Below are 55,098 nucleotides of genomic sequence, written 5' to 3'. Positions count from 1 at the left end.
AGCGCGTACGACGCGCGGCGACTGAAGGGCCACCCGCCGACGTCGCCGACGAACTCCAGCGGTTCACGGAGAAGCGTCCCGTCCTTCACCGTGAAACTGGACGCGGAGAGCCGCGCACCGAACGTCGGCGGTCGGTCGATCTCGACGGTGAGGAGGCGCTTCCCGTCGACGGTGACCGTTATCCGCCGTCGGCTGCCGTCGTCGTCGAAGGTGACGTCGCCGACCGCCTTCGGATACCCCCAGACGTCGACGCCGAGCGCCCGCCCCGGTTCGGTCGTCACGGGGAGGTACCACACGTAGCCGCCCGCGCCGCCCCGGAGAGCCGACGCGAGCGGCACGGTCCCGGTCGAGCCCCGGACGGCCGGGAGGAGGACCCCGAACTCGTCGTACGGCGCTATCTTCCCCGCTCCGATTCGACGGTACTCGACGCAGAGGAACGTCACCGCGGCTCGCCCCGGTGCCGTCCGGATCGGAACGAGCCCCTCAGGCAGCAGCTCTCGCACACCCCCGTAGTCGGCCCCGAACGCGGCCCCCGTCATCGCCGCGTCGGTCGACAGCGGGAGGTCGACCGTCTCTCCCGTCGAGAGGGTGAACGTCTCCGTAGTCGTGCCGCCGACCGGACCGGTCATGAGTCCGGCCGGGCGTACGCGCGTATTCGTTTCTAAAGCTAGAGCTGCCTCGCTCCCGAAGCGAAGCTATCGGTATACAAATATTTATGGCGAGTACATGATACTTGGTTGACGGGGCAATGACAAAGGTACTCAAAGCCTCGGATTGGCGACGATGATGACGGTCGGACTCTACCAGATTACCACGCTTCGGGACAGTCTCTCTCGGAATTGCGATCAGGGCTCGGAGTCTAAGAAGACGGAGAACAGAAATAAAACTAATAATACCTCTAATGATTCACTTGACACAAGTATGCGAGAACAAGCAGTACTTCAGTTGACTGCTGCCCTAAAACTCGTACGTCTCGCCCGCACTGCAGAGGTGTAAATCTGTGCGGGCCAGCGGTCTGACTGGTACGGCGCTTGAGGTCCATAGTCGAGTAGCGCCCCTTGGACGACCGCTGGCCCTCGTATGTTTGTTCGGAGGCTACGGTGCGATTGCGACGAGCATTGTCGCACCAAATGTGCTCTATTCAATAATTAGTATAGTCTCGGGTACAATTTTTCTCCCGGTCGCCTACTTCGTTACATTCGTCTATCCAGCAGCCTACGCGATGCTGGCGCTCACAGCCGCATTCGGCGTCGTCAAAGACCAGTCAAATGGGTCAAATTGGAACTACCGAAATCGTATCCACGTCTACTTGGCCGTTGCATTCGCCGACTGGGCGATTCACCAATTCCTCTACCTCCTATTCCCGCTTACACTAATTTGGGGATACCTCTCGCTCACGATGGGAATTATGTACGCCATTCCGGTTTGGGGGATGGTCTGTATCGCCGCTGTCGGCGTTCTCGTCGGAAATCGATACATGTGGTACCACAACCCCGATAATTTACCCGAGGGTGCTGAACAGCTAGGATAGCCCAAACGATGCCGCCTCGAAACTCTTTGTCGCTGTCGACGTTCCTAACGAGTAGCATCAAGACGTGAAGAATCCAGTTTTGACGTGACCCCACGGGGTTGCAGAACGCGAGAAATGAATCTCCAAAATTGCACACGCCCCTCGACCAGGACGTGTGCAGAACGGACTGATTTCGAGCGTGTCTCTTAGGACCTGAACGATTGAGCAGGTCGAAACGCGACTACCTTTATATACGAACTCGGTTCCAGTGGGAGGACACCTGGAACATACGGCGGAGAACAACCCGGACGTGGACGACGTCGATGAACTCCTGTGGCTACTCGTCGCCAAGCACACCGATACGCTCGAACACCTTCGACCGCCGGACACCCCCGACGTAGTTAATAGAAACCCTGCGCTGTCGGTGGGTTTGGTTTCGTTCGATGAGGTAGTGGGGTCGGAGGGATTTGAACCCCCGATCGACTGATATCTCCGGTGCGCCTCGGAACTCCAGAGGGTCGTCAACGCGAGCGATGATCAGTCGCCCGCTCGGTATATCAGCTGGAGTCTCGTCCCGGGCGCGTGCCTCTGGAGTCAGTCGCCATGCCGGGCTTGGCCACGACCCCTCGCCAGTGAATTGGGCGAAATCGCCTAAAGGGGTTTCGATTTCCTACTCCTCGCGGGCCTTCCAGTCGCACTCCTGGCACTTGTAGCCCGTGACGAACGCCGTCACGCTCGGCATGTATCCGACTTCGAGCACGTCGCTGCCGCAGTCGGGGCACTGCCGGTCGGCCTCCTCGATGTCCTCGGCGTCCATCACGGACTCGCCCTCGATAATCTCGGCCAGCTTCGCTGGCGTCACCATCCGTCCCTGCACGACGCGGTTGTCGGCCATACTCGTGTTCGGGGCCGGGGGTGGAAAAGCGTTACAGCCAGGGTTTGCGCTCGCCGTCGGACTCGGTGGGGTAGCCGTAGTCGGCCTTCCCCGTGTCGTCGTCGCCGTCATCGTCCGACAGGAGGTCGACGTCCCGCGACGCCTCGGCGATGTGGCCCGCCGTCACGGGGGTCTGGCCCTCGCCCGGCCCGTCGGAGACGTCCGCGAGCACGCCCGCTTCGAGCCGTGCGCCGTCGGAGCGGCCGCTGCCGTCCGTCACCGTCTTCGCGTCGGCGGCGGCCGCTTCCGCGGGCGTCGCTCCGGGGTCGTCGTCCGACGACTCGACGACCTCGCCGTGTTCGCCGGGGTCGAGAGCCAGCAGCACGGCGACGGCGAGGACGGCCAGCGCCAGCGGCGCGTCGCTGTCGACCACGTGGAGTATCGACAGCGGGAGGACGCCCAGCGCGACGGCGCTCCCGAACCGGAAGCGGTCGATGTCGACGACCTCGCGCAGGCGCGGCGCGAGCAGCGCGACCACGAGCGCGAACGCGACCCCGCTCCCAGCGGCGGCGACGGCGTGGATGACTCGCGTCATGTTGGGGTCGGTGACGAGTTCGAATCCGGCCGGCCGGAGGCTGGCGAGCATGCCGAGACCGATGATGATGCCGGGGCTGGGGAGATACTCCCCGATGCGCGCGCTCGCCGTCTTGGCGGCGATGGCGGCGATGACGAGCGCTGCGAACCGCTCGAACACGTGCATGTTCAGGACGCTCTCGATGGTCGGCGCGAACGCCGCCTCCAGGGCGGCGATGGCGATGATGCCGGTGCCGACGAGCAGGACGCTCGCCGCCTGTTGGCGGGGCGTCCCGTCCATCTCGGCGAGGATGACGGCGACGGTGGCGCTGCCGCCGAACACCAGCAGGCCGACCTGGACGATGCCCGCCCAGGTGTCGAGCGCCCCGGCGAGCACCATCGCCGGGAAGATACCGTCCACCAGGGGCAGTCCCATCACCGTCGCCAGCAGCTTCGTCTTGCCGCCTACCTGCCTCTCGAGGCGATAGGCGACCGGGTGGCGTGAACTACTCATTCACTATCTGGGATGGCCCTGACCGTCGGGCGAACGGCGATAGCTCTCGCGGTACGACGAGCCGTGGCGTCCGAACCGAAATCCGAATCGGACCGCGAGTTTCTCTACCAGTGTCGGGAGCATCGTCGGAAGGAAAATGGTCGGGTTGCTGGAGGCGGCGTTCTTCGGACCAGCAGTGCGCTCCGCGAGGGGACTGGTAGAGTCCATATCAAATGATACCGTCGTTTTGGTCTTAAGCGTTGCGTGTGAAACGGCCTCATTGAGCGCGAAAGTGAAAGACTGACCCGTAATCCGGTTACGAATCGTCGACGGATTCTGCGGACCGCTGGCGAGTCGTCAATGTGAATGGTTGTCAATGAACTATCGTCGGGTCGGTGCATCGTCGCCGGTGCGCACACCCGGTTCGGCCCCGTCGCCGACGGGTGGCGGTCGACGAGGCGGGCCGACGAAGCGACCGCACTGGCCGGGCTGTACGCACGCTCGTGTACATCGAGCACTCGCCGAGGGAGGATGAAGCCACAATCTCGCAACGTTTTTCACGTGGGGCCACGTTCGATTTACATGGCGAACGATTCTCATCACGGTGGTCCGTTCTCCGAGAAACTCCGCGTACCGGAGGCGCTCACGTTCGACGACGTGCTCCTCCGTCCGAAGGAGAGTCACGTCGAACCGGACGACGCCGACGTGAGTACGCGCGTCTCGAAGTCCGTCGAACTGGAGGTCCCGGTCCTCTCGGCGGCGATGGACACCGTCACTGAGAGCAGGATGGCGACCGAGATGGCCCGCCAGGGCGGCCTCGGCGTCCTCCACCGGAACATGGACGTCGACGAGATGGTCGAGGAGATAGAGGAGGTCAAGCGCGCGGACGAACTCATCATCCGCGACGTGGTCACCGCGAACCCCGACCAGACGGTGCGAGAGGTCGACGCGATGATGGAGCGCGAGGGCGTCAGCGGCGCGCCCGTCGTCGGTGACGACGGCCGCGTGCTCGGCATCATCTCCGGCACCGACATCCGTCCGTACCTGGAGGTCGGCGAGAGCGACGAGGTCCGCGAGGCGATGACCGACGAGGTCATCACCGCCACCGAGGACGTGACCGCGCGCGAGGCGCTCGAGTTGATGTACGAGCACAAGATCGAGCGCGTGCCCGTCGTCGACGACGAGAACCGCCTCACCGGTCTCGTCACGATGCAGGTCGTCCTCCAGCGCCGCGAGTACACCGACGCGGCCCGCGACGAAGAGGGTCGCCTGCGCGTCGGCGTCGCCGTCGGTCCGTTCGAGACCGACCGAGCGACGGCGGCCGACGAGGCGGGCGCGGACGTGCTGTTCATCGACTGCGCGCACGCGCACAACCGGAACGTCATCGACGGCGCACGCGACATCGGCGAGGCCGTCGAGGCCGACGTCGTCGTCGGCAACATCGGCACGCGAGAGGCCGCGGAGGACATCGTCGACTTCGCCGACGGTCTCAAGGTCGGCATCGGCCCGGGTAGCATCTGTACGACCCGGGTCGTCTCCGGTGCCGGCATGCCCCAGATAACCGCCATCGCACAGGTCGCGGACGTGGCGAACCAGCACGACGTCCCCGTCATCGCGGACGGCGGCATCCGGTACTCCGGCGACGCCATCAAGGCCATCGCCGCGGGCGCGGACGCCGTCATGCTCGGCTCGTACTTCGCCGGCACCGACGAGGCCCCCGGCCGGGTCATCACCATCGACGGCAAGAAGTACAAGCAGTACCGCGGCATGGGCAGCGTCGGCGCGATGACGACCGGCGACGGCGACCGCTATCTCAAGGACGAACCCGAGGACGACGAGGAGTACGTCCCCGAGGGCGTCGAGGCCGCCAAGCCGTACACCGGGACCCTGGAGAGCGAACTCCACCAGCTCGTCGGCGGGATGCAGTCCGGCATGGGCTACGTCGGTGCGGAGACCATCCCGGCGTTCAAGGAGCGCTCGGAGTTCGTCCGCGTCTCCTCTGCCGGCCAGACCGAAGGCCATCCTCACGACGTGATGATTACGGACGAAGCGCCGAACTACAGCCCCGGCGAGTAGCGACCGACGCCTCCCCCGAAAAAACGACTTCTTCGGAACACCGTGCGGCGAGCGTCACGCCGCCGCGTCGAAATCCGTCTACGTCCCGCCGGTACACCGCGGGCTACACGTCTCGTTCTCGGCGGCGTTCGCGCCCGGAACCGCCTTGAACTCGGTACCACACTCGGTGCACTCGTAGGTCTCGAACTCCGGCATGTGCGGTGGTTGGCGGTTCGAACCTAAAATCGATTACGGGGGTGGGCGTCGTCCCCGTCGAACGCGGGGCTCGCAGGCCAGCGGGACGCTTTTCGTTCGCGCACGACCGGCGCGTCTCGGCGAACGAGTTCGATACGCTTTACCACCGGGAGCGTCTCCCCACCGTCGATGGTACGCTGCGAGCAGGAGAACTGCGGGTGGGTCGCCATAGCGCCGTCCGAACGTGCCGCGTGGCGACAGTACGAGGAACACGTGCTGGCCGAACACGTCGAATCCGTCGAGGCCGACGTCCCCGACGGTCATGTCCAGGTGAGGACCGACGACGGCGAGTGGACGACCATGGAGATAGAGGAGGCGAAGGACGGCAGCGGCGACGAGTCGCCGGAGTGAACGGACCGCTCTCGCACGATTGCGGAATCCGATTTTCTTAAATATTGTGGCCGTAAACTACCGCAAGACCACGGGGCATGTTGATTACAGAGTTCACCCTCGACCATCCGATTCTCCGGCAGACGCTGCGTTCCAATCGGGAGACGACGGTCCTACACGAACGATCGAACGCAGTCGACGACGACCGCGTTCGCATCCTCTTCTGGGCGGAGGGTGGCGACCTCGACGCGTTCGAGAGCGCACTGAGCGAGGACCCGACCGTCACCGAACCGAACCGGGTCACGACGATCGACGACCGGCGACTCTACCAGGTCGAACTCTCGGGCGAGGGACTGGAGAGCAGCGTCTATCCGATGCTGGTCGAGGTCGGCGGCGTCAACCACGAGGTCGCGGCCACGCACGAGGGCTGGGAGTTCAAGACGTCGTTTCCGGACCGCCCGTCGCTAGAACGCTTCCACGACTACTGCCGGAACCACGACATCGACATCGAACTGCACCGGGTGTACGGACAGCAGTCGACCGGCGACGGGGGCGAGTTCGGACTGACGGATGAACAGCGGGCGGCGCTCCGAACTGCGTTCGAGGCCGGCTACTTCGAGATACCGCGCGACGCCTCGCTCGAGGAACTCGGCGACCACCTCGACATCTCGGCGAACGCCGCGTCGAACCGGTTGCGACGCGGGACGAAGACGCTCCTGAAGAACACCGTCTGCGACGAGAATCGACGGGTCGCGTCGGAGTCCGACCACCGCGCCTGACGACCGGGCCGGCGCTCGCTCTCGCCGCTTCTCCGACGATGCGGCCGCGACCGAACCGTGGCCGCGCCGTCGCTCGTCACTCCTCGCTCTCTTCGCTTCCGTCGGTCGCTGCCGCGTCGCCGAGGAGCGAATCCACGTCGGCGTGGTCGTGGAGGAGTTCCCGCATGCGCTCGACCGTCTCGGCGTTGCGAGTGCGTCCGCTCCGCACCACGTCCTCGGCGCGCTCGACGGCGGTCAGCGTGTCGGTCTGGACGAGCAGGACGGGAACACCCTTCTCCTCGGCCTTCCCGACGACCGCGCCCGGCGGCCGGAACCCGCCCGTCAGGATGAGACACTTCACGCCCGGCGCCTCCAGCGCGACCGTCTGGAGGTCGGGGCGGTCGCCGCCCGTGATGAGCGCGGCGTCCTTCGTCCGGCGGAGGTGGCGTAGCGCCGAGTCGCCGCTCATCGCACCGACGAGGAACCGCTCGACGAACGCGTCGGTGTCCGCGTTCGTCAGCACGTCGGCGTTCAGTTCCGCGGCGATGTCCTCGACCGTGACCCCCGCGAGGTCGCGTTCGCGCGGCACGACCCCGATGACGGGGACACCGCGGCCCTCGAGGAACGGCACCACGTCGGTTTCGAGCGGGTCGAAGTTCGCGTTCTCGACGGCGTTGAAGAGCACGCCCGCGAGGCGGTCCCCCACGTCGTTCGCGGCGGCCAGCAAGTCGTCGACGTCGCCGGCCTGCCCGTACTTCGAGATGAGTAGGACCTCGGCGTCGAACAGGTCGGCGACCTCGGGGTCGGTGAGGTCGACGATGCCGCCGGTGGTCAGTTCTCCGCCGCCCTCGACGACCATCAAGTCCTTGTCCGCCGCGAGCGATTCGAAGCTCTCGCGGACCTGCTCGCGGAGTTCGTCCGGGTCCTCGCGCCCGCGAATCGCGCTCTCGATGAACGTCGGCGAGTAGACCACGGGTTCGAGTTCGTGCATCTCCGCGTCCAGGTCGAGTAGCTCGCGGGCCAGCATCGGGTCCTCGTCCAGGGTCTTGCCGACGTTGCTCTGGAGGCGGGTACCCTTCGGTTTCATGTAGCCGACCGACAGCCCGCGCTCTTTCGCCAGGCGAGCGAGCGCGAGTGCGACGGCCGTCTTGCCGGTGCTCTCTTCCGTTGCGGTGACGAGTATGGTTTTCGTCATAGTTTGTCGGTGTCCACGGTCAGTCGCACGTCGATGGCCTGCACGCCGTCCGGCGTGGCGACCAGGGGGTTGATGTCCAGTTCCAGGATAGCCGGGAAGTCGGTGACGAGTTGCGAGAGGCGCTGGATGCTCTCGACGACGTCGTCGACGTCGGCCGGTTCGCGGCCGCGAGCGCCCCGCAGCAGCGGCGCGGCGTCTATCTCCTCGGTCATCTCGCGGGCCTCCCGCTCGCTGACGGGAGCGACCCGGAAGGTGGTGTCCTCGATTATCTCGACGAAGATGCCGCCGAGGCCGAACAGGAGCAGGGGGCCGAACTGCGGGTCGCGGTTCATCCCCACGATGGTCTCGGTCCCGGCGTCCAGGTCGACCGTCTCCTGGACCTGCACGCCGAGGATAGTCGCGTCGGGCTGGTAGTTGCGCGCCCGCGTCACGAGGTCCTCGTAGGCGTCGTACACGTCCTCGTTCCCCACGCCGACCTTCACGCCGCCGATGTCGGACTTGTGCAGGATGTCCGGACTGACGATCTTCATAACCACCTCACCCTCGATGTCCTGGGCGACGCTGACGGCGTCCTCGGGCTTATCGACGATGTCGCTCTCCGGCGTCGAGATGCCGTAGGCCGAGAGCAGGTCCATCGCTTCGACGCCGAGGCGGTTGTCGCCGCGTTCCTTCGCGCGGGCCAGCACGGCCTCCGCCTGCTCGCGGTCCACGTCGAACTCGGTCGGGGCCTCGTACGTGCGCTCGCTGATGTCGCGGTAGGTCGCCAGCGCGTCGAGGCTCCGGACCGCGCGCGCCGGGTCGAAGTAGTTCGGGATGCCCACTTCGCCGAGCACCTCCGCCGCACGCTCGGTTCGTTCGCCGCCCATCAGCACCGCGGCGACCGGCTTGCCGTGCTCCTCCTGCAGGTCGGCGACCTCCTCGGCGAGGTCGCGGAAGTCGATGACCGCCGTGGGTGCCGAGAGGACGACCGCCGCCCCGACGTTGTCGTCGGCGAGCGCGAGGTCGAGTGCCGTGCGGAACCGCTCGACGCCGGCGTCGCCGATGGTGTCGATGGGGTTGTAGATGTTCGCCTCCTCCGGCATCGTCTCGGAGAGTTCGGAGAGCGTCTCCTCCGAGAACGACGCCATCGAGAGGTCGGAGTCGCCGACGGCGTCGGTCGTCATCACGCCCGGACCGCCGGCGTTCGTCACGATGGCGAGGTCGTCGCGTTCGGGGAGGGGCTGGCCGGCGAGGATCTGGGCGTAGTCGAACAGCTCCTGGACCGTCTCGACCCGGAGGACGCCCGCCTGTTCGAGACCGGCCTGGTACGCCCGGTCGCTGCCCGCCAGCGACCCCGTGTGGGAGGAGGCGGCCTGCGCGCCAGCGTCGGTTCGCCCCGACTTCACCAGCACGATGGGGGTGTCGTCGGTCACCTCGCGGGCGGCGTCGACGAACGACTGACCGTCGTCGATGCCCTCCAGGTAGCCGAGGACGACGTTCGTGTCCGGGTCGTCGCCCCACGCCCGGACGAAGTCCGTCTCGTCGAGGACGGCCTCGTTGCCGAGCGACACCACGTCCCGGAAGCCGATACCCTGGTCGTTCGCCCAGTCGAGCACCGCCGTGATGAACGCGCCGGACTGGCTCATGAACGACATCGACCCCTGAAGTGCGTTCTCCGGGCCGAAGGTGGCGTTCAGGCCGACCGGCGTGCTCATCACGCCGAGGCTGTTGGGGCCGACGAGGTTGATGTCGTACTCGTCGGCGACCGACTGCAACTCGCGTTCGCGCGCTGCGCCCTCGCTGCCCGTCTCGCCGAACCCGGCGGTGATGACGACCACGTTCGGCACCCCGGCCTCGCCCGCGTCGCGGACCACGTCCACGACTGCGCCGGGCGGGACGACCACCACCGCGAGGTCCACGTCCGGCGCGGACGCGAGGTCGGGATAGCTTTGGAGGCCGAACACCTCGTCGTAGTTCGGGTTCACGGGCACCGTCTCGCCGTCGAAGTCGTCGCGCAGATTCTCGACGATGGCGCGACCGATGGAGCCCTCGCTCTCGGTGGCCCCGACGACGGCGACGCGCGACGGCGCGAACATATCGGAGAGTACGCGGTCACCCATCGTTCGGATGGTCGTCGAGTCAGGGGTTAAAAGTAGTGTCCGTTCCCTCGGAGTGGGAGGCCGCGGAGGCAGACGGTCGGACCGTCGGCGTCACGCGGGCCGCTCGGTCGGCCACGCCTCCGGCAACGACGGCGGGCGGCAGACGAAGTCGGCGGCCCCGAAACGGGCCCGCGGCGACCGTCAGCGCTCGGCGTCGTCGAGACGGGCATCGATGAACTGGCCGAGGACGGACGCGAAGCCGGTCTGGGAGCTCCAGATGGCCGTCTCCCGGTCGCTGTCGTCGAGCACGCTGATGAGGACGGTGTCGTCGTCGACCGAGAGCACGCGCCCGGCGCGGGACTCGTCGGGGGCGTCCGGCGGTTCGACGACGGGGATGTCGTCGAACCGCTCGTGGACGGACTCGTCCTCGCTGATGACGACGACCGAGACGCCGGCGTCGAAGCGCCGACGGAGCCCCTCGGCGATGCCCGGCGTCACCAGCGGGTCGCGCGACCCGAAGACGATTCGCTCCTCGGCCTCGTCGATGAGTTGCTCGACCCTGCTCGCGACGCCCTCGCGGCCGTGGATGGTCCAGACGTCCTCGCGCTGTTCGTCCTCGCTGCTCTCCTGACGGGCGGTTTCGAGGTAGTCGAACGCCTGCTCCTCGGTGCGTTCGAACCGGTTCCGGAGATGCGACCGCGCCTCCTCCAGGCCGACGGGACGGTACTGGAGGGGTTTCGACTGCTGGACCTCGACGAGTCACTGCTCCTGGAGGCTCTCGGCCGCGCCGTACACCTGCGAGCGCGGTACGTCCGTCGCCTGGTGGATGTCGCGGGCGGTCCCGGTGCCGAGTCGCTGGAGCGCGACGAACACCTTCGCCTCGTAGTTCGAGAGGCCGAGTTCTTCCAGGGCTTCGATGGCGTCGCTCTCGTCCATCAGTCCTCACCCGGGGTCGGCGTCGCGTCCGTGGTCTTCGTGTCCACCGTGCCCCGCGCGCCGGGGCCGAGATAGCGCGTCCAGACGACGAGCAGACTCGGCAGCACGAACACGCTCGCGAGGAACGCGTAGACGATGGTCAGCCCGGTGATGATGCCGAACTGCTGGAGCACGGGCAGGATGGCGAACGCGAGTACGCCGAACCCGCCGACCGTCGTCGCCGCGCTCCCCAGCAGCGCGCCGCCGGTGCCGGTGAGCGCCGTCTCCATCGCGTCCCATGCGGACCCGCGGCGTTCGAGTTCGACGTTGTACCGTTCGGAGAGGTGGATGCTGTAAGCCACCCCGAGTCCGACAGTGAGGCTGGTTATCATCCCCGTCAGGACGTTGAACGGCATGTCGATGAGATACATCGTGCCGAGGATCCACGTCACGCTGAACAGCACGGGGAGCAGGGTCACCGCACCGAGCGTCGCGCTCCCCTCTGTGATGCGGTAGACCAGCATCAGGAACGCGAACACCGAGACCATCGTGATGACGAGGCTCTGGATGACCGTCTCCAGCAACTGCTGCTGGACGATTTCGAACACGACGGGCTGGCCGGTCGCGGTCACGTCGAGTCCGTCGACCGAGTCCGCGACGTCGGTCATCTGGGCCTTGACCGCCGCGCTGCTCGCGCCGCCCTCTATGGAGACGGACATCCTGAGCGCGCGGTACTCGCCGTCCTCGCGGTGGACGACGCTCTTCGCCTGCGAGGGCGCGACCTCGTACAGGCGGTCGTACACTTTCTCCACGTTCCTGTCGGGCACGCCGTCGCCGTCGGTGTCCGCGGCCGTGAACGTCTCGTTGAACGACTCGTTCTGCGCCGCGACTTGCTCCATCACCGACAGCGGACTCGTGACCTCCGGGTCACCGTTCGAGAGGACCACGGTCACGTCCTTTTCCCCCGCCCGCTCGCGGAGTCGCTTCACCTTCTCGAGCGTCCGCGGTCCCGTCACGTCGCCCTGGAGCAGTAGCTGAGCCTGCGAGTTCCGGTTGACGAAGTTCTCGTTGACGTACTCCATGTTCGCCTTCGCCGAGTAGCTCCCGGGCCTGAACGGGTCGGGCAGGTCCTTCGTCCACCCCGGCGGGTCCTCCGCGAGGAACTCCTCCTGGGAGAAGCTGGTGTCGACCTGCGTCGCGCCGTACGCACCGACCGAACTGACGACCAGCGTGACCGCGATGACGACCTACGGGGCCTTCCGCGCGGCCACGGCGCCGACCGACAGCGCGCGACCGAGCGCGCCGCCGCCGCCGGTGCCGAAGGCGCGCTTCTTGCGGTCGAAGCCGCGGTTTTCCAGGAACTCGTCCACCTCGACCTTCAGCGCCGGGACGAGAGCCCCGAAGACGACGAGCGCGGCGACGATGCCGAACGAACTCACGACGCCGAAGTCCTGGATGGGCGGCAGCGGACTGACGAGGTTCGAGAGGAAGCCGATGACCGTCGTCGCGGTCACCCACGTCAGGGCCGCGCCGACGCCGACGAGCGCGACGCGCATCGACCCACGAACGTTCTCGGAACCCTCCGCGCCGTCCGCGGAGCGCTGTTCCCTGTGCCGCATGAAGACGTGGATGGCGTAGTCGATGGACAGCCCGATGAGGAGGACGGGCACCGCGATGAACATCTGGTTAAACGTGATTCCCGCCCAGCCCATGAAGCCGAACGTCCACACCAGCACCAGGGCGATGCCGAAGACGCCGAGCACGATGTCGAGCAGGTCGCGGTAGGCGACCAGCAGCGTGAGGACGACGAACAGGAGCGCCAGCGGGCCGACGATGGCGAGGCTGTCGGTCATCGACTGGTCTATTTCCTGGCTGATGATGCCGCTCCCGAAGACGAGCGCCTCCTGGTCCAGCGTCTCCTTCGCGACGGACTGGATGGCCTGCTGGGATTCGACGAGACCAGTCGACCCCATCCCCTGGGCCGCCTTCCCCTCCTGCTGCTGGAAGATTATCAGCATCGTCGCGTTCGCCTCCGTGCTTCCCGGCTCGTAGGAGGTGGTCATGAACGCGAACGACTGCGCCGCCATCCCGGTCGCGTTCTCGCTCAGCACCGACGTCAGCGTCCGGTCGATGGCCGACTGGTTCATCGACTCCAGTTGCGCTCTCTGTTCCTCGATGGTCGGCGACGACTCCCGCAGGGCCGTCCGCTGCTCCCGCAGTTCCGCTGACGACCGCCGTAGCTCCTCGTACTCGGCCGAGAGCACGCCGCGCGTGCCGAGCCGGTACACCTGCTGGAACTGCGAGCGAATCTCGGCCGACCGCTCCCGGTAGGCCGACTCGTTTATCTCGCCTCGCTTTCGGGAGGCGTTCAACCGGTCCAGTTTCGCCTGCAGTCCTCTCGTCTGGCGGAACGCCTTCGTGAACGTCGCCGTCTGGTTCGCGGTCAGGTTCTCGGTCGCGTTCAGGCGAACCCGGCTCAGGTTCGACTCCAGACTCGTGGCGCGCCGCTGGTAGGTGGACTCGTTTATCTCCTCTCGTCGATAGGAGGCGTTCAGCCGGTCGTACCTGCTCTGCAGGGTCCGTGTACGGTTCAGCGCGGCGCGCAACTGCGCCGCCGTCCGGTTGAGTCGGTCGCTTCACCGCTGAATTTCGGTCGCCTGCGCGCGAAGCTTCGCGCCCTGCTCCCGCTGGATGGCGACGGTGGCGACGACGTTTGCGATGCCCGAGGTCGGCGTCTCGTTGGCGAGCGTCGGTCCGACCGTCTCGTTCTCGCGCAGGCGCTGCTGGAGTTCGAGCGTGTCCACCAGCGTTCCCTTCGAGAGGACGTCGTCCCCGCGGACGATGACCTGTACCGTCGTCGTGTTCTCGCGGCCCGTCGTGAAGTTCGACTCGATGTAGTCGAGTTTCTTCGCCGCCTCGCTGTCGCTCTGGAACTGCTCCAGCGAGGAGGACTGCTCGACCATCGGCGCGCCGGCACCGACCAGGACGGTCAGCACCAGCAAGCTGGCGACGACGACGCGACTGTGCTCCGTGACGTTCTCGAACAGACGGTCTAGCACGTCCGTTCCTCCCGTACTCCCGACGTCGTGATTCTGCGTTCGGTCATCGGTGGACTGTTGTTAGAGTCCTACTAACAGCTCGGCCAAAAAGGTACAGGTTCCGCGCGTGACACCGACAGCTTCGGGAGTACCCGGCGTAGCGCGGTCGTAGCCCCGGTCCGGGGGAGTGACGACGAACCGACGTGGAGGAGAACGACGGGAGCGGTCGAGACGGCGCTCGACGACATCGAAAATCCGGTCGACAAGACGCTCGCGGCCCGCCCGCGCCGACTTCGACGGTCTCGTCACCGACCGTCCCTGGCCGGCACATCACGGCGTGCCATTTATCAGTAGAGGCGGTAAACCGTAACACATGGTACAGTGCGAGATGTGCGGTGCCGAGACGTCGTCGCCGAAGACCGTCAAGGTCGAGGGCGCGGAACTCGACGTCTGCGACAACTGCGCGGACTTCGGTACCGAGGTCCAGACTCAGGATACCTCGTCGACGTCGACGAAATACTCGACGTCGTCGTCGTCGTCGAGCACGTCCAGCACCAGCGGTAGTTCGAGTTCGGGAGGCGGCGGTAGCTCCCGGACGCGGCGTTCGGACATGTTCGACGACATGGACGAACTCGCCCAGGACTACGACGACCGCATCCGGAACGCCCGCGAGTCGACGGGACTGAGCCAGGAGGACCTGGCGAAGGAGCTCAACGAGAAGGCCAGTCTCATCCGGAAGCTCGAACGCGGCGACGTCCTGCCGAGCGACGACGTGCAGACGAAACTCGAACGGGAGCTCGACATCAGCCTCTCCGCCGGCGGCTCCGGCGGGGACGAGGAGTGGAGCGGCGGAAGTTCGACCGGCGGCACCACGCTCGGTGACGTCGTGAAGCGCAAGGACTGAGACGTCCCCGGCCCGCGATTCGATTCGCTTTCGACGGAACGCGCGGAGCGTCGGCCACGACCGTCCACGTCGTCGGAAATCCCAACCAGTTTAGACGCGCCGACCGAACGCTCCCCCAATGGACGAGGACCTGCGTGAGAGAGTCGAGAAGGAGGCCAAAAAGCACGCGCTGTTCAACGCGTTGAAACACGAAAGCGACGCCGAGGTCGGCGCAATCATGGGGTCGCTGATGGGCGAGAACCCCGAGTTCCGCGAGCACGGCGACGAGGTGCCGGGCGTCGCGGGGAAGGCGGTCGCCGAAATCAACCGTCTCGACCGCGAGGAGCGGCGGGAACTACTCGGCGAACTCGACCCGGAACTCGTCGAGGAACTCGAGCGCGAGGACGAGGGCGACGACCGCGTGCTCCCCGACCTCCCGAACGTCGACGAGTACGACGAGATTCGGATGCGCTGTGCGCCGAACCCGAACGGTCCGTGGCACATCGGTCACGGCCGGATGCCCGCCGTCATCGGCACGTACGCCGAGGAGTACGACGGCAAGTTCATCGTCCGGTTCGACGACACCGACCCGGAGACCAAACGCCCCCTGCCCTGGGTGTACGACGAGATCGTCGAGGAGGTCGAGTATCTGGGCTTCGACCCCGCCGAGGTCATCAAGGCGAGCGACCGCCTCGACACGTACTACGAGCACGCCCGACGGCTCATCGAAAAGGACGGGGCGTACACCTGCTCCTGTTCCGGCGAGGCGTTCTCGGAGCTGAAAAACAGCGCGGAGCCGTGCCCGCACCGCGACAAGGACCCCGAGACGACGCTGGCGGAGTTCGAGGACATGGTCGCCGGCGAGTACGACTCGGGCGAGATGGTGCTCCGGGTGAAGACCGACATCGAGCACAAGAACCCCGCACTCCGCGACTGGGTGGCGTTCCGGATGATAGACACGCCGCACCCGCGCGAGGAGGCCGCCGACTACCGGTGCTGGCCTATGCTCGACTTCCAGTCGGGCGTCGACGACCACCTGACCGGCGTCACCCACATCATCCGCGGCATCGACCTCCAGGACTCCGCGAAGCGCCAGCGGTTCGTCTACGACTACTTCGACTGGGAGTACCCCGAGGTCATCCACTGGGGCCACGTCCAGGTCGACGAGTACGACGTGAAGATGTCAACCTCGACCATCAAGGAACTCATCGAGAAGGGCGAACTCGACGGCTGGGACGACCCGCGCGCGCCGACGCTGCTGAGCTTGCAGCGACGGGGAATCAGGGGCGAGGCCGTCACGGAGTCGATGATAGAGCTCGGCACGTCGACGAGCAACGTCGACCTCGCGATGAGTTCCGTCTACGCCAACAACCGCGAACTCGTCGACGACGAGGCCCAGCGCTGCTTCTTCGTGCGCGACGGCGTCGAGTACCCGCTCGTCGGCGACCACCCGGAGGCCGCGGAGCCGGCGGTCCACCCCGACCACGAGGACCGCGGCACCCGACACGTTTCCGCCGGCGAAGCCGTGTTGATCGAGCCCGGCGACGTGCCGGACCACGACGACCGCGTCTGGCTGAAGGGACTCGGCTGCTTCCGACACACCCGCGACGCCCTCCAGTACACCGGCGACGACATCGACGCGGTCCGCGAGGAGAACGTCCCCGTCGTCCACTGGGTGTCGGCCGACGTGAACGTCCCCGTCCGCCTGCGAACGATGGACGGCGACGTGCACGGTCACGCCGAACCCGGATTCGCGGAGAGAGACCCCGACGAGGTCGTCCAGTTCGAGCGCGTCGGCTTCGCGCGCGTCGACAGACACGAGAGCGGCGAGTCCATCGCGTACTTCGCCCACGAGTAGGCGCACGGACCAACGGACGCCGTTTTCTCCGAACTCGTCACCCGCGTCACGTCGAGGCGCTCAGTGGCCGCCCGAGGAGAGGTGGAGGCCGACGATGCCGACGACGACGACGCCGATGAAGAAGACGCGAGTCAGTTCCGCCGGTTCGTCGAAGAGGACGATGCCGAGCGAGGCGGTGCCGACGGCTCCGATACCCGTCCAGACGGCGTAGGCGGTGCCGACGGGCAGGGTCTCGACCGCCTTCGCCAGCAACAGCATGCTGACGACGAGCGCGACGACGGTGCCGGCCGTCGGAAGGGGTTTCGACAGCCCGTCGGAGTACTCGAGGCCGACCGCCCACGCTATCTCGAACGCGCCCGCGACCACCAGGACGTACCATGACATCGGTCCGGTGTAGTCGGACCGGACGACTATACCTTCCGTTCTGTACCGCCGGCTACCGCCGGGAGACCTCCGCGGACGCGTCTCGTCGTCACCGCCACTCCTCGGCGTCCGCCAGCGGTTCGGCGACCACGCCGTCCTGCCTGGCGAGGACGCGGGCGTGGCTCGCACAGACCTCCCGGTTCGCGTCCCACGGGACGTGCAACCGGACCGCCGCCTCGCCGTCGCAGTCGTCTTCGGCGCACTCCATCGCCCGGGACCACGTCCCCGTTCCTAATCGGTGTACCGCTCTCGCTCCTCGCGGGCCGCATCGGTGCCGTACCGGTCCACGAGCGGTCGGAAGGCCTCGCCGAGCGCGCGCATCGCCTGGCCGGCGGAGTGGAAGCCGAGTTCGTCCGCGACCCGCGGCCAGCCGCGGGCCTGGAGCACCTTCCGGACGAGCAGGCGCTCCTGGCGCGGCGAGAGGTCGCAGTCGGACTCGACGAGATGTTTCACGGCCAGCCGTCGGAACGGTGCGGGGTCCTGGTCGAACTGTCCGGGGCCGTACGCGCTGGCGGCGACCATCCGCCACTCCCAGTCGGTGCAGTCGAGCGCGACCGGCGCGTCGACGGCCCGGAGCGTCGCGCGGGTGACGTCGGGGTCGAGGTCCGAGAGGGCGTCCGACAGCACCGCGGCGATGCGCCCGACGAACCGCCGGGCGGTACGGTCGTGCAGGTCGCGTCCCGCGTCGCTCGTGGGGTCGAGCAACAGCGCCGAGTGCTCCCCGCTGGCGTCGTTCCGGGTGGTCGAGAGCTGGACGGCCCGGTAGCCGTTCTCCCGCCAGAACCCGAGGAGTTCGGGGGTCGCGCCGAACCCGGTGCCGAGCCAGTCCACCTCCCCGGCGAACTCGGCGCGAATCTCGGCGAGCAGGCGCGAGCCGAGGCCCCGGGACCGGACTGCGTGGTGGGTGGCGATGCGCATCACCCGCAGGCCCTCCGGCCACCCGGCGTCCCTGTCGCGCAACTGGCTGGTGAGCACGTCGGGGAGCATGTTCCCCCGAACGCGACCGCCCTCGTAAATGTGTTCGCGCACGCTCGCGGGGAGGTTGCCCTCCCGCGCCAGCAGCGCGATGCTGACGACGTGGCCGTCCCGGCAGAGCGCCCGGACCGCGACGTTCGGCGCGTCGAGCAGGCGCGCGAGGTCCGCGGGCTCGGTCCGGTAGTGTGCGAGCACGAGCAGACCGAACACCTCCCGGAGCAGGTGCTCGTCGGCGAGCAGGTCGGCCGGGGCGAGCGCGCGGTACTCAGTTCCCGCCGGGTCGGCGTCGGCGACGAGGGGGTCCACGGCGGGTCGCGCGTCGAGCGCCAGCGCGTCGAACGCCCAGACCTCCACGGGGTCGCCCGCGGCGTACCGGATGGGTTCGACCATGCTCACCTCGCTCACGTCGTGGTCGCTCCCGTCGAGGCGGTCGCGGAACCGGACGGAGAAGCCCCGGCCTGCGCCCTCGTACCCGTGGACCGTCGTCGTGAACGCGACGCGGGGGCAGCCGAGGAAGCGTTCGAGCAGGTGGACCGGGAGGGCGGCCGCTTCGTCCACCAGCACAGCGTCGGGTCCCGCCTCGTCGGCCGCGTCGACGGCGTCGGCGGCGGCGGTCGGCGTCGCGAACCGGACGCTCCCGTCCTCGCTCGCGACGCGTCTCGGCGGGTCGCCGTCGGTCCCCGTCAGCTCGCCGAGCGAGTCGAGCAGCGCGGCGGAGCGGACGAACGCCTCGCGAGCGCTCCGGTACTCCGGCGCGGTGATGAGCACGTCGCTTCCCTCGACGGCGAGCGCCCCGGCGGCGATGCCCGCCGCGCTGGACTTGCCGCGGCCGCGGTCCGCTTCCACCACGACGGCGGCGGGGGAGGCCGTCGTCTCGCGGAGGGCTTCGAGCGCGCGAACCGCCGCGACCTGGTCGCCGGTGCGGCAGGCCTCGTACGCCGCCCGGGGGAACTGGCGGTCCGCGGGAATCGACGCCTCCCGCCGGGCGAGTCGCGGCGCGGGGTCGGTCAGGCCGTCGCGCTCGACGGTTCCGGCGTCAACGTCGACGACGGCGACGCCGGGTCGCGTCCGGAGCGTGGCGACGAAGCGCTCGCGGAAGCGTCCCGTCACGTCGCTCGTCTCGAACGGCGGGACGGCGAGCGAGGCGTCGAACTCGTCGCGGCGGTCGGGCCACGCGCCGAGGGCGGGCGCGAGCAACAGGAAGAGGCCGCCGCCGTCGACCGCGCCGACGACGCGACCGACGGCGTTCGGGTGGAGTTCGTCGTGAGCGTCGAAGACGACCGCCGCACGCGTGGTTCCGAGAAGTTCGGCGGCGCGGTGCTGGCCGACGCGCTCGCAGTCGAGCGCGCGCTCGGGAGCGACCTGCGTCGTCGCCTCGCGGGAAATGCCGGCGGCGTCGAGCGCGCGCCGCGCCGCGTCGACGGTCGCCGCGCGGTCGCCCGCCAGTACGAGCAGCCGGCGCTCGTTCGCCCGCCGGGCTTCCGCGGCGAGCGCGGCCGCCAGTTCCTCCACGTCCATGTCGGGGAGTTGGCCGGAACAGGGCAAGGGCCTTTCCGTTCGACCGCCTCGCCGGAACGCCGTCCCTCGAAGCTCCGCCTGCGACGACGCTTCGCGCTCGTCGATGCCGAACCCTCGGCCCGCTTGCGATCGCCGGGATCCCGGTGCAGGTAGCGGCGGCCACGTGACGACCGGTTTCGAAATCGCACGGCGGTCGGTCTCCTCTTCCTCCTCCACGACCGTACCGGGCTGACACGCTCTCCTCGCTGGGCGATGGAGGTAATCTACCCGGAACCGAGGGTGTGTAAGCGAGTCGCAGTCCGTCGCTCGTTTGGAAGCTCTTTTATGGGGGAACCATCTACAGATGGGTACGACCTGCGCGCGGTTGATGATGCTCCTAGCCGCACAGGACTCGAACGGCAGGGGAGCCTGAGCCGACGCGTGGGGAGGTGAACAACCATGCCAGTTTACGTAAACTTCGACGTCCCAGCCGACCTCCAGGACAGCGCGCTCGATGCGCTGGAGGTCGCCCGAGACACAGGAACCGTCAAGAAAGGAACCAACGAGACGACCAAGGCGGTCGAGCGCGGCAACGCCGACCTCGTCTACATCGCCGAGGACGTCCAGCCCGAGGAGATCGTGATGCATCTGCCCGAGCTCGCCGACGAGAAGGGCATCCCGTTCGTCTTCGTCGACACGCAGGACGACGTGGGTCACGCCGCCGGTCTGGAAGTCGGCAGCGCCGCCGCCGCCATCGTCGACGCCGGCGATGCGAGCGAGGACGTCGACGACGTCGCCGACAAGGTCGAGGAACTCCGCTGAGGTGATAGAGGATGAGCGCTGAAGAGACACAAGAGGAAGACTCCACGCCCGCCGAAGTTATCGAAATCGTCGGCAAGACGGGGATGCACGGCGAGGCCATGCAGGTCAAGTGCCGCATCCGCGAGGGCGAGAATCAGGGGCGCATCATCACGCGCAACTGTCTCGGTCCCGTCCGAGAGGGCGACGTGCTACAGCTGCGCGAGACCGCACGCGAAGCCGACTCCATCGGAGGACAATAATGCCACAGACGCGAGAGTGTGACTACTGCGGCCAGGACATCGAGCCCGGTACGGGCACGATGTTCGTTCGCACGGACGGAACGACTATCCACTACTGTTCGTCGAAGTGCGAGAAGAACGCGGACCTTGGACGCGAACCGCGCGACCTCGAGTGGACCGAAGAAGAGCCGCCCGAGGAGGCCACGCAGGAATGAGTGAGGCCGAGCGCACGTTCGTGATGGTCAAGCCCGACGGCGTCCAGCGCGGTCTCATCGGTGAGGTCGTCTCCCGGCTGGAGGACCGCGGCCTGAAGATGGTCGCCGGGAAGTTCATGCAGATCGACGAAAACCTCGCCCAGGAGCACTACGGCGAGCACGAGGGCAAGCCGTTCTTCGAGGGACTCGTCGAGTTCATCACGTCCGGTCCCGTCTTCGCCATGGTCTGGGAGGGCCAGGACGCGACCCGCCAGGTCCGCAAGATGATGGGCGAGACCGACCCCGCCGAGTCCGCTCCCGGCACCATCCGGGGCGACTACGGCCTGGACCTCGGTCGCAACGTCATCCACGGCTCGGACCACGAGGACCCCGGCGCGAACGAGCGCGAGATCGACCTGTTCTTCGACGAGGACGAACTGGTCGACTACGAGCGCGTCGACGAGCAGTGGCTGTACGAGTAACGCCGTTACCGCAATTTTCCGACCGATCACGTCCGCGAAGAGCGAGTACGTCGCCGATTATCCGCGGTGCTCCGCGTAGGGACCCCGGAGAGAGCGAGCCGGCGGAATAGACGAACTGGAGCCGGACGTGGTGCCACCAACCATTTGCGCCTCGGCGTGGAAAGCGGGTTCCATGGGGGACGAGGACGTTTCGTGGCCGTCACACGCCGGACGAGTCCTGCTCGCGTACCTCAGGGACGGCGAGGACGGCCTGGCGGAGATCGCCGAAGAGATACATCACCGCGCCCACGACCGGCACGGCGAGAAGTTCGGGAAAGAGGAGGCCGGCTACCTGCCGCAGTCGCCGTTTCCGCCCACCATGTGGGTGAACACCTGCGGGCGCTGTCGCTTCTGGGAGGAGGGTGCGCCCGGCAAGGCCGGCAAGTGCCACGTCGTCGGACGGAAGGAAGACCGGTTCGGCGGCGAGCACATCCACCCGCGCGGATGGTGCAAGCTCTGGCTCCCGCCCGAGGGCGAACCCGCGTTCGCCTGGGCGTTCGAGCAGTTCGACCCGACCGGCGCGGACCTCGACCGCGGGGAGTTCCGCCCGCGCGACGCGGCAGACCAGCAGACCATCGACGAAGCGGTCGAGAGCGAGCGAGGCTCCGAAGGGACGGAAGCCGAGTAGTCGCCGATTCGGCGTTCGGTCCCACGGGTCGACCGGCGCGACGCCGACGGTGTCGCGCCCGGCGGGGCCGGACGGACTGTGCCTCTCGGTCGTTCCGAGCCGACCGACATCCTCCGCAAACTTCCGGCAATTATTGCCGATACGTTCCCGGTCATCCTGACCGGCGGCGTACCCCAGTCGGGGGAGAGAAAATGAGCGACACCGAATCACCCGGAGAGAGCGGCGCAGCGGCGCACGAAGACCACGAACACCACCACGACGTCGAGGGGCCGGGGTACGCCACGCCGCAGGCCGCCATCGAGCAGTCCGAGCGCGAGCGCGTCGCCTACGTGCCGTCGCTGTACGTGGGTACCGACGTGGACGCGCCGGACTTCCTGTCCGTCGTGGACGTGGACCCGGACTCGGACACGTACTGTGAGGTCGTCGACCGCGTGGAGATGCCGAACCGGGGCGACGAACTCCACCACTTCGGCTGGAACGCCTGCTCGTCGTCCTGTCACGTCGAGGGCTTGGAGCGACGCCACCTCGTCGTTCCGGGCCAGCGGTCGTCGCGACTCCACATCATCGACACGAAGGACCGACGGAACCCGGAGATAGTGAAGGTCATCGAACCCGAGGAGGTGTACGAGTACGACCTGAGCGCGCCGCACACGGTCCACTGCATCCCGGACGGTGAGATACTCATCTCGATGCTGGGTGACGCGGACGGCGACCTGCCAGGCGGCTTCCTCGAACTGAACGACGACTTCGAGATAGAGGGCCGGTGGGACCCGCCGGGGGAGATAGAGATGAACTACGACTACTGGTACCAGCCGCGCCACAACGTGATGGTGTCGAGCGAGTGGGCCGCGCCGAAGACCTACTACCCCGGATTCGACCTGGAGGACGTCGAGAAGGGCAAATACGGTCGCAGCATCCACATCTGGGACTGGGAGAACGGAACCGTCGAGCAGTCCATCGACCTCGGCGAGGAGGGCCTCATCCCGTTGGAGGTCCGGTTCCTTCACAGTCCCGAGTCCGTCCACGGCTACGTCGGCGCGGCGCTGTCGTCGAACATCTTCCACTTCTACGAGGACGACGGGGAATGGCACGCCGAGAAGGCCATCGACGTCGAGAGCCGCGAGCACGAGGACTGGGACATGCCGGTCCCCGGTCTCATCACGGACCTGGTCGTCTCGATGGACGACCGCTACCTGTTCTTCTCGGACTGGCTGCACGGCGACGTCCGGATGTACGACGTGAGCGACCCCGCGAACCCACGGCTGGCAGACCGGCTCTGGGCAGGTGGCCTCTTCGGACCGCGGCACCCGACCGGCGAGGACGACCGGCCCGTGGTCGCCGGCCCGCAGATGCTCCAACTCAGCATCGACGGCGAGCGGCTGTACTGGACCACGTCGCTGTTCTCGACGTGGGACAACCAGTTCTTCCCAGAGGAAGGCGAACTCGGTTCGGTGATGCTGAAAGCCGACGTCGACCCGCGCAAGGGAACGATGGAACTGGACGAGGACTTCCTGGTGGACTTCGGCGAGATGCCGAACGGGCCGGCCCGGGCGCACGAGATACGCTGGCCGGACGGCGACTGCACCAGCGACGTCTGGCAGTGAGATGGCGACGGGGAGCGACGCGACGCCGACCCACCGCGTCGAACTCGTCTGGCGCGACGGACGCGAGCGAGCGATCCGCGCCCGCGCCGACGAGTCGGTGCTGGCGGCGGCAGAGAGCGTCGGGGTCGCGCTCCCCTTCGGCTGTCGAACCGGGGCGTGTGGAACCTGCACCGGGCGACGGCTGGCCGGCGAACTCGACCACGCCCGCGAGCCCCGAGCGCTGAAGGACCGCCACCGCGAGGCGGGCTACGTCCTGCTCTGTATCGCGGAACCGCGGACCGACTGCTCGATAGAGGTCGGCGTGGACGTCCAGCGGGACCTCGTCTCGAACCCCTGGAAGTGAGTCCGACGACGCACCTCGGCGCGTCCCGGTGCGGCCGTCAGTTGCGTCCCGAAACGTGAAGTTTCCGAGGGTGGTACGTCGTTCTCCGCTCATCGGGAGCCAGCATGGACGACAGGGACGACGAGTTCGAGCGCGGCATCCGGACCGTCGAGCGGGAGATAGCGGAGTTCGAAGAGGAGCTCCGCGACGTCGAACCGGTCGAGATGGGTTCGGAAGCCCGGCGGCTGGACCGCGAGCGCACGACGACCGAGCGGATGCGGTTACCACTGTCGACGCTCCGCCGACTCGCGCTGCTCGGCGTCGTCTACGTCGTCGGCCTGGCCGCGATGCTGCCGCTCTTCGACGCCGCCCGGCCGGGACTTCCGCTGGTCCCGACCGTCGTCGCCGTCGCCTTCGCGTTCGAGCTGATGGACTCGGCGGCCGGTATGGGGTTCGGGACGGCGCTGGCCCCGCTCCTGTTCGTCCTCGGGTACACCCCGCTGCAGGTGACGGCCACGCTGCTCATTTCTGAGAGCGTGACCGGCCTCGTCTCCGGGGGCGTCCACCACGAACTGGAGAACGTCCGGTTCTCCCTCCGGCCGCCGAACGACGAGATGGAGATAGTTCTCCTTCTCGGCGGCGTCGGCGGCCTGGCGAGCGTCGCGTCCATCGTCCTCGTCTACTTCGCGCTCAGGCCGCCGGCGTCGTTCGTCGAGACGTACGTGGCCGTGCTCGTCCTCCTCATGGGGCTGGTCGGACTGGTCCGCGCGCGAACCGTGCAGACGATACGGTATCGGCCGCGTCGGCTGGCCGCCTTCGCGTTCCTCGCCGGCGTCAACAAGGGCGTCGGCGGCGGCGGGTTCGGACCGGTGGTGACGCTCGGCCAGATACTCTCGGGCGTCTACGAGAAGAGCGCGACCGCCATCGCCTCGCTGGCCGAGAGCGTCGTCTCACTGGTCGGCGTGGTCACGTTCTTCGTCCTCACCACCCAGGGCGTCGCCGTCGACCTCACGCTGCTGCCGTCCATCTACACGGGAGGCTTCGTCGCCGCCGTGGGCGCGCCTTACCTCGTCCGCGTCGTCCCGAACGCGGTGTGGCGATACGTCATCCCGCTGTACGCGTTCGGCATCGGCGTTCTCGGACTCACGGCCGGTCTGGGCCTGTGAGTCGGAAACACGGCGAAACTGGCCCGCAGTTCGACAACGGTTTTACATCGAAATCGCCACAGGTCCAGGTATGGACATCGATACCAAGCGACGGGCGCTGGTCGGCGCGATACTCGGGGGCGTCGCGACCGGCAGCGCCCTCTCGCCGGTCCGGAGCTACCTCCGGCGGTTCGCGCCGCTGTCGGGGTCGGCGTGGCGGTCCGCGACCGATCGTCCGCAGGGGACCGTCGAGAGTCCGCATGGGCCGGCGACGCTGCGGTACGACGACCACGGCGTCCCCAACGTCTCCGCTGCCGACGAGCGCGCGCTGTACTTCGCCGTCGGGTACGCCCAGGCGCGGGACCGGCTCTTCCAGCTCGACCTCCAGCGGCGGCTGATGCGCGGACAGCTGTCGGCCGTCGTCGGGGACGCCGCGTTCGAGTCCGACGAGTTCCACGTGAAGATGGACTTCGCGGGCGCGGCCGAGGCGACCTGGCGACACCTCCGGGGCACCGACACTGCCCCGGTGGTCCGCGCGTTCGCCGACGGCGTGAACGCCTACGTCGAGAACGAACCGCTCCCGCTGGAGTTCGGGCTACTGTCGTACGAGCCGGCGGCGTGGACGCCGGCCGACACGCTGCTGATGGAGAAACAGATATCCTGGGAGCTTACGGGGAGCTTCCGGACGCTCCGGCGCGCGACGGTCGCCGAGAAACTCGGCGCGGAGGCGGCCCGCGAGCTCTACCCCGTGCGTCTCGACCACGACGCGCCCATCGTCCGGGAGGGCGGCGACGCGGGGACGGCCGCCCGGGAGTCGCCGCCGGACCGCGCCGTCGGGAGCGGCCTCGTGGAGTGGCTGACGGACTTCGAGAGCGACCCCGGCGTCGGCTCGAACAGCTGGGTGGTCTCCGGCGAACATACCGCGAGCGGGAACCCCATCGTCGCCAACGACCCCCACCTCTCGCTGATGGCGCCGCCGGTCTGGTACGAGATGAACCTCCGCGCCGGCGACGCCGGCGTTCGGGGCGTCACCTTCCCCGGCGTCCCGTTCGTCGTCATCGGCGAGAACGACGCGGGCGCGTGGGGGTTCACCAACACCGGCGCGGACGTGATCGACTTCTACCGGTACGAGACGGACGGCGACCGGTACCGCTACCGTGGCGAGTGGCGCGAGTTCGACGTCGACACCAGGACCGTCGCGGTCGCGGACGGCGAGGACCGCGAGGTGACGGTGCGGAAGACGGTCCACGGCCCCTACCTCGAACGCGAGGGCGAGCAGGTCGGCGTCGCGTGGACCGGTCACACTGCCACCGAGACGACGCTGGCCGTTCACCGGTACGCGACGAGCGAGGGCGTCGAGGACGTGATGGCAGCGACCCGCCACTTCGACCTGCCGACCCAGAACCTGGTCTACGCCGACCGGGACGGCGAGACCCTCTTCTACGTCACCGGCCGTATCCCCGTCCGGACCGTCGACGGCGAGCGCGTCCGAGGCGACCGCATCTTCGACGGCTCCGCGGGCGAGGCCGAGTGGCGGGGGTTCGAGCCGTTCGGCGTCTCCTCCTGGGAGGGGTTCGTCCCGTTCGAGGAGAAACCCCACGTCCGGAACCCGGCGTACCTCGCCACCGCGAACCAGCGCGTCACCGACGACCCGTACCTCTCGGAGGCGTACGCCAGCCCCTACCGCGGCCGGCGCATCTACGAACTGCTCGACGAGCGCGCGAACTCCGACCGCCCCGTGACGCCCGCGTTCGTCGAGGAGATGCAGGCCGACGCGCTGGACGGGCGCGCCCGGGACTTCGTGCCGGAACTGGTCCGGGCCGCGGACGGGGCAGACGGTCTCCGGTCGACCGTCGAGACGCTCTCGGGGTGGGACTACCGGATGAACCGCGATTCGCGTGCCGCGCTCCTGTTCGCCCACTGGTTCGACGCGTTCCGGGAGAAGGCGCTCGGGGCGGCGTTCGAGCGGGCCGACCTCGGCGAGGCGTACCACCCCCGCGACTGGGTGGTCGCGCATCTCGACGGCCGGCGCTGGTTCGGCGACAGGAACCGTCGGGCGGCGATGGTGCGCGCGCTCCGGAGCGCCGTGACGACCGTCGAGGAGGCGGGCTACGAGACGTACGGCGACTACAACGACACCGCAGCCATCACCCACCCCTTCGACCAGTCGTTCCTCAACTACCCCGCCGTCCCCACGGACGGGTCGAGCCAGACGGTGAACAACTACCGCGTCGAGTCCGCCGTCGGGAGCAGTTGGCGGATGGTCTGCCCCGTGGGCGGCGAGTCGGTCGCCATCCTGCCCGGCGGCAACTCCGGCGACTACTTCTCCGAGCACTACCGCGACCAGTTGCGCGCATGGGCCGACGTGGAGTACAAGCCGATGACCCGCGAACTGCGCGGCGAGGAGACGGTCGCCTTCGAGGAGGCCCGAAGATGACCGCGCGACTCGACGTCGTCAGGTCGGACCCGACGCGGCGCTGGTCGGCGTACGCCGTCGCCGCGTTCGTCGGCCTCACGCTCGCGACCGTCCACCCCCTCGGGTTCCTCGTCGGCGGTGCACTCGTCAGCCTCCCGACCCGGAACTGGCGGCGGGGCCTCCTCGCCGGCCTCGCGTTCGGCGTCCTCGGCTGGCTGGCGTTCGCCGCCCTGCTGGCCGCCAGCGGCTCGCTCGGCCGCTACCTCGACACGGGCCGCCTCCTCGCACTCAGCGTCGCCATCCCCGTCCTTGCCAGCCTCGTCGGCGGCCTCGCGCGAGCGCTCGACTGACCCCCGACGGTCACTTTCACTTTCGCCGCGGGTAAGGCCGAGAGCTTTTATCCCCCCGCGCGTCGGTCGGAGTACGGGCGGGTCGTCCGCCCGGCCGAACACCAGGTTGTCACACCCCTACCCCAAGCCGAATCGGACACTCTCTCCCCCTTTCGGCGGTGTTCATCTTCCCAGACTCGTAGCGACCGCTGTCCGGTTTGCATAGCGTGGAATCAGCGTTATTTCAAAAAAGTGCGTAGTCAGCCGTTAGATAGTATGCTCTTCGTTGTTGATGACGGTCTTCTTCTTCCCGTCTTCGCCAACCGCTGTAACAATAACTTTCACGTTATTAGCGGTGGTATCAGATGAAAAGCTTCCCTGGGTTTCATTAATCTTCACAGATTCACCAACATTCTTGAGCACATCTGATTCTGCCGCACCATTTTTCTTAACTGTAACATTAAGTTTGCTTGCGGAACCCTTACTGACCCATGTCACGTCGACACTTCCTCCATCAGAGGAATTGTTGACGCTGATTGAAGCCCCGGCATTCACATTACTCTCTACGTTACTCCCCATGCCCATCACGAACGTCCCGATGACTGCGGCGAGGATGACCGTGATGGCCACCATCAGGATGACGCCGATGACGGGGCTGACGGCGCGGTCGAAGTCGCGTCCGGTTATCGCCTCGAACTTCTCTTTGAGTGTCATAGTCGTGTTTCTCCTTGGACGCGCGTTATCGCCGGTGAGACCAGTCGGGGAAGTTATATGTACCGACGACTAGTTTCGAGTGTCGGGAGATGGGATGCGGTCCCGGCAGGTCTCCGTTATTTTCACGGCTTCGGCGCGGTGTATCACCCGTTACCTATAATCCCTAATAAATATGTGTCTTTACAAATATATTTTCTGGTAAGTGTCTCGAAGCGGCTACGTCCGGTATTTAAATGGCATCGTTCTATGAAATAATCAACCGAAGTGTTATTATTCTATACCGATACGTTTGGGCGGTGGAAGTCGAGCGTTCGAGCCGTTCCGGTCGACATCCGGGGCGCGGCGCTAGTCGAAGTAGTCGGCCAGTCGCGCGGCGGCCTCCTCGACGCGCGGGGTCACCAGCGCGAACCGGAACCAGTCGGCGCGGCTCTCTCCGAACGCCTCGCCGGGCATGCCCGCGACGCCGGCCTCGTCGACGAGTCGTTCGACGTTCGACAGCGTCCCCGGGTAGTCCTCGAACCGGGCCATGACGTAGAACGCGCCGTCGGGCGAGGTGTACTCCGCGTCCGCGGCGTCGAGGGCGTCGGTGAACGTCTCCACGCGGGATTCGAGCAGTTTGCGGTTCTCGGCGTAGTAGTCGGGGTCGGTGTCGTGGAGCGCGTTGAGGACGGCGTACTGGCCGGGCCGCGTCGTGGCGACGTTGGTCAGCATGTGCCGGGTCTTGGCCACGTCGACGAGCTCCGGCGGGAAGACGGCGTACCCGACGCGGAAGCCGGTGATAGCGAACGTCTTCGAGTAGGCGGTGGTGACGACGCGGTGGTCGGAATCGAATGCGAGCGCTGACGTGAACTCGCCGGAGAAGTCGAAGTGGTCGTACACCTCGTCGCTCACCAGGAGGGCGTCGTACTCCTCCGCGACGGCCACGAGTTCGCGCATCGTCGCCTGGTCGTACACCGCGCCGGTCGGGTTGTTCGGCGTGTTGACGACGATGGCGGCAGTGTCGTCGCTGGCCCGTTCGCGCACCGCCGCGGGGTCCAGCGTGCCGTCGTCGGCGACGGGGACGTACCGCGCCGTCGCGCCGAGCATCTTCGTCTTCCCGGGGTAGTAGGGGTAGACCGGGTCGGTCAGGAGGAACTCGTCGCCGGCGTCTCGTTCGAGCGCGCGGGCCATCGCGAGGTAGTTGGCCTCCCCGCCGCCGTTGGTCACGACGATCTGGGACGCGTCGACGTCGCGCCGGGCGGCTATCTCCGCCCGGAGTTCGGCCAGTCCTTCGCTCGGCGGATACTGGAAGTCCTCACCGCCGAGGTCGGCGTACTCGTGCAGTCCCTCCGCGATGCCGGGCGGCGACCCCCAGTCGGGGTTCCCGCTCACCATGTCGACCACGTCGCGGTCGGCCTCCGTCGCGTAGGACATGACGTGGAAGAACAGCGGCGTCTCGTAGTCCATACGCCACTCTTCGAGCGGGGGAAAGTCTTTCTTTCGACCGAAACTACTACTCGCGTCACCGGCGTGGACCGTCGTATGGCCCCGACAGCCGACCCGGACGCGGTCCGGGACTACTACGACCGCGTGGACGCCGAGGAGTACGAGCGACTGTTCGACCTCTTCGCCGACGACGTCGTCTACGAACGCCCCGGGCAGGCCGACCTGGACGGGATGGCGGAGTTCCGCACGTTCTACCTCGAAGACCGGCCGCTGGACGAGGGCGAACACGAAGTGCACTCGCTCACCGTCGACGGCGACACGGTGGCCGTCCGCGGCACCTTCCGCGGCGTCCAGGGCGACGACCGCGTCGAGTTCGGCTTCGCCGACTTCCACCGGTTCGACGGCGACGGGAAGATAGCGAAGCGCTGGACGTACACCGACCGGGACACGGTCTGAACGCCTCGCCGTCGCAGCCGCGGCGGTGCCACGGGACAACCCTGAAGATAGTTCGACGAGGAGTACGTGACATGGGTAGTGAACGGAGCGTCACGCTCACCGTCCGGGGCGCGGAGAAACGCGACGGCGGGCGTGGCATCGCCCGCATCTCCGACGCCGTCCGACAACACCTGGAGGTACTCAGCGGCGACACGCTCGCCATCGAGGGCGACCGGAAAACGGTGGTGAAGATGTGGCCCGCCGCGGCGTCGGTCCCGGACGACGTCATCCAGATAGACGCCGAGACGCGCTCGAACGCGGGCGTCAGCATCGGCGACACTGTGACCGTTCGACCGATGGCGGTCGAGGACGCCGAGTCGGTCACCGTCTCGCCCGAGGCGAACTTCTCGCTCGACGACGTGGACACCCTGGAGGTCGCGGTCAAACGCGAACTTCGCGACCGACCCGTCAGCCCCGGCGAGCGCGCTCGCATCGAACGGCTCGGCGACGCCGGCCTCTTCACCGTCACGGCGACCGACCCCGACGGCACGGTCCGGGTGACCGGCGAGACGGACGTGAAGGTATCGCTGGCCGGCGTCGCCGACTCGACGGTGACGCCCACTGCGGCGACCGGCGACGTCGGCGACGACGCGGGCGAGATGACCGGCGCGACCTACGAGGACATCGGTGGCCTCGACGACGAACTCCGGCGCGTCCGGGAGATGATCGAACTCCCGCTGGCGAACCCCGAGATATTCCGCCGACTCGGCATCGAGCCGCCGAAGGGCGTCCTGCTCTACGGCCCGCCGGGGACCGGCAAGACCCTCATCGCGAAGGCGGTAGCCAACGAGGTCGACGCCCACTTCATCTCCGTGTCGGGCCCGGAGATAATGAGCAAGTACAAGGGCGAGAGCGAGGAGCGCCTGCGCGAGATATTCGACGACGCCGCCGAGAACGCGCCCGCCATCATCTTCTTCGACGAGATAGACAGCCTCGGCGGGAAGCGCGACGACGAGAGCGACGTGGAGAACCGCCTCGTCGCCCAGATGCTGTCGCTGATGGACGGACTGGAGTCCCGGGGCGACGTGGTCGTCATCGGCGCGACGAACCGCGTCGACGCCATCGACCCGGCGCTCCGACGCGGCGGCCGCTTCGACCGCGAGATAGAGATCGGCGCGCCCGACGAGGGCGGACGACGCGAGGTGCTCGACGTTCACACTCGCGGGATGCCCCTCGCTGACGACGTGGACCTCGACCGCCTCGCGGCGACGACGCACGGGTTCGTCGGCGCGGACCTGCACGCGCTCGTGACGGAGGCGGCGATGGCGGCGCTCCGCCGCGCGCGAGACGACGGTGCCGACGACGACGCGCTGCTGGACGTGACCGTCTCCCGCGACGATTTCAACGCCGCGATGGCGTCGGTCGACCCATCGGCGATGCGGGAGTTCGTCGCGGAGACGCCGACGGTCACCTTCGACGACGTGGGCGGTCTCGACGAGGCGAAACAGACGCTCGTCGAGGCGGTCGAGTGGCCGCTCTCGTACCAGAACCTCTTCGAGGTGACTCACACGGAACCGCCGAGCGGCGTCCTCCTGTACGGCCCGCCGGGGACCGGCAAGACGCTACTCGCGCGGGCGCTGGCCGGCGAGAGCGACGTGAACTTCATCCACGTCGCCGGACCGGAACTGCTCGACCGCTACGTCGGCGAGAGCGAGAAGGCCGTCCGCGAGGTGTTCGACCGCGCCCGCCAGGCCTCGCCCGCCATCGTCTTCTTCGACGAGATAGACGCCATCGCGGCCAAGCGCGGCGATTCCCACGAGACGACGGAGCGCGTCGTCTCCCAGTTGCTGACGGAACTCGACGGCCTCACGGACAACCCGAACCTCGTCGTCCTCGCGGCGACGAACCGCCGCGAGGCGCTCGACCCTGCCCTCCTCCGGCCGGGTCGCCTGGAGTCCCACGTCGAGGTGCCCGCCCCGGACGAGGCGGCCCGCCGCAAGATACTCGCCGTCCACGCCGACGAGAAACCGCTGGCCGACGACGTCGACCTGGACGAACTCGCCGCCGAACTGGAGGGGTACACGGGCGCAGACCTGGAGGCGCTCGTCCGGAACGCCTCGATGCGCGCCATCCGGGAGGCCGCGGACGCCTGGGGCGTCGCGGAGGCCGACCGGAACGCGGACGAGATCGTCGTCGAGGAGCGTCACTTCGACGCAGCCCGCGACCACGTCCGTCCGACGCTGTAGGACCGACGGGTCGCTTTCTTCGTCGTCGACCGCCGAGCGGCCGCGGAACCCGTTCGACGGTCGGCGGAACAGGGTCGGTCGGGGTCGAGACGGGCGTCCGACGTGCTACGGCTGCCAGTATATCGCCGTCGCGCGATGGCGGTCGTCGTAGGCCCGAAGCCCCTCGCCGAGCAGTTTCTGGACGCCGAGGTCGTCGTACAGCGTCGTGTGCGTGTAATCGACGAACGTCATCGGAACGACGAGGTCGCCATCCCTCCTGACGACGCTCGCCACGCCGGTGTAGACGTGCTTGTGGCGGTCGTCGAACACTTTCGCGCCGACGACGGGCGTGCGCTGGCGATGGGCGGGAAGCGCGTGTAGGGCCTCGACCGACCGCCACGTGAACTCGTAACAGAACATGCCCGAGTCCTCGCCCGACTCGATAGCGTCGAACGTCGTCGGCGACTGGAAGTACTTCCGCAGGTCGGTGGCGCCGAAGATGACGTTGTCCTCCACCGACCCGGCGACGTACCGGGGAACGTCGTAGGAGGTCCGGTCGCGGAACCCGCCGACGAGTCCTTCGATGACGGCTTCCGGCCGCTTCGGTGACGCCCCCGTGAACGATTCGACCGTCTCGGGAGGGACGTCCGCGAAGCGGTTCCCGCGAACGGCCTGCACGGTGAATGGCCGGTCGTCCGCGTCTCGCACTCGGTCGAAGAACTCCTCGTACTGGGCGAACTCGAACTGGAACTCGCCGGCCGAGATGGCCCCCAGGTCCCGGACCAGTTGCTCGAGCGGACCGCCGTCGAGTCCCAGTTCTGCGTCCAGTTCGGCCGCCTCCTCGGGCGACGCCGAGAGGGGGAGCGACCGCCAGGCGTCGCCGTCCCGAACGCGAATCTCGTCGCCCCGGAAACGGAGCCGGTGGCCCGACACCGAGACGGAGAACGCGGAGGGACCGAACCGCTCGCGCGCCAGCGCCCCGAGATTCTGGTCGCGGAGATTCGTCCCGACGAGAACGCCGTACCCGAGAAGGACGTTGTCGACGGCCTTCGCTCCTCCGACAGTCGCCGCGCCGCCGCCGATTCCCGCGAGCAACTGCCGGCGGGTTAGCTCGCGGTCGGTGAGATTCCTGAAAGCGCTCCGACGAGTCACGAGCGAACGATTTCCCTGGAACGGAATAAGCTTTCTACTCCGGGCGGCGGTGAGAACGGGACGTCACGTAGACACGCCGGTCCCCGTTCGGGTCCGTCACCGTACCGACAGCGCCGACCGCGGTTCCGGCAGGCCGACCGCAAGCCGGACATCGCCACCGAGGATGACGACCGCCCGTCGTCCGCGGCCGGTCGGCCGTGGGTCCTCCGTGGGTCCTGGTTCGGCAGGAAAGTTGAAACCGGGGAGGCCACTAGCAGGGGTAGGTGGGGAGACTATGGACATTAATGACGCGGTTACGACCGATTACGTGGACGTGAACCCGGGTACCAGACTCGGGAAGATTCGGGGACTCTTCGACGGTGACCAGAACCTCAAAGCCATCGTCGTCTGGGGCGAGAGCGACAAGTTCGCGGGCATCGTCACCCGCAAGGACCTCGTGAGTTCGCATCACGACCCCCAGGAGAAGGTCCAGTCGGTGGTGCGACATCCGCCGACGGTGACCCGCGACGAGGACGTGCGCGAGACCGCGCGGCTGATGGTCGAGGGGCAGGTCAAGATGCTCCCGGTGCTGGACGACGACGAGGTGTTGCGCGGCGTCGTCAACGCGAAGGACCTCCTGGCGATGGTGCAGGACAACCTGGGGGCGCTCGACGTGTCGGACGTGTACACCGAGAACGTGATGTCGGTCGCCCCCGACACCGTCCTCGGGGAGGTCATTCACACGATTCGAACCCACAGGTTCACCCGCCTCCCGGTCGTCGACGACACCGACGCGGTGGGGATGATAAGCCTCTACGACCTCGTCGACTTCACGACGCGGAAGATGAATAAGGAGCAGGGCGGGAACAACAACGCCACCGACTCCTTCGGGGGCGAGGTCTCCAAGAGCCAACAGCGCACCCACGGCGGCCGGGGCGAGCGGTCGGGATTCCAGGCCCGGATGACCGACCTGCCCGTCCGCGACGTGATGAGCACGCCCTGCGAGACGATTCCGCTCGACGTCGGACTCGACGAGGCCTTCGAGAAGATGCAGGACCACGACTACTCGTCGCTGGTCGTCGTTCCCGAGGAGTTCGGCACGCCCGTGGGCATCGTGACGATCACCGACCTGCTCGAGGCGCTGACGTGGACCGGCGAGGAGGAGCGGGCCGACGTGCAGGTGTTCGGCGTGGACCTGCTTGACGTCCTCTCGCGCGAAGAGATCGCCGACCGTATCGACGGAATCGACGGCAAGTACCGGGAGATGGACCTCCTCGAGGCGAACGTGCGGTTCCACAAACACAAGGAGCGAAGGCGGGAAACCCCCCTCGTTCGGTGTACTATCAGGCTGTTCACCGACGAAGGGCTGTTCTCGGGCACCGGCGAGGAGTACGGCGCGGGGCCGGCGTTCAAGGACGCCGCAGAGAAAGTCGAGCGGAACGTGCTCGACGAGAAACAGCGCACGTCGCCGCGCCACCAGATGGAACAGGAGCGCGAGCGCACCGTGAACCTGGTCGAGTGGTGGGCGACCACGGAAACGTCGTAGACGCGGAAGTCCAGCCGGCGAACGCGAAAGCGGGTCGCGCGAGGGCTAGTCCCAGAACGCCTGCGTCCGGGCGTACTCGCGCTCCTGGGCCAGGATGTCGCGGTAGAAGTCGTCCTCGTCCTCCCGCAACTTGGCGATGATGCGGGCGGCGTTGTGCGGGCCGACGCCGCGGGCCGCGAGGGCGACGACTGCCCGCTTGCCGTGGCTCTGGACGAGGCTGGCGGCCCGGTAGGCGCGCTCGGTCATCTTCTCCTGTTCGTCGTCCTTCTCGTCGGCGCGGACCGCCGTCACCACCTCGTCGGCCCACGGGTTCAGCGCGGCAACGCGCGTCGACCCGCAGTTTGGACACGTCGGCTGGTCGGAGACGCGCTTGACCGTCGTCGTGCGCTCGTAGTCCTGGCAGTGCAGGCAGAAGAGGATGACCTCGTCCTCGCGGATGCGCTCGCGGACCGTCTCGATGACGCTCGCGTCGGCGTTCTCCGGCGCGAGCAGTTCGCGCCCGGACGAGCGCCCGCCGGTCCCGACCGGCGTGTGACCGCCGGTCGAGACCACCTCGACGTCGCCCGCCCGTATCCGCCGGAGCACGTCGCTGGCCGCCTCGACGGCGAGGTCGTCGTGGAACACCTCCCGCACCGCCTCGTCGTACATCGGCGTCTCCTCCAGGGCTCCGAGCAGGCGGTCCATCGACATCCGCCGGTCGCCCTGCCGGCGGTCGAGCGCGCCGAACTTCGCGGCGACCTGCGCAAGCGTGAACTTCAGCGTGTCCGAGCGCTTGAGCGAGAGTTCGATGAGCGGTCCGACGTGATCCGGGTCGGTCGTCTCCAGTTCCTCGACCACCGCCCGGGCGTCGAGTTTGGGCGGCACGTCGAGTTCGATGCGGTAGGGGTCGACCTCCATCCCGACCGACGACCCCGTGCGCTGGCCGACCAGCGAGGAGAGTATCCGACCGAGCGTCTCGTTGACCTTGTGGCCGAAGCAGGCGTTGACGACGACCGACCGGGGCGCGTGCTCGACGACGATGCGTTCGCTCGTCGGGACGGGCGCGTCGGCCTCGGCCTGTCGGTCCAGCTGTTCGAGCGCCTCGCCGGCGGTGCGTTCGTCGGCCGGGTAGCGGTTGGCGAACTCGCGGGCCACCGCCTCGCGGGGCGCGCCGCGTTCGAACTGCGGTCCCGCCACGGCGCGCATCTCGCCGACCTCCTGGGCCACGTCGCGGGGGACCGGAATCTCCTCGCCGACCCACGACGGAATCTCGCCGCCGGGGTCCTCGATGGGCGAGACGTCGACGCGCTCCTCGTCGCCGTCTATCTCGACGATGCGCCACATCTCGCCGCGCTGGATGAACACCTCGCCCGGCTCCGCGAAGTTGACGACGAACCGCTCGTCGAGCGTGCCGACTTGCGACCCCGAGGCGACGTCGTGAACCTCGTACGTCGACTCGTCGGGAATCATCGACAGGTTGGCGTAGAAGTACTGCCAGGTCCCGCCCGACTTCTCAAGGCGGTCCTCCTCCTCGTCCAGCCAGACGAGGCGGTTGCTCTGTAGTTCGCGCACCACCTGCTTGAACTGCGCCTCGTCGAGGTCGCGGAAGGGGTAGGCCCGCGTGAGCACGTCGTACGCCCGGCGCGCGTCGAGGTCGCCGAAGTCCATGACGAGTCCCACTATCTGGTTCGCCACCGTGTCGAGGCTTCCGTGGTGGATGTTGGCCGGTTCCACGTCCCCCTCGGCGGCGCGCCGGGCGATGGCCATCGCCTCTAGCGCGTCGTCCGGGTGAGCGGTGAGTATCGTCCCCTCCGATAGCTCGTCCATGCGGTGGCCGGCGCGGCCGACGCGCTGGAGCAGGCGCGCGACCTCCCGCGGGCTCTGGTACTGGACGACGTGGTCGATGCGACCGACGTCGATGCCCAGTTCCATCGATGAGGTACAGAGCAGACCGTCGAGGTCGCCGGCCTTGAACCGGTCCTCCACGTCGATGCGGGCCTCCTTCGAGAGGCTGCCGTGGTGGACGCCGACGTTCGCGTCCAGTTCCTTGAACCGCGACCCCAGCGCCTCCGCCGTCTGACGCGTGTTGACGAATATCAGCGTCGAGTCGTTCGTCGCCACTATCTCTCGGATGGCCCGGACGTGGCTCGCTATCTCCGGGCTCGTCATCAGTTCGCCGGCGAGGTCCTCGTCCTCGGGTCGAATCTCCGGCTCCCGGACCGTGAAGTCGACCTTGCTCCCGACGTCCACCTCGACTATCTCGCAGCCGCGGTCGCCGGTGAGGAATCGTCCGACCTCGCCGGGGTCTCCCACGGTCGCCGAGAGGCCGACGCGCTGGAACTCCCCGGCGAGTTCGACCAGGCGCTCCAGCCCGATGGAGAGTTGCGCCCCGCGTTTCGCGCTGGCCAGTTCGTGCACCTCGTCGACGACGACGTGGTGGACGTCAGAGAGCGCCGTCCGGAGTTTCGACCCCGTCAGCATCGCCTGCAGCGTCTCGGGCGTCGTCACCAGCACGTCCGGGGGGTCGTTGGCCTGCTTCTGGCGCTGGTAGTCGGTGGTGTCGCCGTGGCGAACGTCGATGTCCAGGTCGAGGTGCTGGCCCCACCACTCCAGGCGTTCGCGCATGTCGCGGTTCAGCGCCCGTAGTGGCGTGACGTACAGCGCGGAGATGCCGAATCGCGGGCTGGCCTCGGCACCCCCGTCGGACGTCGAGCGATGCTCGACGATGGCGTCGAAGACGGGCAACATCGCCGTCTCGGTCTTGCCCGTCCCCGTCGGTGCGATGACGAGCGCGTTCTCACCCGCGGCCAGCGGCGGAATCGCTCGGCGCTGTGGCTCGGTGGGCGTCGAGAAGCCGCGCTCGGAGAGCGCCGACCGGACCTCCGGACCGAGTTCGGCGAAGGCCCCGAATCCCACGGCCTGCTCGTCAGTCATCGCGATTTCGTAGTGGTTCGAGGAAATTAAGCGCGTTGCCCTGCCAGACAGTGGCAGACGCGGGACTTCGTGAACCAGTCCGAGCGGGCCGGTCGCTCGCGGTCACCCTCGACGGTCGGCCGTCGAAGCCATTTTGTCATCGCTCGGAGAAGAACGAACGATGAAGCTCGGCACGACGCTCGGTCCGAACCGCCACCTCGTCGAGGAGGAGACGGCCACCTTCGACTTCGTGGAACCGGCACTGAACCCCCGGGACTGCCCGGTCGAGGAGTTCGACGCCGCCGGCTTCCGGGCGAAACTGGACGACGCCGACCTCGACTGTACGGTCCACCTGCCGCACTTCCCGGACCTGGCGACCACCGTACCCGAAATCGACGCCGCAATGCGCGAGTACCAGGAGCGGGCGCTGGCGAAGGCGGAGACGCTCGACGCCGAGGTCGGGGTGGTGCACGCGTCCGCCGGAGTCCACGACGACCGACACCGCGAGGCGTTCGTCGAGCAGGCGTCCTGGCTGGCCGACGCCTGCCGCGACCGCGGCCTCGAACTCGTCGTCGAGAACCTCGGGTACACGAGCGAGGGGTTCCCTCTCGCAGAGGTGGCCGAACTCGCTCGCGAGGCGGGCGCGAGCGTCTGCTTCGACGTGGGGCACGCCTACCTGGAGGGCGGGCAGGCGGCCGTCGAGTCCTTCCTGACCGACCACGGCGACCTCGTGCGCCACCTGCACGTCCACGACGCCCGCGAACGGGGGGACGACCACGTTCCGGTCGGCACCGGCAGCGTCGACTTCGCGCCCGTGATGGCGTGGGCGGCCGACCGCGACGTGACGGTCGCGGTCGAGTTGCTCGTGGACGACTACGCGTTCCAGCGCGACAGCGTCCGGCGACTTCGTGACCTCGCGCTGACCTAAACACGTTCGGCACAACGCCTACTCCCGCGTCGGCCGAACGCTACTCCGTGTAGTTACTTACGAACCACAGCGACTGTGACGAACCGGTGGCACTGCCTTGAAACGACCCTGCCACGGTAGCGTGGCGTATCCAACGACCCAACAGATGTCTACGAGCGAGAATCTCTACGAGCAGATAGGCGGCCGAGAACGGATAGCAGCGATCGTCGACGAGTTCTACGACCGCGTCCTGGACGACGAGACGGTCGCGCACTTCTTCGACGACATGGACATGGCGGCCCAGCGAGCGCACATGACGCAGTTCCTCAGTTCGGTGGCCGACGGCCCCGTCGAGTACACCGGCGGCGAGATGCGCGACATCCACGAACCGCTCGACCTCGAACGGGAGCACTTCGACGCCGTCGCGACGCATCTCGAAGGCGCGCTCCGGGCGTTCGACGTCCCCGACGAGAAGGTCGAGGCGGTGATGGCGGAGGTGGTGGCGCTGGAGGACGACGTGCTCTGTCGCTGACGCCGCGGCTCCGACATCGACCCCTCGAGATGGACGCTCGGAGCCGCGGCCGACTGCACGTACCACTTCCCGGCGGACGAACGGGTTTCCCCGAGGCCGCTCAGTTCGGCTGAACCGGGAACGTCACCTCGGAGTCAGCGTCGTCCCCGTGGTAGATACGCGCGCCGGCGGCCTTCCGCGAGGAGTAGAACCCCGCATCGGTCGCGGCCACGGTGATACGCAAACTCTCGCCGACGTCGAGGGAACGCTGGAGCGCGGTCATCTCCACCTCGGCCGTCCGACGCCCGTCGCCGGTCGGGTGAACCGGCGTCACCTGGTCGTGAACGAGCGTCTCGCCCGTCTCGTCGACGTGATACACCTTCACGAACAGCCGTGGGTCGGTGCCGAGCGGTTCGAGGTCGAGCCGGAGCGAGGGAGCGCCGAGAAGCTCCCGCTGCTCCGTGATCGGGAACTCGAAGTGGACCGCCGTCACCCCGTCGAGGAGGTCTTCTTCCTCGCTGGTCAACTGACTGGTAGAACTCGGCGCGACGCTGTTGTAGACGACGGTGCTCTCGTCGAGTCGGGCGTCAGAGAACGCCACCGACCACTCCTTGCTGTTGTGCGGGTCGATATCGTCCGTCGTCGACCACGAATCGGTCTGCGTCTCGTAGTACTCGACCGGCGGGAGCTCCGACTCCTCGTTCCGACGGAGATGAGCGTCGATGAACTCGAGTGCCCGGGAATCGAGCCGGGCGTTCATCTCCTCGTCCGCCGTCTCCTCGAAGGTGTGGGCACCGCGGAACAGCACCAGCTTGGATTCGGCTCCGTTGTCCCGGACGGCGCGGTAGTTCCACACCGCCTCGTTCGGAACGAACAGCGTGTCCGTCCACGAGGAGACGAACAGCGACGGAGTGTCGAGCGTCTCCGTCTTCGAGACCGGCGAGCGGGAGGCGTAGAACGCCTCGCTGTCACCATCGAAGTCGTTCTGCGCCGTCGCCGTGACGAACGCCTCGGGCACCTCTTCGGTGACGCCGTACTTGAGATCGTAGATGCTGGGTTTCCCGTCACCGGAGGTCAACCCCCGGGAACCGGTCGCGCCGGTCGCGAGCAGTAACGAATCCCAGCCCCCTTTGACGACGCCCCGTGGAGCGAGCGAGAAACGCAGGTCGTGCCAGGCCCACCGCGGCACCGCCGCGTCGAGGGGGCTGCCCTCGGCGAACGAGATAGTTTCAAAGCTCGCGTCGGCGGGGAGCAGTCGCTCGGCCGTCTTCGGGGTAGATACGGCCATCGTGTTGAGCTGAATGCCGCCCGCGTACGAGAGGCCGTCCATCGCACACACCGGTCCGTTCGCGTCGGTCGCGACGTTCACGGAGACGTCGCCGACCTCGCCGAGCGCGAGTTGATCGAGCAGGGCGAGTGCGTCGGCGACCTCGTTCGGTCCGTCGACGCCGACCTCGCCGCCGGACTCGCCGAATCCGCGCGAATCGTACGCACAGAACACGTAGCCGTTGCTGGCGTAGACGTCCGCGCGGCGCTGGATGGCAGCGGTCGTGTGGTCGTTGCCGTACCCGTGCGTTCCCAGGACGACCGGATGCGGGCCGTCTTCGTCGGGGGCGTACATCGAGCCGACGAGTTCGGTCCCGTCCCACGATGCCGTCGTGAAGTCGGTGCGCGAGTACGGCGCGTCGGCCGTGACGGTTTCGGTCGACGTGACGCTGACCCCTGTGGTCACCACTCCGGCTCCTACCAACCCGGATAACACGCTCCGACGCGTATAATTTTGTGTCACACGCTAACGTAGAAATTGCCGGAAAAAAGCGTTGGGGCCGCCATCGGCTCGGCGGGAAGCCCGGGCGCGGCCGTCTGCGGCCGGATACGTCGGGAACGCGATTACCCGCGGGAGTAGCCTCGATGCGCCGGTCCAGAAGACGACGAATCGTTCGTGGAGACGGGACGCCGGTTCCTCGACGTTCGGCGAAGGGAGCCGGGTCCTCGTGGAACGGGTCCCGTCCGTTGCGACGGCGGTCGGCGGCTCCGCGACTTCACGCCAGACCGACGAACTTCGAGGAGCGGTTCGGGGACAATCGATTTCCCGTCGGCGGTTCGAGTGACGGGCATGGCATCCGAAGTCCACTACCGTGAGACCCAGCGGTACCGCCAGCCCTGGCTGTGGGCGCTGCTCGCCGTGCGCCCGGTACTCGCGCTCGTCGGCCTCGCGCGCGGGACGAAATCGAAACGCGACGTCGTCCGCGAACTCGCGGCGTTCGGCGGCGTCGCGCTCCTGCTCGGCACTGCCCGACTGACGACCGAGGTGCGCGACGACGCCCTCTATCTCAAGTTCGAACCGTTCCACCGCTCGTTCCGTCGCATCCCCTTCGACGAGGTGACGGGCTTCGAAGCGACCGGGTACAGCCCAGTCCGCTTCGGCGGCTGGGGATTCAGGTGGACGCCGGGCACGACCGCCTACACCGTGAGCGGGCGGAGCGGGGTCGAGATCGACCGCACGAACGACCGGTCGACGTACGTCGGGTCGAAGCGCCCGGAGGAACTCCTCGCGGCCGTCCAGGAAGCGACCGAGCGCACCCTGTGACCTATATCTCCGCGTACGCCCCGAGCCGCGTGCCGTCCAGCAGGTACGCCTCCCCGTCGCGAAGCCCCTCCGGGAGGAACGGTGCGAGGAACTCCTGTCCTTCGACGTTGACCCACGTTCCGCCGGAGAGGTCGTTGAACCCCGGGAAGACGGTCAGCTCCGCGTCCGTCGTCAGCGACTCGCCGTAGTGAGTCTCGAACGGCGCGGGGTCGAGTTCTCCCCGGAGCCAGACGCGCTCGACGCGACTCCCGCCGACCGAATCCTCGAGGCGGACGCAGGGGTGTTCGTGGCCGACGCAGACCACGTCCGATTCGAGCACCTCGCGCGCCGGCCAGGTGTGACCGTGCGCGAACCCCACGTCGCCGAGGCGGACGCCGTCGCCCGGCGTCACCTCGCAGTCCACCCACGATTCGATGTCGCCGTCGTGGTTGCCCTTCACGAGCGTCACGGCGGCGCGCTCTTCGACCGTCTCCAGCAGCACCTCTATCTCGCCGCGCTCCGCGCCGCCGGGACCGGCGATGGACTCCATCAGGTCGCCGAGGAAGACGACGCGGTCCGGGTCGGTGCGGTCGAGCAGCGTGCGGAGGTGGTCGCGGCGCTGCTCGGCCGCGCTGTCGAGGCTGACGCCCTGCTCCTTGCGGAGCGCGGCCTCGATGCCGGCGTGGTAGTCCGCGACGACGAGCGCGCGCTCGTGGCCGAGGTCGGCGGTCGCGGCCGGTTCGCCGGGGACCGGTTCGACCAGCGCCATCAGATGGGTTTGAGCGTGTCCTCGCCGGACTCGTAGCAGCGTCCGGCCATCAGCGCGTCCTGGAGCGCGTCCTCGACGTCCGCGGGCGTCACGTCGTAGCGGTTCACGACGGCGGCGAGCAACTGCTCCCGCTCGACCCCGTCGTCGCCGTTCAGGTCCTGCATCACGCGCATCACCGTGTTCTCCAGGTCCTCCGGCTCGCCGCCGGCGGACTCTTCCTCGCCGTCTTCGTCGCCGGTCGCCGCTTCGACCGCCGCCGACTCGTCGGTCGCTTCCTCCGGTTCGCTGTCCTCGACCTCGGCGTCGGTCGCGGTCTCGTTGGGCTCGAAGTCGCCGAGTTCCTCGTCGGCGTCGAACTCGTCAGTGTCGTCCGCCGACTGTTCGGCCTCGTCCTCCGGCGCGGGCGTCTCTATGCCAGCCTCGCCCGGTTCGCCGACCTCGGTGGCGGTCGAGAACTCGGTGCCGTACTCCTCCTCGATGCGCTCGCGCTCCCCCTCGTCGAACTCGTACATCTCGTCGGCGGCCCCGTCGGTGCCGGGGTCGGTCTCCGCGTCGACCTCGGGCTCGAACTCCTCGTCGCTCACCGTCTCCTGCTCCGGCTCGACGGAGGGCTCGTCCTCTGTCTCGGCCTCCAGTTCGGCCGCGTCGGACGCGTCCTCGACCTCGGGCGCGGACTCGTCTTCCCCGGCTGTTTCGGCGGGTTCGCCCGCACCGGCGGGTTCGGTGGCCTCGTCGAGTTCCTCCGGTGCGGTCTCGACTTCGTCTCCCTCCGCCGGTGCAGGCTCGAACTCGTCCGTCTCCTCGGCGTCGACGTCGGTCTCGGTCTCTTCGGGTTCCGAGGAGTCGGGCTCCTCGGCCTCCTCGGCCGGCTCCGGCTCACCGCCGGTTTCGACGCCGCTCACCGCGGCCACGTCGGGCGCTTTTTCGGTGAGGTCCACGGTCACGTCGCCGCTCTCGTCGGGGGCCGTCGAGAGCGGCCCGACCTCGTCGGCGTCGATTTCGCCCGCGACGACCCGGGCCGCGTCGAGTGCGAGGTCGTGAACCGCACCGAGGTAGGCGGGCGTCGTGCCGTAGTGGTCGAGCGCGAGCGGAACGCCGTCGGCCAGGCCGGCGTCGACGCCGCTGGCCGCGAGCGACCGCTGGAGGTCGTCGCCGCGCTCGCCCGACTCGAGCGCGCCGGCGAACGTCCGCACCCGCTGGAGCGTCTGCTCGGCGGTCTGGACCGTCCACCGGTCGCGCGTCTCCGCGTCGACCTCGTTGATGCTCTCCGGGCGGACGGAGGTGTACACGACGTCGGAGTCCTCCGGCCGGAAGGTGCGGGCCTTCCCGGTGACGGCGACGAACGCCGGCGGGTCGGCGCGTTCGAGAAACGCCATCGCGTCCGGCTGGTACTGGCCGGCGTAGACGACGAATCCGCCGGTCGGGTCGACGACCCGTCCCCGGAGGACGTCGTCGCTCACCTGCTCGACCTCCGTGAGGACGCCGACGACGAACAGGCGGTTGATACGTGCGCCCGTCGGCGTGACGACGTAGTTGGGCGCTCGCTCCTCGTCGCTGTCGGAGTGTTCGAGCGTCGCGTCGTCGTACTCCGCCGCGAAGACGCGCCACGCGACCTCGCGTCGGCCCGCGCCACCCTGTCCGCTCATGCTTCCACCTCCGCGAGCAGCGCCGCGGCACGCTCTTCGGGGTCGTCGTCGGTTGCCTCGAACTCCGAGGTTTCAATGTTCGCGCCGTAGTCGTCCACCGAGAGGTTGCCGCGAACGCGGAACTCGTGGCCGACGAGTCGCTCGCGAATCGTGTCGGCGACGACCTCCTGGTCCATCGCATCGCGGGCCTGTTCGCGCGCCTTCTCCAGCCCGCCGCCGTACACCTCGGCCGTGAGTTCGTCGTCGAGGATGGCGGTGACGGTGCCCGTCCCGTCGTCGACGATGGCCTTCACCCGGAGGTCGTCCTGGCCGTCGACCTCGCCGTGGCTCCGGCACTGGCCCTTCTGGATGACGCGGCCGCACTGCGGACAGCGCTGGATGAGGCCGGAGCCGTCCCGGACAGCGACGACGTTGCCGACGACCTCGACGTCGAACACGCCGCCGGTTTCGACGGCGTCGCGGACGCTCTTGCGGGTCGCGGTGTCGCTGACGTCCACGTCGCGGTCGAGCGGCGCGACCGTCGTGAACTCCGAGAAGTTGACGGAGGGGACGCCGCGGAACTCCCGGACGTAGACGTTCTCCGCGCTCAGCGTCGCGCCCTCGACGAGTTCGTCGCGAGCCTCCCAGTCGGTGAAGGGGAGCCGTGCCGACTCGTCGGCGACGACGCCGCTCTTTATCTCTGTCTCACCGTCCCGGCCGTCGATGGTCTTCTGTTCGACCTCGACGGCGACGACCTCGAGCGAGACGCCGCGGTCGCCGGGGCGGAGGTCCGAGAGGCTGGCGTCGCCGCCGACCTCGTAGGGAACGTCGATGTCGGCGTCGGCGCTGGCGACGTTCGTGCTCTCGCCGAGATTGAGTTCCGGTTCACCTTCCCACTCGCGGACGCCGGCGTTGCCCGCGGTGATGACCTGGCCTGGTTCGAGGCCGAAGTCGTTCCAGGCGGTGTAGGATATCTTGCCGGACCCGTCGGCGAGTTCCCCCTCGAAGATGACCTGGTCGTCGCCCTGGTAGCGAATCGAGCGTTTGCCGACCGTCAGCACCTTGGCGGTGACGGTGACGTTGCCCGACTCGGTGGTCACCTCCGCGACGTCGACGGTCGACGGCTCGCTGGACTCGCCGCCACCGCCACCGTACTTCCGCCGGAGGCTCTGTTTGGCCTCGTCCATCGGGACGCTGTACTCTACGAGATTCTTCAGGTCGGATTTGACCTCCTCTTTGTCGACACCGAGGTCGGAGGCGAGTGCCTCGGCATGGTCGTCTAAACTCATCACTCGAACTTGGGAGGGGATAGTTTAAAAGTATTCGTCGTGTCCGGAAGGTGCGCGGGGGAGACGCGCCGTCGGTCGTTCCGTCGCCGCCGACTTGGTCGTCTATCGCCGGAACGTCACTGGCCACTCCAGGTCGACGGTGAGCGAGGAGTCACGGAGTTCGAGTCCCGCCCAGGCGAGGACGGCGAGGGCGGCGACCGCGACGGCGAGCAGTTCGCCGAGGCCGGCCCACATCGGCAGCACGAACGTGACGCCGTTCACCGTCTTGCGCGGCAACAGGGCGTGCGCCACCTCCTCGTAGACGCCGCGGGGGTCCCCCGACGAGGTGCGGGAGGCGAGATTCGCCCGCACGGCGCTCGGACCGCCCGCGCTCTCGTCGCCCGTGCCGAGGCGCTCGGCCTCGTAGACCGAGTAGAAGGGGATAGACCAGGCGACGCCGCCAGACTCGTTCACCTCGAGCACGCGGTTGCTGTTCGAGTCGGAGACGAGCGTGTTGCCGTTCGGCAGGCGGTCGGCGTCCCGGGGCCAGATCATCTCGGAGTCGTTCCAGACCCAGGTCTGCTCCCACGACCCGTTGCGGCGCTGGTACTCGACCACCCGGTCGTTCAGCGAGTCCGCGACGACCACCGCGGGACCGCCCCGCGACTCGGGGATGTAGTCCGGGTTGTGCTGCTCGTAGAGGACGCCGTAGTCGTCCTCGCTCCCGAGCGTCCACCCCTCGATCAGACCGCTCTCGTTCAGAAAGACGACCTGGTCCTGGTTGCGGAGGCTCGCCATGTAGCGGCCGTCGGGGAGGCGCTCGACGTCGTTCAGGTGCGCCCAGTCGACGGGGTAGGGGCCGCCCTCCGTGATGGGGTAGTCGTCGGCGACGCTCCAGCGCCAGGTCGTCACGTCGGTGGTCGTGTTGACGACGAAGACGGCGTCGCGGTGGATATCGCCGACGAGCAGGCGGTGCTCGTCGAGGCGGTCCACGTCGTGCCAGTTCGCGCCGCGGTCCTGCGGGATGATGCGCGAGTGGACGCGCGTAACGTCCCCCGTCGAGAGGTTGACGCGCTCGACGACCGAGACCGTGCACTTCGCGTCGCAGGCGTCGCCGCGTTCGCCGGTCAGCGATTTCTCGGCGACGTACTCGACCGTCGCGGACGTGTTCGGGACGGGGTCGACGTCCTCGTAGCCGGCGTAGGTGTCGTTGTAGTACAGCACCCGGCCGTCGGGAGCGAAGGCGACGACGGCGGCCGCGTCGCCGTTCATTCCGTGGCCGGTGACGACCGTGGCGTTCTCGCGCGGCGGGACGACCGGTTCGCGCTGGTCGAAGGGAACGCTGGCTTGCTGGCGGTACTGGTCCATCTTCGGTTTCGTCTCCGCGGTGGCGTAGGCGTAGCCGACCACTCCCGCACAGCACAGCAGGAGGACGACGAAGAAAGGGCGGTAGACGCTCCGGGAAACCATCGTTTTCGGTGATAGGGAGCCAGCCTATAAAACCAACCATCCGACCGCGGCGGTTTCCGGACCGGGAACGTCTCTCGCCGGGACACCCGCCGCCGCCAGTCGTCGTGTCGCGCCCGCCGCCTCGGACGGGAGATTTTTGCTCCGGGGCGACGAGTTACGGACGTGCAAGAGTACGAGCGCAAGCAACTGCTCGAACGCGTCGAGCGCGAGGGGGCGACCGTCGGGGCGACGATTCCGGAGACGATAACGGTGCAGGGCGAGCCCATCGAACTGCGCGAGTTCGTCTTCGAGATAAAGCGCCGCGATACGGTGCCGCCGGGCGAGCGAGACCGCGTCGAGCAGGCGAAATCGAACCTGCGCCGCGAGCGTCTCCAGCGCAAACAGCGCCTCGAAGAGGAGGACATCAGCCGCGAGACGGGCGAGGACATCGTCGAGGCCATCGTCGGCATCGACCGCGCGCTGAACGCCCTCGAGAACCTCGGCACGACCGACCTCGAAGCCGAGACGAGGGCGAACGAGGCCGCGGACAAGAAGCGCTGGATGTCGTTCCTCAAGAAGGCCCTCGGCCGCGACGATTCCGGCTCCCACGGGAGGTCGAAGCTGTGAGCCGTAACGCCGAGGTGGCGGCGCTGCTGGAGGAGTACGCCGCGCTGCTGGACGCCCAGAACGTGGAGTACAAACCTCGCGTGTACGAGCGCGCGGCGGACAACGTCCGCGACTACCCCGAGGACGTGGAGGAGCTGGCGGCCGAGGGGCCGGACGCCGTCGCCGACATCGAACAGGTCGGCGACGCCATCGCGGAGAAAATAGTCGAGTACTTCGAGACGGGCCACATCGAGGAACTGGACGAGCAGCGCGAGAAACTGCCGGTCGAGATGGGCGCGCTGACGCGCGTGGAGGGCGTCGGCCCGAAGACGGTCGGGGACCTCTACGAGGAACTGGACGTCCAGACGCTCGACGACCTGGAGGCGGCCGCCAACGAGGGCCGAATCAGGGAGCTGAAGGGGTACGGCGAGAAGACCGAACAGAACATCCGGGAGGGCGTCGAGTTCGCCCGGCAGGTCCAGGGCCGGGAACTGCTGGGCAACGCCCGTCCCGTCGGCGAGCAGGTGCGCTCGTACTTCGCGGACGTGCCGGCGGTCGGGCGCTGCGAACTCGCCGGGTCGCTGCGGCGCTGGCGCGACACCATCGGCGACGTGGACCTGCTGGCCGCGAGCGAGGACAAGCAGGCGGTCGTCGACGCGTTCACCGACTGGGAGCGCGCCGCGGAGGTCATCGAGGCCGGCACGGACAAGGCGGCCATCCGCGTCGAGGGGATGCGCGTCGACCTCCGCGTGGTCGTCCCCGACGAATTCGGGAGCGCGCTCCAGTACTTCACCGGGAGCAAGAACCACAACATCACGCTCCGGAACTACGCCATCGAGCGCGGCATGAAGATAAACGAGTACGGCGTCTTTGACGTTAGTAACGTCGAGGACCCCGACGCGGGCCAGCGCGTGGGCAAGCGCGTCGCCGGTGAGACGGAAGAGAGCATGTACGCGGCGCTGGACCTTCCGCTGATTCCGCCGGAGATGCGCGAGGACCGCGGCGAGATAGACGCCGCCGCCGCCGGCGACCTGCCCGACCTCCTCGAAGAGGGCGACGTGCGCGGCGACCTCCACGTCCACACCACCTGGTCGGACGGCAACGACACCATCGCGGAGATGGCGGCGGGGGCCGCGGAGTTCGGCCACGACTACGTCTGCATCTCCGACCACGCGACCGGTCCGGGGATGGTCGGCGGCGTCGGCCTCGACGACGAGGACCTCCGCGAGCAGATAGCCGAGGTCCGGGCGGTCGACGAGGACGCGGACGTCGACGTGCTCGCGGGCGTCGAGGCGAACGTCGACGCCGAGGGCGACGTCAGCGTCGCCGACGACGTGCTCGCCGACCTCGACTGCGTGGTCGCCTCGCCCCACAGCGGGCTCGGCACGGAGGCCACCGACCGCCTCGTCGCCGCCGTCGAACACCCGAGCGTCGACGTGCTCGGCCACCCCAGCGGTCGCCTCATCAACCAGCGTCAGGGGCTGGAGTTCGACGTGCGCGAGGTGGCGCGGGCCGCCGCCGACAACGACGTCGCCCTGGAGGTGAACGCCAACCCGAACCGTCTCGACCTCTGGGGCGGGGCTGTCCACGTCGCCGTCGACGAGGGCGCGACGCTCGCCATCGACACCGACGCCCACAGCCCCGGCGAGTACGCGAACGTCCGCTACGGCGTCCACACCGCTCGCCGCGGGTGGGCCGAAGCGAGCGACGTGCTGAACGCCCGGGACGCCGACGGCGTCCGCGAGTTCCTCCACTGATGACCTCCCGGTCCTCGCCTCGCCTCCTCCTCGACGCGATGCTCGGCAAGCTGTCGACGTACCTCCGGATGTGCGGGTACGACGCCGCCTACGCGCTGGACCGGGGCGTTGAGGACGACGACGCGGTGCTGGCCCTCGCCCGCCAGGAGGGCCGAACGCTTCTCACGCGCGACGCCGCCCTCGCGACCCGCGCCGGCGACGCGCTCCTGCTCGAATCGAAGGACGTGACCGACCAGCTCCGGGAACTCCGGGCGGCCGGCTGCACGCTCTCGCTCGACGACCCCTCGCGCTGTTCGGCCTGCAACGGAGACCTGGAGCGCGTCGAGTCCGGCGAGACCCCGGAGCACACCCCCGGCGTCGACGAGCAGCGGGTCTGGCGCTGTCGGAACTGCGGCCAGCACTTCTGGAAAGGGAGCCACTGGGAGTCGGTCGAGGAGACGCTCTCGGAACTCTGAGAACGGTTCCACCGGAACTTCGGCCCTGGACCCCGCGAGCGGAACGCGACCGGCGTTCACCGGAGTTTCGCCCGTCCCCGTCCGCGTTACCGGTTCGGCTCCCACCGCTCGCAGGCGTCCATGTCGGTCATCCGCTCCGAGTGGCGCTTGCAGTACGGCGTGATGCCGTTCTCGGTGCGGACGTACTCGAAGTGCGTGCAGTTGCCGCAGTATCGGTCGGTCGGAGTCGCCTGCGTTCCGGGCGTGCGTTGGCTCTCGGGGTCGATGGGCGACGTGAGGGCGTCGCCGGTCGCGCCGCCGTCGCTGGCGGCCGCGTCGCCGGACGACACGCCCGCGGTGTCGACGTCGCCGTCCGGTTCCCCTCCGAAGACGCCGACGCCGTCGAGACCGCCGCTGGACGATTCGACCTCGACGACTTTCGTCTCGCCCTGGCGGGTCACCTCCATCGTGACGGTGCCGCCGGGGTCGTTGCGCGTCTTGAAGTTCACGACGGCGCTGAACAGGCACCAGAACGTCGTGACGAAACCGAAGAAGTAGACGGCGACGACGGGGAGGGTGAGCTGTCTTCCGTGGCTGGCCCAGTGGTCGGGGTAGGCGTACCAGAACATGCCCACGCCGAGCACGGCGATGGACGAACCGATCGCCGCCGCGGCCCGGACGCGGTCGCTGGTCGCGGGGAAGACAGTGAACACCCCGACGAACGCCGCCGGGACGCCGAGCCCCGCCGTGACGCCCGCGAGTTTGCGGGAGCCGTAGGTGGAGAGTCCGACGGCGGCGAACAGGTCCGTCGTCGCGGCCAGGATGGCGACGACGACGAGTAACGACCCCGAGAGGAAGAGGCCAACCCCGGCGTAGAGTCGCCGTGGGCGCTTTTTCACGCCGTCGCGACCCGCGTAGGTTTCACCGAGGCTTGTCATGTCTCCGTCATTGAACCCCTCATACTAAACAACTGCGTCAGACCATTGTCAGACGCCAGTCATCTACGCTCACAGCGGCACCGGTAGCCACTGGAGCCAGTCCACCACCGTCTCGGGCGCGATGAGGGGTTCGTGTAGCACCAGCCAGTCCAGCAGGACGAGGCCGAGGCCGTGAGCGACCACGGAGGGAAGCAGGGAGTTCCCGTCGTAGTCGAACGCGCCGAAGAGCACGTCGGTCGGTCCGGACAGCAGCAGTTCTATCGGCGGTTTGCCGAGGTGGTGCAACGCGTACACGACGGGACTGATGAACACGCTCTTGAACCCTATCTTGCGCACGCCGACGCAGAGCAGCCCGCGGTAGTACGTCTCCGCGGCGAGCACCACGACGAACTGCTTGACGGCGTGCGGGAGAAAGTCGCCCAGCGCGGGGCTGGTCTGCCACATCGGGTAGTAGGCGCGTATCGTCGGCAGTGACGAGCCGACGACGTAGAACGGGACGACGATTACCGCCAGGACGACGGCGTTGCGGACCGCGCGGCGGTCGACTCGATAGCCGAGGTGGCGGCCGTGCGTGACCGCGAGCGCGCCCGGGATGGCGATGTACAGCGTCACGTCGCGGACGAGGCGCGCTCCCAGGTCGCCGGCGGGGACGGCCCACAGCGACCACAGCACGGTCAGCAACCCCCCGACGAGTAGCGACAGCCGGACCCAGGTCAGACCCGGCACCCGTCCGGCGACCGACCTGGAGACGTTCACGAGCCGTCGGCGGTCGGAACGGGACCGTTCCCGATGACCCCTCGAAGCTCGTCGGTGAACTCCTTCTCGCTCTGGAAGTAGGTCTCCTCGACCTCGTCCAGCAGGTCGCTCAGCTGTCGGGGCCCGTCCGGCGTCCGGATGGTCGTCTCGCCTTCCCGGCGGACGATTTCGCTCTTCTGGATGGGCCAGAAGAGCCGCGACGAGACGCGAGCGAGCGGCGCACCTTCGACCGGCGTTCGCTCGCCGAGTTCGACGGCAGGTTCCTCTTCTTCCTCGTTGTCGTCGGCCATACCCGCCAGTTTGTCAGCGCGTGGATTAAGTTTTTCCGAACCCACCGTGCCCCGGTCGCCGCCGTCTCGGCCGGCGAACAGCTTCTCTCGCGTCGTCGCTCGCGCGTTCTCGCCCGGCGTCCCCCTTTCGGTCACCGCATGTGGTCCGAAGTATCGAACCGACCCGCTGGCCCGTGTGAGCACGCTTAAGGCCCGGCGGACTCTCCTCCCGGACATGAAACCACGGGACCTCTCCGCCCACGTCGAGTACCAGGCCGGGCGGGGCATCGAGGAGGTGGCCCGCGAACTGGGCGTCGACTCCGACGAACTGGTGAAGCTCGCGTCGAACGAGAACCCCTTCGGCCCGAGTCCGGCGGCGGTCCGGGCGATGAAGCGCGCCGCCGAGCGCGCGAACTCGTACCCGAAAGCCTCCCACGCCGACCTCGTCGACCGCCTCGCGGAGCGGTGGTCGGTCGCGTCCGAGCAGGTGTGGCTGGCAAACGGCGGCGACGGAGCGCTCGACTACCTCGCCCGAGCGATGCTCGAACCCGGCGACGACGTGCTCGTGCCGGACCCCGGTTTCGCCTACTACGGCATGAGCGCGCGCTACCACCACGGCGACGTACGCGAGTACGACCTCTCGAAGGCCGACGACTTCGCGCTGGCCGCCGACACCGTCCTCTCCGCCTACGACGGCGAGCGCATCGTCTACCTGACCAGCCCGCACAACCCCACCGGCGGTCGCTTCTCCGTCGACGCCGTCGAGGACGTCGCCGACGCGACCGCCGACGAGACGCTCGTGGTCGTCGACGAGGCGTACGGCGAGTACGCCGACGCGCCGAGCGCGGTCGAACTCCTCGACGCACGCGACGACGTGGCCGTCCTCCGGACGTTCTCGAAGGCCTACGGCCTCGCCGGCGTGCGCCTCGGCTACGCCCTCGTCCCCGAGGAGTGGGCCGACGCCTACGCCCGCGTCAACACGCCGTTCGCCGCGAGCGAACTCGCCTGCCGGGCCGGTCTCGCCGCGCTGGACGACGACGAGCACGTCCGGCGCTCCGTCGAGACGGTCCGCTGGGCGCGGGAGTACCTCCGGACGGAACTCGACGCGCCGACCTGGGAGAGCCACGCCAACTTCGTGCTGGTGGAGGTCGGCGACGCGACGGGCGTCGCCGCCGACCTCCGGGAACGCGGCGTCATCGTCCGCGACTGCACGAGTTTCGGCCTCCCCGACTGCGTCCGGGTGACCTGCGGGACGGAAGAGGAGACCCGGACGGCCGTCCGGGAACTGAACGAGGTGCTCGCGGAATGAAGGTCGCCGTCACCGGAACACCCGGAACGGGCAAGACGACCGCGACGGACATCGTGGCGTCGAACCTCGGCGATGCCGCCATCGACGTGGTCCACCTGAACGAGGTCGTCCGCGAGGAGGGGTTCCACGAGGGCGAGGACGCCGAACGCGGGAGCCTGGTCGCCGACCTCGACGCGCTCGCCGACTGGCTGGACGACCGCGAACGCGAGAGCGAGGCCGACCACCTCCTCGTCGAGTCGCACCTCGCCCACCGCTTCGACGCCGACCGCGTGGTCGTCCTGCGCTGTCGCCCGGAGCAACTGGCGGAGCGACTGGCAGACCGCGGCGAACCGGAGGCGAAGGCGACCGAGAACGCGGAGAGCGAGGCGCTGGACGTCGTACTCTCGGAGGCCGTCGCGGAGCACGGCGCGGACGCAGTGTACGAGATAGACACGACCGACCGCGACCCGGAGGCGGTGGCGGACGACGTCGAGGCGGTCGTCCGCGGCGACAGAGCGCCGTCCGCCGGAGAAGTGGAGTTCACCGACTACCTATGACGCTCGACCGGTTGCGCCCACTGGCCGACCGCGCGCTCGACCCGTTCGTCTCGGCGTCGCGGCGACTCGGACTCACGCCGGACTCGGTGAGCGTCGTCGCCTTCCTGCTGGCGGCCGCGGCGGCCGGCAGCTTCTACCTCGGCGGCGAGACCGGCGTCTGGTATCTCGTCGGTGCCGTCCTCGTGTTCTTGAACGGCTGGCTCGACCTGCTCGACGGCGCGCTTGCCCGGGAACTCGGCACGGAGTCGAAGGCTGGCGACCTGCTCGACCACGTGCTCGACCGCTACGCCGACATCGTTCTCATCGCGGGGTTCACCGCAGGCGTCGGGCGGTACGCGCTCGGCCTGGCCGCCGTCACGGGCGTCCTGATGACCTCGTACCTCGGCACGCAGGCCCAGGCCGTGGGACTCGACCGCGTCTACGGCGGACTCCTCGGGCGCGCCGACCGCCTCGCGCTGATGGGCGTGACCGCCGGCGTCGCGGCGTTCGTGGAGGGCGTCGCCGGAGTCTCGCTCGTCGTGCTCCTCCTCGGCGTGTTCGCCGTGGTGGGCCACTTCACCGCACTCCAGCGGTTCTATCACGCCTGGCGCGCGCTGTCCTGAGCTACCGAGGGTGTCGACGACCGGCGGTCGGCGGTGACGTCAACGCGCCGGCAACGTGTCGCCCGGTTTCGTGTCCGAGCGCCGCTGTTCGGGGCTGGCGACGGCACTGACGCGCCGGAACACCGTCTCGGGGTCGCGGGTCCGCCGCCAGTGCCAGCGCGTTCGGGCCAGCAGCGACAGTTTCCGGAGGGTCCCGAGCGACGGCTCGCTCGTCAGCACGTCGTTCCCGCGCTTCCGGATGACGCGGTGGTAGTCGGCGTAGAGGACGGCGGCGAGCAGGACGGCGAACTGGCAGCCCTCGGGGAGATACCGGATGCCGGCGACCCCCTCGCGATACAGGGTCTCCGCGCGCCGGAGTTCCTCGCGCATCGCCGCCGCGAACCCCTCCGAGAACTCCAGGCGGACGAGCTGGTCGTGGGTGACGCCGTGACGCGCGAGAGTGGTCGCGGGGAGGTAGATGCGGTCGCGGTCGACGACGTCCTCGCGGACGTCCCGCAGGAAGTTCGTCAGCTGGAA

General features: G+C 68.2%; 51 protein-coding genes, 1 tRNA gene and 3 pseudogenes (1 of these 55 only partly in view). 28 read left to right on the top strand and 27 right to left on the bottom strand.

All coding sequences use genetic code 11. The features are described from left to right. On the bottom strand, nucleotides 1-629 hold the 5' portion of the coding sequence (locus tag ACRYA2_RS16950; RefSeq protein ID WP_433630681.1) for an acetoacetate decarboxylase family protein. Its footprint begins 121 nt before the window's first position; 629 of the gene's 750 nt are visible here — the first part of the coding sequence; it begins with the start codon at nucleotides 627-629; the stop codon falls past the left edge of the window. 455 nt (nucleotides 630-1,084) lie between these two features. Here ACRYA2_RS16950 and ACRYA2_RS16945 point away from each other — a divergent pair, with 455 nt between their 5' ends. After that, the gene (locus tag ACRYA2_RS16945; RefSeq protein ID WP_433630678.1) at nucleotides 1,085-1,531 is read left to right on the top strand and encodes a hypothetical protein; all 447 of its coding nucleotides are present in this window, start codon (nucleotides 1,085-1,087) and stop codon (nucleotides 1,529-1,531) included. 431 nt (nucleotides 1,532-1,962) lie between these two features. Here the strand turns inward: ACRYA2_RS16945 and ACRYA2_RS16940 are convergent. The 4 genes from ACRYA2_RS16940 to ACRYA2_RS16925 form a co-directional block, all read right to left on the bottom strand. Then, nucleotides 1,963-2,136: transfer RNA gene (locus ACRYA2_RS16940), tRNA-Trp, on the bottom strand. 44 nt (nucleotides 2,137-2,180) lie between these two features. Beyond that, nucleotides 2,181-2,405 (bottom strand): DUF5795 family protein, encoded by a 225-nt coding sequence (locus ACRYA2_RS16935; protein ID WP_433630676.1) that lies wholly within the window; start codon nucleotides 2,403-2,405, stop codon nucleotides 2,181-2,183. Between the two features lie 31 nt (nucleotides 2,406-2,436). Continuing rightward, on the bottom strand, nucleotides 2,437-3,471 hold the full coding sequence (locus ACRYA2_RS16930) for a DUF5794 domain-containing protein (RefSeq protein ID WP_433630674.1): 1,035 nt from the start codon (nucleotides 3,469-3,471) through the stop codon (nucleotides 2,437-2,439). A 3-nt stretch (nucleotides 3,472-3,474) separates the two neighbouring features. After that, nucleotides 3,475-3,678, bottom strand: a complete 204-nt coding sequence (locus ACRYA2_RS16925; protein WP_433630671.1) for a DUF8099 family protein — start codon at nucleotides 3,676-3,678, stop codon at nucleotides 3,475-3,477. Nucleotides 3,679-4,032: 354 nt separating this feature from the next. Here ACRYA2_RS16925 and guaB point away from each other — a divergent pair, with 354 nt between their 5' ends. The 3 genes from guaB to ACRYA2_RS16910 all read left to right on the top strand — a co-directional run bounded on the left by guaB (nucleotide 4,033) and on the right by ACRYA2_RS16910 (nucleotide 6,869). Beyond that, nucleotides 4,033-5,526, top strand: a complete 1,494-nt coding sequence (gene guaB, locus ACRYA2_RS16920) for an IMP dehydrogenase (RefSeq protein ID WP_433630668.1) — start codon at nucleotides 4,033-4,035, stop codon at nucleotides 5,524-5,526. A 363-nt stretch (nucleotides 5,527-5,889) separates the two neighbouring features. Continuing rightward, complete coding sequence (locus tag ACRYA2_RS16915) at nucleotides 5,890-6,111, top strand: hypothetical protein (RefSeq protein WP_433630666.1); 222 nt, start codon at nucleotides 5,890-5,892, stop codon at nucleotides 6,109-6,111. Between the two features lie 77 nt (nucleotides 6,112-6,188). Next, nucleotides 6,189-6,869: a helix-turn-helix domain-containing protein gene (locus tag ACRYA2_RS16910; protein WP_433630663.1), complete on the top strand. Its 681-nt coding sequence runs from the start codon at nucleotides 6,189-6,191 to the stop codon at nucleotides 6,867-6,869. Between the two features lie 76 nt (nucleotides 6,870-6,945). On the opposite strand, the gene ACRYA2_RS16905 is transcribed toward ACRYA2_RS16910, so the two are convergent. The 6 genes and pseudogenes from ACRYA2_RS16905 to ACRYA2_RS26665 form a co-directional block, all read right to left on the bottom strand. Further along, the gene (locus tag ACRYA2_RS16905) at nucleotides 6,946-8,043 is read right to left on the bottom strand and encodes a phosphotransacetylase family protein (RefSeq protein ID WP_433630661.1); all 1,098 of its coding nucleotides are present in this window, start codon (nucleotides 8,041-8,043) and stop codon (nucleotides 6,946-6,948) included. After that, the gene (locus tag ACRYA2_RS16900; RefSeq protein WP_433630658.1) at nucleotides 8,040-10,142 is read right to left on the bottom strand and encodes an acetate--CoA ligase family protein; all 2,103 of its coding nucleotides are present in this window, start codon (nucleotides 10,140-10,142) and stop codon (nucleotides 8,040-8,042) included. The genes ACRYA2_RS16905 and ACRYA2_RS16900 overlap by 4 nt, the downstream gene beginning before the upstream one ends. 180 nt (nucleotides 10,143-10,322) lie before the next feature. Continuing rightward, nucleotides 10,323-11,057 (bottom strand): annotated as a pseudogene (locus ACRYA2_RS16895) (TrmB family transcriptional regulator). Further along, nucleotides 11,057-13,642, bottom strand: a pseudogene (locus ACRYA2_RS16890) (efflux RND transporter permease subunit). The pseudogenes ACRYA2_RS16895 and ACRYA2_RS16890 overlap by 1 nt, the downstream one beginning before the upstream one ends. 30 nt (nucleotides 13,643-13,672) lie before the next feature. Then, nucleotides 13,673-14,095, bottom strand: coding sequence for a hypothetical protein (locus ACRYA2_RS16885; protein ID WP_433630656.1), 423 nt, complete (start codon nucleotides 14,093-14,095; stop codon nucleotides 13,673-13,675). 309 nt (nucleotides 14,096-14,404) lie between these two features. After that, nucleotides 14,405-14,512: pseudogene (locus ACRYA2_RS26665) on the bottom strand (DUF8138 family protein); the annotation flags it as partial. On the opposite strand from ACRYA2_RS26665, the gene ACRYA2_RS16880 reads away from it, so the two are divergent. Both ACRYA2_RS16880 and ACRYA2_RS16875 read left to right on the top strand, forming a co-directional pair. Beyond that, on the top strand, nucleotides 14,463-14,978 hold the full coding sequence (locus ACRYA2_RS16880) for a multiprotein bridging factor aMBF1 (RefSeq protein WP_472850130.1): 516 nt from the start codon (nucleotides 14,463-14,465) through the stop codon (nucleotides 14,976-14,978). The pseudogene ACRYA2_RS26665 and the gene ACRYA2_RS16880 sit on opposite strands and share 50 nt — an antisense overlap. A 118-nt stretch (nucleotides 14,979-15,096) precedes the next feature. Beyond that, complete coding sequence (locus ACRYA2_RS16875) at nucleotides 15,097-16,815, top strand: glutamate--tRNA ligase (protein ID WP_433630650.1); 1,719 nt, start codon at nucleotides 15,097-15,099, stop codon at nucleotides 16,813-16,815. A gap of 60 nt (nucleotides 16,816-16,875) precedes the next feature. On the opposite strand, the gene sugE is transcribed toward ACRYA2_RS16875, so the two are convergent. The 3 genes from sugE to tmcA all read right to left on the bottom strand — a co-directional run bounded on the left by sugE (nucleotide 16,876) and on the right by tmcA (nucleotide 19,731). Then, nucleotides 16,876-17,199 (bottom strand): quaternary ammonium compound efflux SMR transporter SugE, encoded by a 324-nt coding sequence (gene sugE, locus ACRYA2_RS16870; RefSeq protein ID WP_433630648.1) that lies wholly within the window; start codon nucleotides 17,197-17,199, stop codon nucleotides 16,876-16,878. An 88-nt stretch (nucleotides 17,200-17,287) separates the two neighbouring features. Continuing rightward, on the bottom strand, nucleotides 17,288-17,446 hold the full coding sequence (locus tag ACRYA2_RS16865; RefSeq protein WP_433630645.1) for a DUF8014 family protein: 159 nt from the start codon (nucleotides 17,444-17,446) through the stop codon (nucleotides 17,288-17,290). 23 nt (nucleotides 17,447-17,469) lie between these two features. After that, a complete protein-coding gene (gene tmcA / locus ACRYA2_RS16860) occupies nucleotides 17,470-19,731 on the bottom strand; it encodes a tRNA(Met) cytidine acetyltransferase TmcA (protein WP_433630936.1) in 2,262 nt (753 codons plus the stop codon). A 438-nt stretch (nucleotides 19,732-20,169) separates the two neighbouring features. Here tmcA and rpl7ae point away from each other — a divergent pair, with 438 nt between their 5' ends. The 10 genes from rpl7ae (at nucleotide 20,170) to ACRYA2_RS16810 (ending at nucleotide 27,930) form a co-directional block, all read left to right on the top strand. Further along, the gene (rpl7ae, locus tag ACRYA2_RS16855) at nucleotides 20,170-20,532 is read left to right on the top strand and encodes a 50S ribosomal protein L7Ae (protein ID WP_113275987.1); all 363 of its coding nucleotides are present in this window, start codon (nucleotides 20,170-20,172) and stop codon (nucleotides 20,530-20,532) included. 11 nt (nucleotides 20,533-20,543) lie between these two features. Next, complete coding sequence (locus ACRYA2_RS16850) at nucleotides 20,544-20,771, top strand: 30S ribosomal protein S28e (protein ID WP_113275988.1); 228 nt, start codon at nucleotides 20,544-20,546, stop codon at nucleotides 20,769-20,771. Further along, a complete protein-coding gene (locus tag ACRYA2_RS16845) occupies nucleotides 20,771-20,965 on the top strand; it encodes a 50S ribosomal protein L24e (protein WP_433630641.1) in 195 nt (64 codons plus the stop codon). The genes ACRYA2_RS16850 and ACRYA2_RS16845 overlap by 1 nt, the downstream gene beginning before the upstream one ends. Further along, nucleotides 20,962-21,426 carry a nucleoside-diphosphate kinase gene (gene ndk, locus ACRYA2_RS16840; protein ID WP_433630638.1) on the top strand — a complete coding sequence of 155 codons (465 nt, stop codon included), beginning with the start codon at nucleotides 20,962-20,964 and terminating at the stop codon, nucleotides 21,424-21,426. The genes ACRYA2_RS16845 and ndk overlap by 4 nt, the downstream gene beginning before the upstream one ends. Before the next feature lie 172 nt (nucleotides 21,427-21,598). Further along, a complete protein-coding gene (locus ACRYA2_RS16835; RefSeq protein ID WP_433630636.1) occupies nucleotides 21,599-22,093 on the top strand; it encodes a high-potential iron-sulfur protein in 495 nt (164 codons plus the stop codon). Nucleotides 22,094-22,284: 191 nt separating this feature from the next. Further along, a complete protein-coding gene (locus tag ACRYA2_RS16830; protein ID WP_433630633.1) occupies nucleotides 22,285-23,697 on the top strand; it encodes a selenium-binding protein SBP56-related protein in 1,413 nt (470 codons plus the stop codon). Nucleotide 23,698: 1 nt separating this feature from the next. Beyond that, nucleotides 23,699-24,040 (top strand): 2Fe-2S iron-sulfur cluster-binding protein, encoded by a 342-nt coding sequence (locus ACRYA2_RS16825; RefSeq protein WP_433630630.1) that lies wholly within the window; start codon nucleotides 23,699-23,701, stop codon nucleotides 24,038-24,040. Nucleotides 24,041-24,144: 104 nt separating this feature from the next. Further along, on the top strand, nucleotides 24,145-25,185 hold the full coding sequence (locus ACRYA2_RS16820) for a TSUP family transporter (protein ID WP_433630627.1): 1,041 nt from the start codon (nucleotides 24,145-24,147) through the stop codon (nucleotides 25,183-25,185). Nucleotides 25,186-25,255: 70 nt separating this feature from the next. Next, nucleotides 25,256-27,601 (top strand): penicillin acylase family protein, encoded by a 2,346-nt coding sequence (locus ACRYA2_RS16815; RefSeq protein ID WP_433630624.1) that lies wholly within the window; start codon nucleotides 25,256-25,258, stop codon nucleotides 27,599-27,601. Then, complete coding sequence (locus ACRYA2_RS16810) at nucleotides 27,598-27,930, top strand: hypothetical protein (protein ID WP_433630622.1); 333 nt, start codon at nucleotides 27,598-27,600, stop codon at nucleotides 27,928-27,930. The genes ACRYA2_RS16815 and ACRYA2_RS16810 overlap by 4 nt, the downstream gene beginning before the upstream one ends. A 246-nt stretch (nucleotides 27,931-28,176) precedes the next feature. On the opposite strand, the gene ACRYA2_RS16805 is transcribed toward ACRYA2_RS16810, so the two are convergent. Further along, nucleotides 28,177-28,623: a type IV pilin domain-containing protein gene (locus ACRYA2_RS16805; protein ID WP_433630619.1), complete on the bottom strand. Its 447-nt coding sequence runs from the start codon at nucleotides 28,621-28,623 to the stop codon at nucleotides 28,177-28,179. A 345-nt stretch (nucleotides 28,624-28,968) separates the two neighbouring features. Then, nucleotides 28,969-30,069: a pyridoxal phosphate-dependent aminotransferase gene (locus tag ACRYA2_RS16800; protein WP_433630617.1), complete on the bottom strand. Its 1,101-nt coding sequence runs from the start codon at nucleotides 30,067-30,069 to the stop codon at nucleotides 28,969-28,971. 75 nt (nucleotides 30,070-30,144) lie between these two features. Between ACRYA2_RS16800 and ACRYA2_RS16795 the strand changes: the two genes are divergently transcribed. After that, nucleotides 30,145-30,504 carry a nuclear transport factor 2 family protein gene (locus tag ACRYA2_RS16795; protein ID WP_113275999.1) on the top strand — a complete coding sequence of 120 codons (360 nt, stop codon included), beginning with the start codon at nucleotides 30,145-30,147 and terminating at the stop codon, nucleotides 30,502-30,504. 71 nt (nucleotides 30,505-30,575) lie between these two features. Next, nucleotides 30,576-32,729 (top strand): CDC48 family AAA ATPase, encoded by a 2,154-nt coding sequence (locus tag ACRYA2_RS16790; protein ID WP_433630612.1) that lies wholly within the window; start codon nucleotides 30,576-30,578, stop codon nucleotides 32,727-32,729. Between the two features lie 105 nt (nucleotides 32,730-32,834). On the opposite strand, the gene ACRYA2_RS16785 is transcribed toward ACRYA2_RS16790, so the two are convergent. Continuing rightward, on the bottom strand, nucleotides 32,835-33,860 hold the full coding sequence (locus tag ACRYA2_RS16785) for a hypothetical protein (protein ID WP_433630609.1): 1,026 nt from the start codon (nucleotides 33,858-33,860) through the stop codon (nucleotides 32,835-32,837). A gap of 274 nt (nucleotides 33,861-34,134) precedes the next feature. Here ACRYA2_RS16785 and ACRYA2_RS16780 point away from each other — a divergent pair, with 274 nt between their 5' ends. Further along, nucleotides 34,135-35,385, top strand: a complete 1,251-nt coding sequence (locus tag ACRYA2_RS16780) for a CBS domain-containing protein (RefSeq protein ID WP_433630606.1) — start codon at nucleotides 34,135-34,137, stop codon at nucleotides 35,383-35,385. Between the two features lie 45 nt (nucleotides 35,386-35,430). Here the strand turns inward: ACRYA2_RS16780 and ACRYA2_RS16775 are convergent, their stop codons facing one another. Beyond that, the gene (locus tag ACRYA2_RS16775) at nucleotides 35,431-38,298 is read right to left on the bottom strand and encodes a DEAD/DEAH box helicase (RefSeq protein WP_433630603.1); all 2,868 of its coding nucleotides are present in this window, start codon (nucleotides 38,296-38,298) and stop codon (nucleotides 35,431-35,433) included. 160 nt (nucleotides 38,299-38,458) lie between these two features. Here ACRYA2_RS16775 and ACRYA2_RS16770 point away from each other — a divergent pair, with 160 nt between their 5' ends. Both ACRYA2_RS16770 and ACRYA2_RS16765 read left to right on the top strand, forming a co-directional pair. Next, nucleotides 38,459-39,205 (top strand): sugar phosphate isomerase/epimerase family protein, encoded by a 747-nt coding sequence (locus ACRYA2_RS16770; RefSeq protein ID WP_433630600.1) that lies wholly within the window; start codon nucleotides 38,459-38,461, stop codon nucleotides 39,203-39,205. Between the two features lie 145 nt (nucleotides 39,206-39,350). Continuing rightward, nucleotides 39,351-39,716: a group I truncated hemoglobin gene (locus ACRYA2_RS16765; RefSeq protein ID WP_433630597.1), complete on the top strand. Its 366-nt coding sequence runs from the start codon at nucleotides 39,351-39,353 to the stop codon at nucleotides 39,714-39,716. A gap of 100 nt (nucleotides 39,717-39,816) precedes the next feature. On the opposite strand, the gene ACRYA2_RS16760 is transcribed toward ACRYA2_RS16765, so the two are convergent. Then, a complete protein-coding gene (locus tag ACRYA2_RS16760; RefSeq protein WP_433630595.1) occupies nucleotides 39,817-41,427 on the bottom strand; it encodes a CocE/NonD family hydrolase in 1,611 nt (536 codons plus the stop codon). A 384-nt stretch (nucleotides 41,428-41,811) separates the two neighbouring features. On the opposite strand from ACRYA2_RS16760, the gene ACRYA2_RS16755 reads away from it, so the two are divergent. Beyond that, nucleotides 41,812-42,285 (top strand): DUF6141 family protein, encoded by a 474-nt coding sequence (locus ACRYA2_RS16755; RefSeq protein ID WP_433630592.1) that lies wholly within the window; start codon nucleotides 41,812-41,814, stop codon nucleotides 42,283-42,285. 1 nt (nucleotide 42,286) lies between these two features. Here the strand turns inward: ACRYA2_RS16755 and ACRYA2_RS16750 are convergent, their stop codons facing one another. The 4 genes from ACRYA2_RS16750 to ACRYA2_RS16735 form a co-directional block, all read right to left on the bottom strand. Beyond that, complete coding sequence (locus ACRYA2_RS16750) at nucleotides 42,287-43,033, bottom strand: metallophosphoesterase (RefSeq protein WP_433630590.1); 747 nt, start codon at nucleotides 43,031-43,033, stop codon at nucleotides 42,287-42,289. Beyond that, nucleotides 43,033-44,679, bottom strand: a complete 1,647-nt coding sequence (locus tag ACRYA2_RS16745; RefSeq protein ID WP_433630588.1) for an RPA family protein — start codon at nucleotides 44,677-44,679, stop codon at nucleotides 43,033-43,035. Before ACRYA2_RS16745 ends, ACRYA2_RS16750 begins: the two co-directional genes overlap by 1 nt. After that, nucleotides 44,676-45,947: a Single-stranded DNA binding protein gene (locus ACRYA2_RS16740; RefSeq protein ID WP_433630587.1), complete on the bottom strand. Its 1,272-nt coding sequence runs from the start codon at nucleotides 45,945-45,947 to the stop codon at nucleotides 44,676-44,678. Before ACRYA2_RS16740 ends, ACRYA2_RS16745 begins: the two co-directional genes overlap by 4 nt. Nucleotides 45,948-46,049: 102 nt before the next feature. Continuing rightward, nucleotides 46,050-47,396 (bottom strand): aryl-sulfate sulfotransferase, encoded by a 1,347-nt coding sequence (locus tag ACRYA2_RS16735; RefSeq protein ID WP_433630585.1) that lies wholly within the window; start codon nucleotides 47,394-47,396, stop codon nucleotides 46,050-46,052. A gap of 162 nt (nucleotides 47,397-47,558) precedes the next feature. Between ACRYA2_RS16735 and ACRYA2_RS16730 the strand changes: the two genes are divergently transcribed. From ACRYA2_RS16730 to ACRYA2_RS16720, 3 genes are read left to right on the top strand one after another with little or no spacing between them, the layout of a single operon-like run. Continuing rightward, nucleotides 47,559-48,002, top strand: a complete 444-nt coding sequence (locus ACRYA2_RS16730; protein WP_113276013.1) for a DUF5788 family protein — start codon at nucleotides 47,559-47,561, stop codon at nucleotides 48,000-48,002. After that, the gene (locus ACRYA2_RS16725; RefSeq protein ID WP_433630581.1) at nucleotides 47,999-49,738 is read left to right on the top strand and encodes a helix-hairpin-helix domain-containing protein; all 1,740 of its coding nucleotides are present in this window, start codon (nucleotides 47,999-48,001) and stop codon (nucleotides 49,736-49,738) included. The genes ACRYA2_RS16730 and ACRYA2_RS16725 overlap by 4 nt, the downstream gene beginning before the upstream one ends. Continuing rightward, complete coding sequence (locus tag ACRYA2_RS16720; protein WP_433630579.1) at nucleotides 49,738-50,193, top strand: Mut7-C RNAse domain-containing protein; 456 nt, start codon at nucleotides 49,738-49,740, stop codon at nucleotides 50,191-50,193. Before ACRYA2_RS16725 ends, ACRYA2_RS16720 begins: the two co-directional genes overlap by 1 nt. Nucleotides 50,194-50,279: 86 nt before the next feature. Here ACRYA2_RS16720 and ACRYA2_RS16715 read toward each other — a convergent pair whose 3' ends face one another. The 3 genes from ACRYA2_RS16715 to ACRYA2_RS16705 form a co-directional block, all read right to left on the bottom strand. Further along, nucleotides 50,280-51,110 carry a cell division protein CdpA domain-containing protein gene (locus tag ACRYA2_RS16715; RefSeq protein ID WP_433630577.1) on the bottom strand — a complete coding sequence of 277 codons (831 nt, stop codon included), beginning with the start codon at nucleotides 51,108-51,110 and terminating at the stop codon, nucleotides 50,280-50,282. 69 nt (nucleotides 51,111-51,179) lie between these two features. Then, a complete protein-coding gene (locus tag ACRYA2_RS16710; RefSeq protein ID WP_433630575.1) occupies nucleotides 51,180-51,866 on the bottom strand; it encodes a CPBP family glutamic-type intramembrane protease in 687 nt (228 codons plus the stop codon). After that, the gene (locus ACRYA2_RS16705) at nucleotides 51,863-52,156 is read right to left on the bottom strand and encodes a DUF5789 family protein (protein ID WP_113276018.1); all 294 of its coding nucleotides are present in this window, start codon (nucleotides 52,154-52,156) and stop codon (nucleotides 51,863-51,865) included. Before ACRYA2_RS16705 ends, ACRYA2_RS16710 begins: the two co-directional genes overlap by 4 nt. A gap of 214 nt (nucleotides 52,157-52,370) precedes the next feature. On the opposite strand from ACRYA2_RS16705, the gene hisC reads away from it, so the two are divergent. Genes hisC through ACRYA2_RS16690 form a run of 3 tightly spaced genes read left to right on the top strand, consistent with a single transcriptional unit; the run spans nucleotide 52,371 to nucleotide 54,582 of the window. Further along, nucleotides 52,371-53,444 (top strand): histidinol-phosphate transaminase, encoded by a 1,074-nt coding sequence (gene hisC / locus ACRYA2_RS16700; protein WP_433630573.1) that lies wholly within the window; start codon nucleotides 52,371-52,373, stop codon nucleotides 53,442-53,444. After that, complete coding sequence (locus ACRYA2_RS16695; protein ID WP_433630570.1) at nucleotides 53,441-53,980, top strand: adenylate kinase family protein; 540 nt, start codon at nucleotides 53,441-53,443, stop codon at nucleotides 53,978-53,980. The genes hisC and ACRYA2_RS16695 overlap by 4 nt, the downstream gene beginning before the upstream one ends. Continuing rightward, on the top strand, nucleotides 53,977-54,582 hold the full coding sequence (locus ACRYA2_RS16690; RefSeq protein WP_113276020.1) for a CDP-alcohol phosphatidyltransferase family protein: 606 nt from the start codon (nucleotides 53,977-53,979) through the stop codon (nucleotides 54,580-54,582). The genes ACRYA2_RS16695 and ACRYA2_RS16690 overlap by 4 nt, the downstream gene beginning before the upstream one ends. A gap of 39 nt (nucleotides 54,583-54,621) precedes the next feature. On the opposite strand, the gene ACRYA2_RS16685 is transcribed toward ACRYA2_RS16690, so the two are convergent. After that, the coding region (locus tag ACRYA2_RS16685) for a phytoene/squalene synthase family protein (protein ID WP_433630566.1) at nucleotides 54,622-55,098 on the bottom strand (477 nt) is incomplete at its 5' end.

Source organism: Halomicrococcus pelagicus (assembly GCF_050954125.1).
The sequence above is the reverse complement of the archived record's forward strand: the minus strand, read 5'-3'. Positions and strand labels throughout refer to the sequence as shown.

Bases quoted from the DNA above. Each gene is read 5' to 3' on its own strand.
- ACRYA2_RS16810 (WP_433630622.1), top strand. From the start codon at position 27,598: ATGACCGCGCGACTCGACGTCGTCAGGTCGGACCCGACGCGGCGCTGG.
- ndk (WP_433630638.1), top strand. From the start codon at position 20,962: ATGAGTGAGGCCGAGCGCACGTTCGTGATGGTCAAGCCCGACGGCGTC.
- ACRYA2_RS16735 (WP_433630585.1), bottom strand. From the start codon at position 47,396: ATGGTTTCCCGGAGCGTCTACCGCCCTTTCTTCGTCGTCCTCCTGCTG.
- ACRYA2_RS16825 (WP_433630630.1), top strand. From the start codon at position 23,699: ATGGCGACGGGGAGCGACGCGACGCCGACCCACCGCGTCGAACTCGTC.
- ACRYA2_RS16815 (WP_433630624.1), top strand. From the start codon at position 25,256: ATGGACATCGATACCAAGCGACGGGCGCTGGTCGGCGCGATACTCGGG.
- ACRYA2_RS16935 (WP_433630676.1), bottom strand. From the start codon at position 2,405: ATGGCCGACAACCGCGTCGTGCAGGGACGGATGGTGACGCCAGCGAAG.
- ACRYA2_RS16900 (WP_433630658.1), bottom strand. From the start codon at position 10,142: ATGGGTGACCGCGTACTCTCCGATATGTTCGCGCCGTCGCGCGTCGCC.
- ACRYA2_RS16750 (WP_433630590.1), bottom strand. From the start codon at position 43,033: ATGGCGCTGGTCGAACCGGTCCCCGGCGAACCGGCCGCGACCGCCGAC.
- ACRYA2_RS16740 (WP_433630587.1), bottom strand. From the start codon at position 45,947: ATGAGTTTAGACGACCATGCCGAGGCACTCGCCTCCGACCTCGGTGTC.
- ACRYA2_RS16880 (WP_472850130.1), top strand. From the start codon at position 14,463: ATGTGCGGTGCCGAGACGTCGTCGCCGAAGACCGTCAAGGTCGAGGGC.
- ACRYA2_RS16835 (WP_433630636.1), top strand. From the start codon at position 21,599: ATGGGGGACGAGGACGTTTCGTGGCCGTCACACGCCGGACGAGTCCTG.
- ACRYA2_RS16865 (WP_433630645.1), bottom strand. From the start codon at position 17,446: ATGGAGTGCGCCGAAGACGACTGCGACGGCGAGGCGGCGGTCCGGTTG.
- ACRYA2_RS16930 (WP_433630674.1), bottom strand. From the start codon at position 3,471: ATGAGTAGTTCACGCCACCCGGTCGCCTATCGCCTCGAGAGGCAGGTA.
- ACRYA2_RS16910 (WP_433630663.1), top strand. From the start codon at position 6,189: ATGTTGATTACAGAGTTCACCCTCGACCATCCGATTCTCCGGCAGACG.
- ACRYA2_RS16770 (WP_433630600.1), top strand. From the start codon at position 38,459: ATGAAGCTCGGCACGACGCTCGGTCCGAACCGCCACCTCGTCGAGGAG.
- ACRYA2_RS16875 (WP_433630650.1), top strand. From the start codon at position 15,097: ATGGACGAGGACCTGCGTGAGAGAGTCGAGAAGGAGGCCAAAAAGCAC.
- ACRYA2_RS16800 (WP_433630617.1), bottom strand. From the start codon at position 30,069: ATGGACTACGAGACGCCGCTGTTCTTCCACGTCATGTCCTACGCGACG.
- ACRYA2_RS16720 (WP_433630579.1), top strand. From the start codon at position 49,738: ATGACCTCCCGGTCCTCGCCTCGCCTCCTCCTCGACGCGATGCTCGGC.
- ACRYA2_RS16715 (WP_433630577.1), bottom strand. From the start codon at position 51,110: ATGACAAGCCTCGGTGAAACCTACGCGGGTCGCGACGGCGTGAAAAAG.
- ACRYA2_RS16830 (WP_433630633.1), top strand. From the start codon at position 22,285: ATGAGCGACACCGAATCACCCGGAGAGAGCGGCGCAGCGGCGCACGAA.
- sugE (WP_433630648.1), bottom strand. From the start codon at position 17,199: ATGTCATGGTACGTCCTGGTGGTCGCGGGCGCGTTCGAGATAGCGTGG.
- ACRYA2_RS16795 (WP_113275999.1), top strand. From the start codon at position 30,145: ATGGCCCCGACAGCCGACCCGGACGCGGTCCGGGACTACTACGACCGC.
- ACRYA2_RS16775 (WP_433630603.1), bottom strand. From the start codon at position 38,298: ATGACTGACGAGCAGGCCGTGGGATTCGGGGCCTTCGCCGAACTCGGT.
- ACRYA2_RS16915 (WP_433630666.1), top strand. From the start codon at position 5,890: ATGGTACGCTGCGAGCAGGAGAACTGCGGGTGGGTCGCCATAGCGCCG.
- ACRYA2_RS16805 (WP_433630619.1), bottom strand. From the start codon at position 28,623: ATGACACTCAAAGAGAAGTTCGAGGCGATAACCGGACGCGACTTCGAC.
- ACRYA2_RS16845 (WP_433630641.1), top strand. From the start codon at position 20,771: ATGCCACAGACGCGAGAGTGTGACTACTGCGGCCAGGACATCGAGCCC.
- ACRYA2_RS16850 (WP_113275988.1), top strand. From the start codon at position 20,544: ATGAGCGCTGAAGAGACACAAGAGGAAGACTCCACGCCCGCCGAAGTT.
- hisC (WP_433630573.1), top strand. From the start codon at position 52,371: ATGAAACCACGGGACCTCTCCGCCCACGTCGAGTACCAGGCCGGGCGG.
- guaB (WP_433630668.1), top strand. From the start codon at position 4,033: ATGGCGAACGATTCTCATCACGGTGGTCCGTTCTCCGAGAAACTCCGC.
- ACRYA2_RS16695 (WP_433630570.1), top strand. From the start codon at position 53,441: ATGAAGGTCGCCGTCACCGGAACACCCGGAACGGGCAAGACGACCGCG.
- ACRYA2_RS16690 (WP_113276020.1), top strand. From the start codon at position 53,977: ATGACGCTCGACCGGTTGCGCCCACTGGCCGACCGCGCGCTCGACCCG.
- ACRYA2_RS16780 (WP_433630606.1), top strand. From the start codon at position 34,135: ATGGACATTAATGACGCGGTTACGACCGATTACGTGGACGTGAACCCG.
- ACRYA2_RS16755 (WP_433630592.1), top strand. From the start codon at position 41,812: ATGGCATCCGAAGTCCACTACCGTGAGACCCAGCGGTACCGCCAGCCC.
- ACRYA2_RS16745 (WP_433630588.1), bottom strand. From the start codon at position 44,679: ATGAGCGGACAGGGTGGCGCGGGCCGACGCGAGGTCGCGTGGCGCGTC.
- ACRYA2_RS16820 (WP_433630627.1), top strand. From the start codon at position 24,145: ATGGACGACAGGGACGACGAGTTCGAGCGCGGCATCCGGACCGTCGAG.
- rpl7ae (WP_113275987.1), top strand. From the start codon at position 20,170: ATGCCAGTTTACGTAAACTTCGACGTCCCAGCCGACCTCCAGGACAGC.
- ACRYA2_RS16790 (WP_433630612.1), top strand. From the start codon at position 30,576: ATGGGTAGTGAACGGAGCGTCACGCTCACCGTCCGGGGCGCGGAGAAA.
- ACRYA2_RS16925 (WP_433630671.1), bottom strand. From the start codon at position 3,678: ATGGACTCTACCAGTCCCCTCGCGGAGCGCACTGCTGGTCCGAAGAAC.
- ACRYA2_RS16705 (WP_113276018.1), bottom strand. From the start codon at position 52,156: ATGGCCGACGACAACGAGGAAGAAGAGGAACCTGCCGTCGAACTCGGC.
- ACRYA2_RS16765 (WP_433630597.1), top strand. From the start codon at position 39,351: ATGTCTACGAGCGAGAATCTCTACGAGCAGATAGGCGGCCGAGAACGG.
- ACRYA2_RS16905 (WP_433630661.1), bottom strand. From the start codon at position 8,043: ATGACGAAAACCATACTCGTCACCGCAACGGAAGAGAGCACCGGCAAG.
- tmcA (WP_433630936.1), bottom strand. From the start codon at position 19,731: ATGGACGTGGAGGAACTGGCGGCCGCGCTCGCCGCGGAAGCCCGGCGG.